Annotated in this window: 66 protein-coding genes and 1 tRNA gene (2 of these 67 running past the window's edge); 14 read left to right on the top strand and 53 right to left on the bottom strand. The window is 42.1% G+C overall.

Features of this window, described 5'->3' with window-relative positions:
• The 3 genes from RMZ43_RS13170 to RMZ43_RS13160 form a co-directional block, all read left to right on the top strand.
• Window positions 1–255 carry the 3' portion of an MFS transporter gene (locus tag RMZ43_RS13170; protein ID WP_322648112.1) on the top strand. Its footprint begins 1383 nt before the window's first position, so the window shows 255 of its 1638 coding nt (coding positions 1384–1638); its start codon lies beyond the left edge, outside the window; it ends in the stop codon at window positions 253–255.
• Between the two features lie 353 nt (window positions 256–608).
• Window positions 609–1757 carry a glycosyltransferase family 4 protein gene (locus RMZ43_RS13165; RefSeq protein WP_322648064.1) on the top strand — a complete coding sequence of 383 codons (1149 nt, stop codon included), beginning with the start codon at window positions 609–611 and terminating at the stop codon, window positions 1755–1757.
• A gap of 248 nt (window positions 1758–2005) precedes the next feature.
• Window positions 2006–2449 carry a DUF29 domain-containing protein gene (locus RMZ43_RS13160; RefSeq protein WP_322654886.1) on the top strand — a complete coding sequence of 148 codons (444 nt, stop codon included), beginning with the start codon at window positions 2006–2008 and terminating at the stop codon, window positions 2447–2449.
• Window positions 2450–2520: 71 nt separating this feature from the next.
• On the opposite strand, the gene RMZ43_RS13155 is transcribed toward RMZ43_RS13160, so the two are convergent.
• The 8 genes from RMZ43_RS13155 to RMZ43_RS13120 all read right to left on the bottom strand — a co-directional run bounded on the left by RMZ43_RS13155 (window position 2521) and on the right by RMZ43_RS13120 (window position 10338).
• Window positions 2521–3336 carry a peptidase gene (locus RMZ43_RS13155; protein ID WP_322654887.1) on the bottom strand — a complete coding sequence of 272 codons (816 nt, stop codon included), beginning with the start codon at window positions 3334–3336 and terminating at the stop codon, window positions 2521–2523.
• A gap of 10 nt (window positions 3337–3346) precedes the next feature.
• Window positions 3347–3580 carry a preprotein translocase subunit SecG gene (gene secG, locus RMZ43_RS13150; protein ID WP_109011945.1) on the bottom strand — a complete coding sequence of 78 codons (234 nt, stop codon included), beginning with the start codon at window positions 3578–3580 and terminating at the stop codon, window positions 3347–3349.
• A gap of 91 nt (window positions 3581–3671) precedes the next feature.
• Window positions 3672–5270, bottom strand: a complete 1599-nt coding sequence (gene gpmI, locus RMZ43_RS13145) for a 2,3-bisphosphoglycerate-independent phosphoglycerate mutase (RefSeq protein ID WP_322654888.1) — start codon at window positions 5268–5270, stop codon at window positions 3672–3674.
• Window positions 5271–5491: 221 nt separating this feature from the next.
• A complete protein-coding gene (locus RMZ43_RS13140) occupies window positions 5492–7177 on the bottom strand; it encodes an ABC-F family ATP-binding cassette domain-containing protein (RefSeq protein ID WP_322654889.1) in 1686 nt (561 codons plus the stop codon).
• A gap of 155 nt (window positions 7178–7332) precedes the next feature.
• Window positions 7333–8127, bottom strand: coding sequence for an Rpn family recombination-promoting nuclease/putative transposase (locus RMZ43_RS13135; RefSeq protein WP_322654890.1), 795 nt, complete (start codon window positions 8125–8127; stop codon window positions 7333–7335).
• Between the two features lie 31 nt (window positions 8128–8158).
• Entirely contained in the window at window positions 8159–8656 is a 498-nt protein-coding gene (locus RMZ43_RS13130) for a hypothetical protein (RefSeq protein WP_322654891.1), read from the bottom strand.
• 569 nt (window positions 8657–9225) lie between these two features.
• Window positions 9226–9684: a DUF29 domain-containing protein gene (locus tag RMZ43_RS13125; RefSeq protein ID WP_322654892.1), complete on the bottom strand. Its 459-nt coding sequence runs from the start codon at window positions 9682–9684 to the stop codon at window positions 9226–9228.
• Between the two features lie 291 nt (window positions 9685–9975).
• Window positions 9976–10338: a helix-turn-helix domain-containing protein gene (locus RMZ43_RS13120; RefSeq protein ID WP_012410694.1), complete on the bottom strand. Its 363-nt coding sequence runs from the start codon at window positions 10336–10338 to the stop codon at window positions 9976–9978.
• 240 nt (window positions 10339–10578) lie between these two features.
• Between RMZ43_RS13120 and RMZ43_RS13115 the strand changes: the two genes are divergently transcribed.
• Window positions 10579–11025, top strand: coding sequence for a hypothetical protein (locus RMZ43_RS13115; RefSeq protein WP_322654893.1), 447 nt, complete (start codon window positions 10579–10581; stop codon window positions 11023–11025).
• Between the two features lie 9 nt (window positions 11026–11034).
• On the opposite strand, the gene prfA is transcribed toward RMZ43_RS13115, so the two are convergent.
• The 31 genes from prfA to rplC all read right to left on the bottom strand — a co-directional run bounded on the left by prfA (window position 11035) and on the right by rplC (window position 28980).
• Window positions 11035–12132, bottom strand: a complete 1098-nt coding sequence (prfA, locus tag RMZ43_RS13110) for a peptide chain release factor 1 (RefSeq protein WP_322648075.1) — start codon at window positions 12130–12132, stop codon at window positions 11035–11037.
• Between the two features lie 102 nt (window positions 12133–12234).
• Window positions 12235–12477, bottom strand: coding sequence for a 50S ribosomal protein L31 (gene rpmE, locus RMZ43_RS13105; RefSeq protein WP_109011936.1), 243 nt, complete (start codon window positions 12475–12477; stop codon window positions 12235–12237).
• A gap of 97 nt (window positions 12478–12574) precedes the next feature.
• A complete protein-coding gene (gene rpsI / locus RMZ43_RS13100; protein ID WP_104906415.1) occupies window positions 12575–12991 on the bottom strand; it encodes a 30S ribosomal protein S9 in 417 nt (138 codons plus the stop codon).
• Window positions 12991–13452, bottom strand: a complete 462-nt coding sequence (gene rplM, locus RMZ43_RS13095; RefSeq protein ID WP_114081992.1) for a 50S ribosomal protein L13 — start codon at window positions 13450–13452, stop codon at window positions 12991–12993. Before rplM ends, rpsI begins: the two co-directional genes overlap by 1 nt.
• 65 nt (window positions 13453–13517) lie before the next feature.
• Complete coding sequence (gene truA / locus RMZ43_RS13090) at window positions 13518–14366, bottom strand: tRNA pseudouridine(38-40) synthase TruA (protein ID WP_322654894.1); 849 nt, start codon at window positions 14364–14366, stop codon at window positions 13518–13520.
• Between the two features lie 74 nt (window positions 14367–14440).
• Window positions 14441–14791: a 50S ribosomal protein L17 gene (gene rplQ, locus RMZ43_RS13085; RefSeq protein ID WP_322648077.1), complete on the bottom strand. Its 351-nt coding sequence runs from the start codon at window positions 14789–14791 to the stop codon at window positions 14441–14443.
• A gap of 32 nt (window positions 14792–14823) precedes the next feature.
• Window positions 14824–15771: a DNA-directed RNA polymerase subunit alpha gene (locus RMZ43_RS13080; protein ID WP_322648078.1), complete on the bottom strand. Its 948-nt coding sequence runs from the start codon at window positions 15769–15771 to the stop codon at window positions 14824–14826.
• 326 nt (window positions 15772–16097) lie between these two features.
• Entirely contained in the window at window positions 16098–16493 is a 396-nt protein-coding gene (gene rpsK / locus RMZ43_RS13075) for a 30S ribosomal protein S11 (protein WP_069070761.1), read from the bottom strand.
• Window positions 16494–16547: 54 nt separating this feature from the next.
• Window positions 16548–16928 (bottom strand): 30S ribosomal protein S13, encoded by a 381-nt coding sequence (gene rpsM, locus RMZ43_RS13070; RefSeq protein WP_104906411.1) that lies wholly within the window; start codon window positions 16926–16928, stop codon window positions 16548–16550.
• 115 nt (window positions 16929–17043) lie between these two features.
• Window positions 17044–17157: a 50S ribosomal protein L36 gene (gene rpmJ, locus RMZ43_RS13065; protein ID WP_015129703.1), complete on the bottom strand. Its 114-nt coding sequence runs from the start codon at window positions 17155–17157 to the stop codon at window positions 17044–17046.
• A 117-nt stretch (window positions 17158–17274) separates the two neighbouring features.
• Window positions 17275–17499, bottom strand: coding sequence for a translation initiation factor IF-1 (gene infA / locus RMZ43_RS13060; RefSeq protein WP_006196724.1), 225 nt, complete (start codon window positions 17497–17499; stop codon window positions 17275–17277).
• A gap of 216 nt (window positions 17500–17715) precedes the next feature.
• A complete protein-coding gene (locus RMZ43_RS13055; RefSeq protein ID WP_322654895.1) occupies window positions 17716–18270 on the bottom strand; it encodes an adenylate kinase in 555 nt (184 codons plus the stop codon).
• A 2-nt stretch (window positions 18271–18272) separates the two neighbouring features.
• The gene (gene secY, locus RMZ43_RS13050; RefSeq protein WP_322648080.1) at window positions 18273–19583 is read right to left on the bottom strand and encodes a preprotein translocase subunit SecY; all 1311 of its coding nucleotides are present in this window, start codon (window positions 19581–19583) and stop codon (window positions 18273–18275) included.
• 74 nt (window positions 19584–19657) lie between these two features.
• A complete protein-coding gene (gene rplO / locus RMZ43_RS13045) occupies window positions 19658–20101 on the bottom strand; it encodes a 50S ribosomal protein L15 (RefSeq protein ID WP_229471862.1) in 444 nt (147 codons plus the stop codon).
• A 48-nt stretch (window positions 20102–20149) separates the two neighbouring features.
• Complete coding sequence (rpsE, locus tag RMZ43_RS13040; RefSeq protein WP_109011930.1) at window positions 20150–20677, bottom strand: 30S ribosomal protein S5; 528 nt, start codon at window positions 20675–20677, stop codon at window positions 20150–20152.
• Between the two features lie 113 nt (window positions 20678–20790).
• Window positions 20791–21153 (bottom strand): 50S ribosomal protein L18, encoded by a 363-nt coding sequence (gene rplR / locus RMZ43_RS13035; protein WP_322648081.1) that lies wholly within the window; start codon window positions 21151–21153, stop codon window positions 20791–20793.
• A 2-nt stretch (window positions 21154–21155) separates the two neighbouring features.
• Window positions 21156–21704: a 50S ribosomal protein L6 gene (rplF, locus tag RMZ43_RS13030; protein ID WP_322648082.1), complete on the bottom strand. Its 549-nt coding sequence runs from the start codon at window positions 21702–21704 to the stop codon at window positions 21156–21158.
• 72 nt (window positions 21705–21776) lie between these two features.
• Entirely contained in the window at window positions 21777–22178 is a 402-nt protein-coding gene (gene rpsH, locus RMZ43_RS13025) for a 30S ribosomal protein S8 (RefSeq protein WP_109011927.1), read from the bottom strand.
• Window positions 22179–22198: 20 nt separating this feature from the next.
• Complete coding sequence (rplE, locus tag RMZ43_RS13020) at window positions 22199–22747, bottom strand: 50S ribosomal protein L5 (protein ID WP_229450952.1); 549 nt, start codon at window positions 22745–22747, stop codon at window positions 22199–22201.
• A gap of 119 nt (window positions 22748–22866) precedes the next feature.
• Entirely contained in the window at window positions 22867–23220 is a 354-nt protein-coding gene (rplX, locus tag RMZ43_RS13015; RefSeq protein WP_109011925.1) for a 50S ribosomal protein L24, read from the bottom strand.
• On the bottom strand, window positions 23220–23588 hold the full coding sequence (gene rplN / locus RMZ43_RS13010) for a 50S ribosomal protein L14 (protein WP_012410715.1): 369 nt from the start codon (window positions 23586–23588) through the stop codon (window positions 23220–23222). The genes rplX and rplN overlap by 1 nt, the downstream gene beginning before the upstream one ends.
• Window positions 23589–23634: 46 nt before the next feature.
• On the bottom strand, window positions 23635–23883 hold the full coding sequence (gene rpsQ / locus RMZ43_RS13005) for a 30S ribosomal protein S17 (protein ID WP_100901244.1): 249 nt from the start codon (window positions 23881–23883) through the stop codon (window positions 23635–23637).
• A 6-nt stretch (window positions 23884–23889) separates the two neighbouring features.
• The gene (gene rpmC / locus RMZ43_RS13000) at window positions 23890–24117 is read right to left on the bottom strand and encodes a 50S ribosomal protein L29 (protein ID WP_322648083.1); all 228 of its coding nucleotides are present in this window, start codon (window positions 24115–24117) and stop codon (window positions 23890–23892) included.
• 3 nt (window positions 24118–24120) lie between these two features.
• Entirely contained in the window at window positions 24121–24546 is a 426-nt protein-coding gene (gene rplP, locus RMZ43_RS12995) for a 50S ribosomal protein L16 (RefSeq protein WP_069070775.1), read from the bottom strand.
• Window positions 24547–24633: 87 nt separating this feature from the next.
• Window positions 24634–25419 (bottom strand): 30S ribosomal protein S3, encoded by a 786-nt coding sequence (rpsC, locus tag RMZ43_RS12990; RefSeq protein ID WP_322648084.1) that lies wholly within the window; start codon window positions 25417–25419, stop codon window positions 24634–24636.
• Between the two features lie 53 nt (window positions 25420–25472).
• Window positions 25473–25829: a 50S ribosomal protein L22 gene (rplV, locus tag RMZ43_RS12985; RefSeq protein WP_100903154.1), complete on the bottom strand. Its 357-nt coding sequence runs from the start codon at window positions 25827–25829 to the stop codon at window positions 25473–25475.
• An 80-nt stretch (window positions 25830–25909) separates the two neighbouring features.
• On the bottom strand, window positions 25910–26188 hold the full coding sequence (gene rpsS / locus RMZ43_RS12980) for a 30S ribosomal protein S19 (protein WP_012410721.1): 279 nt from the start codon (window positions 26186–26188) through the stop codon (window positions 25910–25912).
• Between the two features lie 92 nt (window positions 26189–26280).
• Window positions 26281–27144 (bottom strand): 50S ribosomal protein L2, encoded by an 864-nt coding sequence (gene rplB, locus RMZ43_RS12975; protein ID WP_322648085.1) that lies wholly within the window; start codon window positions 27142–27144, stop codon window positions 26281–26283.
• 154 nt (window positions 27145–27298) lie between these two features.
• The gene (locus RMZ43_RS12970) at window positions 27299–27613 is read right to left on the bottom strand and encodes a 50S ribosomal protein L23 (protein ID WP_069070779.1); all 315 of its coding nucleotides are present in this window, start codon (window positions 27611–27613) and stop codon (window positions 27299–27301) included.
• The gene (rplD, locus tag RMZ43_RS12965; RefSeq protein ID WP_109012752.1) at window positions 27606–28244 is read right to left on the bottom strand and encodes a 50S ribosomal protein L4; all 639 of its coding nucleotides are present in this window, start codon (window positions 28242–28244) and stop codon (window positions 27606–27608) included. The genes RMZ43_RS12970 and rplD overlap by 8 nt, the downstream gene beginning before the upstream one ends.
• A 103-nt stretch (window positions 28245–28347) precedes the next feature.
• Window positions 28348–28980: a 50S ribosomal protein L3 gene (gene rplC, locus RMZ43_RS12960; RefSeq protein ID WP_100901240.1), complete on the bottom strand. Its 633-nt coding sequence runs from the start codon at window positions 28978–28980 to the stop codon at window positions 28348–28350.
• 944 nt (window positions 28981–29924) lie between these two features.
• Between rplC and RMZ43_RS12955 the strand changes: the two genes are divergently transcribed.
• Window positions 29925–30401, top strand: coding sequence for an NAD(P)H-quinone oxidoreductase subunit N (locus RMZ43_RS12955; RefSeq protein ID WP_322648088.1), 477 nt, complete (start codon window positions 29925–29927; stop codon window positions 30399–30401).
• A 188-nt stretch (window positions 30402–30589) separates the two neighbouring features.
• Here the strand turns inward: RMZ43_RS12955 and RMZ43_RS12950 are convergent, their stop codons facing one another.
• Window positions 30590–31417, bottom strand: coding sequence for an ABC transporter permease (locus tag RMZ43_RS12950; RefSeq protein WP_322654896.1), 828 nt, complete (start codon window positions 31415–31417; stop codon window positions 30590–30592).
• Between the two features lie 562 nt (window positions 31418–31979).
• Between RMZ43_RS12950 and RMZ43_RS12945 the strand changes: the two genes are divergently transcribed.
• Window positions 31980–32519 (top strand): DUF3172 domain-containing protein, encoded by a 540-nt coding sequence (locus RMZ43_RS12945; RefSeq protein WP_322654897.1) that lies wholly within the window; start codon window positions 31980–31982, stop codon window positions 32517–32519.
• Window positions 32520–32627: 108 nt separating this feature from the next.
• On the opposite strand, the gene RMZ43_RS12940 is transcribed toward RMZ43_RS12945, so the two are convergent.
• Together RMZ43_RS12940 and RMZ43_RS12935 are read right to left on the bottom strand one after the other, a co-directional pair.
• Window positions 32628–33392: a DeoR/GlpR family DNA-binding transcription regulator gene (locus RMZ43_RS12940; protein ID WP_109011917.1), complete on the bottom strand. Its 765-nt coding sequence runs from the start codon at window positions 33390–33392 to the stop codon at window positions 32628–32630.
• Window positions 33393–33550: 158 nt separating this feature from the next.
• Window positions 33551–33676 carry a hypothetical protein gene (locus RMZ43_RS12935; RefSeq protein ID WP_322654898.1) on the bottom strand — a complete coding sequence of 42 codons (126 nt, stop codon included), beginning with the start codon at window positions 33674–33676 and terminating at the stop codon, window positions 33551–33553.
• Between the two features lie 10 nt (window positions 33677–33686).
• Between RMZ43_RS12935 and RMZ43_RS12930 the strand changes: the two genes are divergently transcribed.
• Window positions 33687–35606 carry a transketolase C-terminal domain-containing protein gene (locus RMZ43_RS12930; RefSeq protein WP_322654899.1) on the top strand — a complete coding sequence of 640 codons (1920 nt, stop codon included), beginning with the start codon at window positions 33687–33689 and terminating at the stop codon, window positions 35604–35606.
• A gap of 69 nt (window positions 35607–35675) precedes the next feature.
• Here RMZ43_RS12930 and RMZ43_RS12925 read toward each other — a convergent pair whose 3' ends face one another.
• From RMZ43_RS12925 to RMZ43_RS12900, 6 genes are all read right to left on the bottom strand, one after another.
• Window positions 35676–36515 carry an AMIN domain-containing protein gene (locus RMZ43_RS12925; protein ID WP_322654900.1) on the bottom strand — a complete coding sequence of 280 codons (840 nt, stop codon included), beginning with the start codon at window positions 36513–36515 and terminating at the stop codon, window positions 35676–35678.
• Between the two features lie 83 nt (window positions 36516–36598).
• A complete protein-coding gene (locus tag RMZ43_RS12920) occupies window positions 36599–37081 on the bottom strand; it encodes a hypothetical protein (protein WP_322654901.1) in 483 nt (160 codons plus the stop codon).
• 5 nt (window positions 37082–37086) lie between these two features.
• The gene (locus RMZ43_RS12915) at window positions 37087–39294 is read right to left on the bottom strand and encodes a cation:proton antiporter (protein WP_322654902.1); all 2208 of its coding nucleotides are present in this window, start codon (window positions 39292–39294) and stop codon (window positions 37087–37089) included.
• Window positions 39295–39631: 337 nt separating this feature from the next.
• Complete coding sequence (locus tag RMZ43_RS12910; RefSeq protein WP_322654903.1) at window positions 39632–40921, bottom strand: cation:proton antiporter; 1290 nt, start codon at window positions 40919–40921, stop codon at window positions 39632–39634.
• A 499-nt stretch (window positions 40922–41420) separates the two neighbouring features.
• Window positions 41421–41855 (bottom strand): hypothetical protein, encoded by a 435-nt coding sequence (locus RMZ43_RS12905; protein ID WP_322648095.1) that lies wholly within the window; start codon window positions 41853–41855, stop codon window positions 41421–41423.
• Window positions 41856–41980: 125 nt separating this feature from the next.
• Window positions 41981–42706, bottom strand: a complete 726-nt coding sequence (locus RMZ43_RS12900) for a GDSL-type esterase/lipase family protein (RefSeq protein WP_322654904.1) — start codon at window positions 42704–42706, stop codon at window positions 41981–41983.
• Window positions 42707–43305: 599 nt separating this feature from the next.
• On the opposite strand from RMZ43_RS12900, the gene RMZ43_RS12895 reads away from it, so the two are divergent.
• The 3 genes from RMZ43_RS12895 to RMZ43_RS12885 are packed head-to-tail and all read left to right on the top strand — an operon-like array spanning window position 43306 to window position 48453.
• Complete coding sequence (locus tag RMZ43_RS12895; protein ID WP_322654905.1) at window positions 43306–44871, top strand: NACHT domain protein; 1566 nt, start codon at window positions 43306–43308, stop codon at window positions 44869–44871.
• 1 nt (window position 44872) lies between these two features.
• Window positions 44873–47245: a WD40 repeat domain-containing protein gene (locus RMZ43_RS12890; RefSeq protein WP_322654906.1), complete on the top strand. Its 2373-nt coding sequence runs from the start codon at window positions 44873–44875 to the stop codon at window positions 47243–47245.
• A 2-nt stretch (window positions 47246–47247) separates the two neighbouring features.
• The gene (locus RMZ43_RS12885) at window positions 47248–48453 is read left to right on the top strand and encodes an ATP-binding protein (protein WP_322654907.1); all 1206 of its coding nucleotides are present in this window, start codon (window positions 47248–47250) and stop codon (window positions 48451–48453) included.
• 24 nt (window positions 48454–48477) lie between these two features.
• Here the strand turns inward: RMZ43_RS12885 and RMZ43_RS12880 are convergent.
• From RMZ43_RS12880 to hisF, 3 genes are all read right to left on the bottom strand, one after another.
• Window positions 48478–48550: transfer RNA gene (locus RMZ43_RS12880), tRNA-Ala, on the bottom strand.
• A gap of 94 nt (window positions 48551–48644) precedes the next feature.
• Entirely contained in the window at window positions 48645–48839 is a 195-nt protein-coding gene (locus RMZ43_RS12875; RefSeq protein WP_012410736.1) for a hypothetical protein, read from the bottom strand.
• A gap of 99 nt (window positions 48840–48938) precedes the next feature.
• Window positions 48939–49712 carry an imidazole glycerol phosphate synthase subunit HisF gene (gene hisF / locus RMZ43_RS12870; protein ID WP_322650308.1) on the bottom strand — a complete coding sequence of 258 codons (774 nt, stop codon included), beginning with the start codon at window positions 49710–49712 and terminating at the stop codon, window positions 48939–48941.
• Window positions 49713–49952: 240 nt separating this feature from the next.
• Here hisF and ruvB point away from each other — a divergent pair, with 240 nt between their 5' ends.
• The 4 genes from ruvB (at window position 49953) to RMZ43_RS12850 (ending at window position 54681) form a co-directional block, all read left to right on the top strand.
• On the top strand, window positions 49953–51053 hold the full coding sequence (ruvB, locus tag RMZ43_RS12865) for a Holliday junction branch migration DNA helicase RuvB (RefSeq protein ID WP_322654908.1): 1101 nt from the start codon (window positions 49953–49955) through the stop codon (window positions 51051–51053).
• A 109-nt stretch (window positions 51054–51162) separates the two neighbouring features.
• Window positions 51163–51966, top strand: a complete 804-nt coding sequence (locus RMZ43_RS12860; protein WP_322650306.1) for a tetratricopeptide repeat protein — start codon at window positions 51163–51165, stop codon at window positions 51964–51966.
• An 88-nt stretch (window positions 51967–52054) separates the two neighbouring features.
• Entirely contained in the window at window positions 52055–53329 is a 1275-nt protein-coding gene (locus tag RMZ43_RS12855) for a glycosyltransferase (RefSeq protein ID WP_322650305.1), read from the top strand.
• 53 nt (window positions 53330–53382) lie between these two features.
• Window positions 53383–54681 (top strand): condensation domain-containing protein, encoded by a 1299-nt coding sequence (locus RMZ43_RS12850; protein ID WP_322650304.1) that lies wholly within the window; start codon window positions 53383–53385, stop codon window positions 54679–54681.
• A gap of 232 nt (window positions 54682–54913) precedes the next feature.
• Here RMZ43_RS12850 and RMZ43_RS12845 read toward each other — a convergent pair whose 3' ends face one another.
• On the bottom strand, window positions 54914–56302 hold the full coding sequence (locus RMZ43_RS12845) for a cytochrome P450 (protein ID WP_322650303.1): 1389 nt from the start codon (window positions 56300–56302) through the stop codon (window positions 54914–54916).
• 171 nt (window positions 56303–56473) lie between these two features.
• Window positions 56474–56715: the final stretch of a TIGR01548 family HAD-type hydrolase gene (locus RMZ43_RS12840; protein WP_322650302.1), read on the bottom strand. Its footprint extends 574 nt past the window's final position; 242 of the gene's 816 nt are visible here — the last part of the coding sequence; the start codon falls outside the window, past its right edge — the gene reads right to left on this strand; it ends in the stop codon at window positions 56474–56476.

Here is a 56715-nt window from a genome sequence, read left to right as displayed (position 1 = left end):
CTGATAGCGCTATTAGGTATCTTTGGGGCACTAGTGGGTATTCCTATGCAAACAGCGATTCAAACAGAAACACCTCCAGAAATGCGTGGTAAAGTTTTTGGTCTACAAAATAATGTAATTAATATTGCTCTATCCTTACCTTTGGCATTAGCAGGTGTGGCAGAAACCTTTGTAGGATTAGAGGCAGTTTTTTTGGGATTAGCTGCGATCGTCTTTTTAGGAGGTATTTTAACCTGGTATAACTCACACAAGTAGTTATCAGCTAACAGGAGCTATTATTAATTACTTTTAAGTAACTAATATTTACTTAAAGCTTTTCTGTTCATGGTAAACTATGGTCAGTGAAAATTTATCACATACTTGCGGGATATCAATCTGACATTAGTCAAAATAAGTTGTTTAAATATTAGAAATTAACAACTTATAAGTAGAATAAATAAAGCCATAAATCCCCTGGTTTAATCAGCTTAAAATAGGCTTTTTGAACTAGATTCTGTTGGAAATCTGTAATAACTAAAAAAACCAGCAAGTATAGCTAGATAAAATAAAAATCACCAAGGACACACAAGTAATAGATCAAACCCGCTTTTCTTACAGTTAAATAAAGAATGCGTATAGCCTGGATTGGAAAAAAATCACCCTTTTGCGGCAATGTAACCTACAGTCGAGAAATTACAAATGCCTTGCTAGATAGGGGACATCAAGTTAGCTTTCTTCACTTCGCTCAAGAAGAGTCTGAACCTGATAATTGGCCAAATCTTCGAGAGGTTTCCCTCCCTTTCATTTACAAGTCCCAGGTTTATACAATTCCCACTTTTAAAGCGACCAAACTTTTAACGGAGTCGCTGCGGAAAATTAAGCCAGATATAGTCCATGCTTCCTTGACGCTATCTCCTCTAGACTTTTTTCTACCGGAAATCTGTGAGGAACTGAGGTTGCCCCTAATTGCCACTTTTCACACACCTTTTGCTGGCAAGGGAGCAAAGCTGATATCGGGAACACAACTTTTGGCTTATCAACTCTACGCGCCTTTTTTGGTTAACTACGATCGCGTGATTGTATTTTCTCAAATTCAGCGAGAATTATTGGCAGGGATGGGTGTAAGGAAAGAAAATATAGCCGTAATCCCCAATGGTGTCGATACCGCGAAGTATTGTCCAGGGTTTTCTCAAGTCAAAACAGAATTTAAAGCCGAACGTTTGTTTGTCTATCAGGGTCGAATAGCCCCAGAGAAAAACGTCGAAGCCCTCCTCCGTGCTTGGAAGCAGTCGGCAATGGGGCCTGGTACTAAGTTGCTAATTGTTGGCGACGGCCCTTTAAAGTCTTCCTTAGAGCAATTTTATGGTTCAGAATACGGCATTATCTGGTTGGGATTTGTCGCTGATGAAGACCGACGCATTGAGATTTTGCGAGGCGCAGATGTATTTATTTTGCCTTCATTGGTAGAGGGTTTGTCTCTATCTTTGTTAGAAGGAATGTCATGTGGCTTGGCTTGTTTAGCAACAGATGTGGGTGCAGATGGAGAAGTTTTGGAAAAGGGCGCAGGTATAGTTATTAATACTAAAACAGCGCGATCGCAATTAAGAACCCTCTTGCCAGTATTGCAAGACCATCCTGAGTTAACAACCTTACTGGGGCAAAAAGCTAGAGTGCGTGTATTAGAACGCTATACCCTTAGTAAAAATATTACTCTGCTCGAAGAACTTTATAAAGAAGTTTTAGCACAACGACCTCTACCGCTAAGTCGTAGAGCGTAGGGAACGCCAGTTGTTACAACAGATAGCGCAGCGTTAACGGAAAAGTGCTTAAGAAAAGACTGGCATCGTGAAATTGCTCTTAATCCCCTACAAGATCCGATAAAGCTCTACAGATTATATCTGTGGAGTTTTTGATTTTAACGATACTTTTCGTCTAAGCTAAAATGTAAATAATTATCGGCGAAAATTAATATATTAGTTAGCATAAAAGAATAAATAATAGTAAATTAAAGCTAAAAAATTAACAAATGACTACAATCATCGACATAAAAACATTATATGAATCCAATTACCTGCAATGGTTAGAGGAGACTATTAAATGTCTCAAAAATCGACAATTAGCAGATGTTGACTATGAAAACTTAATAGAAGAATTGGAAGATTTGGCTAAGAAGGAAAAAAGGCGAGTAAGAAGTTTATTAGAACAGATTATTAGACATTTATTACTTTCTCAATATTGGGATTTAGAAAAGCCAATAAATTCTAATCATTGGGCTGCGGAAATTATTAGTTTTCGAAACCAACTAAATGAAGACTTAAGTGCCAATTTACGCAATCATTTAGAAGAGAATTTAAGCATAATTTATAGCAATGCTTTAGATTATGTTAGGGCTAAAACAAATTTAACCAATTTACCCGAATTATGTCCTTATACCTTAGAGCAAATTTTAGATAAAAATTGGTTGCCTTAATCTTAAGTTTTTATTCTTCGCTATTAGTAGCATTTTTTCCGTAGTGACGAACTTATTGATATACCTATCGATCAATTAATCTTTGAATTATCCACTAAAGACCATCCTAAAGTAGTTGGCTGTTCATAAACCCGCTTTAGAGTATTTACATCTCTATGAGAAATAGGCGACGGGTTACGAACTTGAGAAAAATATAGCGCATCAGTTTGTTGCGGACTATGACCCCAAATTCCTAGTGCATGACCAAATTCGTGGCGGGCTGCTGCAATGAGATACTCACCTGTTTGACTGGGGCTTAACAAGATGGTGAAGCGGTGGGATAAAACTTTGTTGCTGGTGTATAACTCATAAGTAGTTTGTGCCGATCGCGCACGAGTTATATTACTACCAGGGGAAATTTGTAGAGGTGGCGCTTTTCGCACAATTGTAATATCAGCAATTTCCGGCTGTTCGACTCTTCTTAAAGGTAAATAATTACTCCACTCCTCTACACCCTGTAAGACAGCATTAACCCATGCTTGAGCTTGTTTTTCGTTAGCAGTTTTTGGTGGTTCTACGTAAACTCGAACAGGAAATTGCGACCAAACTAAGTAACCCACTTCGGTTGTTGTGACTTGGGAAAAGTAGTCACCACTGTTAGTGTTATCTTGCCACTGTGCAAGTGTGGACGGTAAGGGATGGGGTTTTAAGGGAGATGATGGAAGAAGAGAGATTATTAATTCTGAATGTATAGATTTTGGTATTTTTGTAAACCCATCACTCGACTGAAGATTAGTAAAAATGATTAATAGCCCTGTGCCAATAAAAAAGGCAAGAGCTGTAATTAACCGTTGTGAAATTAAATTTATTAAGGTGTTAAGTATGGGATGTTTGGTTTTTCTCCCCATTTACCTATCCTTATTTAGGTAGCCAACCAGCACTTAAAACTACTGTTAAACCGAGAAAAATTACTGTCAATGCCCAAGTAATTCTATTTAAGGTATTTTCTGCACTCTTGGTGCTGCTAAATAGCTGGGCTTGTCCGCCAATAGCGCCAACACCATCACCTTTAGGGCTATGCAGTAAAACTAAAATAATCAAACCAGTGGCGGAAAATGCCCAAATGCCTTGCACGATATTACTAACTGTCATGGTAGGAATCTCATTTATAAGAAGTTTCAAAAAACAGAATTCAGGAGTTAGGAGTTTACTAAAAACTCCTAACTCAGCATTCAGGACTTTTTTAAAGTCCGACTTGTACGGGGGTGCGAGTGCGTTGCAACTCATATTCTGCTGTTTTCAGCAGCGATCGCCCGGTCATTTCTGGTGGCTGAGGCAGCTGTAAAATCTCTAGAATTGTGGGGGCGATGTCGGATAGCTTGCCATCGCTTCGCAGTTCTACATTTGTACCATATCCAGGGATTTTAACTCTCTCTCCTTCCACCAAGATGAAGGGGACTGGGTTAGTGGTATGAGCTGTCCAGGGATTACCCCCTTCATCTAGCATATACTCAGCGTTGCCGTGATCGGCAGTAATAATTGTTGTACCACCGGCTTTGATAACGCTCTCTAACAAGCGTCCCAAACAGCGATCAACTGTTTCGATTGCTGTAATGGTAGCTTCGATTTTACCAGTATGCCCTACCATGTCTGGGTTGGCATAGTTAATTACAACTAGAGAATATATACCCTTTTGAATCGCAGCGATCGCTACATCTGTAACTGCTACTGCTGACATTGCTGGGGCGTGATCGTAAGTCGCTACCATCGGACTGCTTACTAGTTCCCGATCTTCTCCAGCAAAAGGTTCCTCTAGACCCCCATTAAAGAAATAGGTGACGTGGGCATATTTTTCTGTTTCGGCGGTGCGGAACTGATTCAGACCATGATTAGCTATGACTTCTCCCAGAATATTACTGAGATTTTGAGGCTCAAAGGCTACATTTACGGGTAAGTCTGAATCATACTGTGTAAAAGTGACAAAAGACAGGGGTGTGATTTGCTGTCTTTCAAAACCGTTAAAAGTGGGACTGACCAAAGCTTGAGTCAGTTGTCTGGAGCGATCGGGGCGGAAGTTGAAAAATATCACCCCATCCCCTGGTTCTATTGCGCCGGGAGCAATTCTGATTGGGTTGACAAATTCATCTTTTATCCCTTGGTCGTAAGATGCTTGCAAGACTTCCACAGCCTTGAGACCATTACCAACACTATCTTGTATCATCATGTCGTAGGCGCGTTTGACCCGATCCCAACGGTGATCGCGATCCATCGCGTAGTAGCGACCGCTAAGGGTGACTATGCGTCCAATTCCTGTGCGGTCTATATAATTTTGCAGCAGTGTGATTGCTCTTATACCGTCAGTTGGGGCGGTGTCACGACCATCGGTAATGGCGTGAATACAAACTTCTGGAATTCGCTGGTTTTTGGCTAAGTCAAGTAGTCCGAATAGATGGGTGATATGCGAATGTACCCCTCCCTCAGAACAAAGCCCGACTAGATGCAGCTTGCTATTTCGAGAGCGCACTTCCTGGCAGATTTTGACGAGTGCTGGGTTTAAGGCAATAGAACCGTCTTCGACCGCATCAGAGATGCGTACCAGTTCTTGCGGTACAACTCGCCCAGCACCAATGTTCAAATGACCTACTTCCGAGTTGCCCATTTGACCATCTGGCAACCCTACGGCTTTTCCTGATGTGCGGATGAGGGTATGCGGGTAAGCTGCCCATAAACTTTCCACAATAGGAGTTTTAGCAGCAACAATAGCGTTTCCTCGCTTTTGCTCGCAGTAGCCCCATCCGTCTAAAATGACTAGCACCACAGGAGCAACAGGTGCTTTGGTCATAGTAAAATTGCCCTTTACTTTTTGTAATATCCGAATGATACCACTGCTAATCCACGCCGCAAGTGAATTTTTGCTTATTAATTTATTTTATGAAAGACTTCCAGTTTTTTGAATGATTTTTTAAAATGTAGCAATTTTTATGTAACGTCGGTTATTGCTAATAATAAATAATTACTTAGTAGTAGCATTTTAGCACTACTACTAAGTCCGTATTCAATCTCTTATTTCTTTTTACTAGAAGCTTTTGCAGCTTTTTTGGCAGCTTTTTCAGCAGCGATCGCAGCTAACTTTGCTTGTTCTTTTTCTTCGGCAATTTTCTGGAGATAGTAATGATAGTCTCCTAAGTAAACGCGGAATTCCCCATCACGAATTTCGACGATTTTGTTAGCTACTTGAGAAATAAAGTAGCGATCGTGTGAAACTACAATTGCCGTACCGTCATAATTTTTGAGAGCTTCTTCCAGCATTTCTTTAGCTGGAATATCTAGGTGATTTGTCGGCTCATCTAAAATTAGTAAGTTCGCAGGGCGTAAGAGCATTTTTGCCAACGCCAGACGAGCTTTTTCTCCTCCACTTAATGCCCCAACTGCCTTAAATACAGTATCACCAGTGAATAAGAAGCGTCCCAAAAGCGTGCGGACTTCTTGATTATCCCAGTCTGGAACTTCATCATGGATAGTTTCCATGACAGTTTTCTTTAAGTCCAAAGCTTCAGCTTGATTTTGCTCAAAGTAACCGGGAATAACGTTATGATCCCCTAATTTAACGCTACCTTCTGTGGGTGGTTCCATACCCATAATTACGCGCAGAAGGGTAGATTTTCCAGCACCGTTGGGGCCAAGAAAAGCAATGCGATCGCCTCTTTCAATTAAGAGATTTGCTCCCAAAAACAGGATTTTATCACCATAAAGATGAGTTAAATCTTTAATTTCTACTACTTCACGTCCACTGCGGGGTGCAGGGGGAAAACGGAAGTGTAGAGTTCTTACCCCAGCAATTGGTGCTTCAATGCGTTCAATTTTTTCCAGTTGCTTTTCCCGGCTTTTTGCCTGGGTACTGCGCGTAGCACTGGCGCGGAATCTATCAACAAAGGTTTGTTGTTTCTCTAATTCTTTCTGCTGACGTTCGTAAGCACTCAGTTGTGCTGATTGACTTTCGGCTTTTTGTTCCAAATATGCCGAGTAGTTACCAAGGTAAGTACTGGAAACGCCACGTTCAGTTTCCACAATTTGGGTGCAGAGGCGATCAAGGAACTCCCGGTCATGAGAGACTATTACCATCGGCGTAATCAGCCCTCTGAGGTAATTTTCCAACCACTCAATAGTTTCTAAATCTAGGTGGTTAGTCGGTTCATCCAGCAGCAACAAGTCAGGTTTTTGCAGCAGAATTTTACCCAAACTCATCCGCATTTGCCAACCACCACTGAAGGCACTGACGAGGCGATCGCCATCTTCTAGCCCAAACCCCATTTCTGGTAGAATTTTCCCGATGCGTGCATCTAAGTTATAGCCATCCAAGGCTTCAAATTTGCGCTGCAACCGATCCAACTTATCGATCAGTCGCTCCAGTTCCGCTGAGTTAGCCGTTTCCATCTCTTGTGGGATGTGCGCTAGAGATAACTGTACTTCGTTGGCTTCTTTGAAGACAGTCCAAAATTCTTCTCTAACGGTGCGGGTGGGGTCTACTTCAAACTCTTGGTTGAGGTAGGCTATATGTAAGCTATTAGGACGGATAATTTCGCCTGCGGTGGGTTCAATTTCCCCAGAGATGATTTTGAGTTGGGTAGATTTTCCAGCACCGTTGACACCGACTAAGCCAATGCGATCGCCTGGTTTAACTTCCCAGTTGATATCTTTGAGAACTTCGCCTGTGGGATAAATTTTACTTATATGTTCTAGTCGCAGCATTAAGTTTCTCTCAGGTAGGGAGTGGGTGGTTGAGGACGAAGTACTAACACCGCCTCTAATTTTAACAAAAATTAACTATAAATTCGTCGTGAGAAAGTCTGGAAGCCGCAAACCAAATTTGACTTGAGCTACGGATAAAATTTACCACATCTATCTTAAGACTGACTTTGTGTTACTTGTCTGACTTCTTCGACACTTAAATCTAACGCCTCTGCTACTTGTTCTAAAGTCAACCCTGCTGCCAACATTGCTGGTACTGCTTTTAATTTCCCTTTAATCTCACCTTGTTCAACACCTTCCTGAAAGGCTTCCTGATAAAATCTGGTTTGCTTTAACTCGCTTAAGCCAAACATTTCCTCCATCTCCTCCCTACTCATTGCAGGAAACTTGTAAGCCAAAATAGTCTCGATAAATTGTAATAATTGTTGCTGTTTTGATGGTGGGATTATCTCTGACTTGGTTCTGTCTATCAACTCCCAAGCTTTAGCGATCGCTATATCGTCAGTTGCAATTACTAATTTAGCAGTTGCAATGCCAATTGGAAGCGATGCACCTTCACCTAATTCATCCAAATAAATGCGCCTGACGCGCCCACTTTTGAAAAACTCACGGTAATGTTTGATATCTCCTGTATCTACATTCCTGTTTGGGTATAAAACCACAGCACCCCAGTCATTTGATGATTGATTTTGACGGAGGTATAAACATATTTCTGAAATTAGCCGTGAATAAATTTCACTATCCGCTTGAAATTGCACTTCAACAAAGTAAATCTGGTTTTCGCTTCCTTGTGTAGGCAAAAACACACCATCGATTCTGAAGGCTGTTTGTTTGATTTCAACTGATGAAAATTGATAAAGGCTAGCCTCTTCTGGAGAATTACCAATAATTTCAAAGAAGATATCAGGAAATTCTTGAAACAGCCGATAAAAGATGATGTCTGGTTTCACAATTTTATATCATTTGAAAATTTTGATTTGTTCATGTATTACTTTGTTCTTCAAAACCATCTCGCACTTTCAGCAATTGCTCTTTTGCCATCCCTAATATACGGGATAAAGGCGCTAATAAACTATCATCAAATGCTTCTCCAGCATAAATATTATTCAGTTCAGTTGGAGATAATTTAAACGTATCGCAGAATTTAGTAAACTCCTGGTTACTCAAGTCAAGCTCTTTTTGGCGATCCTGAAGTAAAACTGCGATCGCTCTAGTTCCATGCTTCGGACGCTCACTAGTTTTTATATATTTCTCCATTAAATAATATACTTTTCTGTTATCGCCTCCTAGTTTTTTAATTAAATCAGTACAAGCCATTTTTAGTGCTTTTTTTAAAACTTCTTCTTCATTTAGAAACTTAATAATTTCGCCAGCATATTCTGGTTTAAAAAATCCCACCAAATCACCTTTATGGTAAATTGGTATATAAGGCTCATTTGATTCAAAATGCCAATCTAATGGTTCGTTGCGTAGCGACATAGCTGCACCCCTAAATATTTTAAGATTGCACCATTCTAAAACCATTTATTCCTTAACTGCCAGTAAAGTACCCTATCACTGGCGATTATAAATCGCAGCTATACAGACAAAAGCTACCGATCCTGGGTTTCAACTTGCTGGAGTCCACGCAGATAGACTTAGTTTGTGTAGCCGTTAGTATTTCTACCAAAACCTTTACTTAGCTAAAATGAGCGATTGCCAGGTGACTCAATGCGATTCTACTATTCACACGCCTAGTTTTGTGATTCGTATTCTTCAAAAATTATTACAGCAGCTTCCAGGTATCGATCTAGTAAATGATGATCAGATATATCAGGTAAAACTAATTCAACAGTCGAGATGGCTTCCATTATTCCAACATGCTCATTGGATAAGCCCAAAGTATTTGTTTTTGCGCTATAGTTTGTTTGATATTTTCTATTACTTGTTTCATAGATGTAACTATATCTAAATAACTTGGAGTAAAACTTATAAGTATATAAGTGTTTTCACCTCGTCTACTTAAGGTATCTCCAAATAACAAATGATTGTAAGGAAAATGGTAGTAATTATCCTTCCCAGTCTTGACGAATATCGCACAGAAAATTGTCTGCGATCGCATCATCAAACGAATAAAGGCAATGCTCTGGAAAAATTCGTAATGGTAAGTTAGTTTCTCGTAGCGCCAAATCAACACCCGCTTCAAAGCCATCTAATAAGGCTTCTTCTATTCGAGACTTTAAGCTAGGATTCTGTCGCAAATGTCTGTGGATAGCGCGGCGCTGTTCTCGAATTGTTAAAAACCAACTGCGACAACGTTGTTCGGGTTGATACTCCCACTTCAAGAGATGACCCAGTAATACACTCAGACGACTCACGAGTTCCCGATATTCCTGTCTCCCCAAAGCTTGAATTTCCTCTTGCAGGTGTTGCCAGTCTAGTTCCTTAACTAGCCTCTGCTCTAACGCTTTAGCCTGCTGCTGTGTCCAGCCATAAAAGTCTTGGTCATACAAAGAAGGTTTGTCCATAGAGTTGAATCTTGACAGCAAGAAACCACGAGCTAGTTTGAGCCAATTTTATGCTTAGGGACTTCCAAGAAATAAATTATCCTAAATAAACGTAGACGCAAAGCGGCTTGCCGGAGGCTACCACAGAGACACAGAGGGAGAAGAGATAGAGAGAATTTTTGCGTTAGTTTTAGGATATTGTTTTATCTGGAAGTCCCCTAAATCTCCCTTAAAAAACTTAATTACGAATTACGAATTACGTTAGCGTAGCGGTAGCGAGTCATCGAGCGTCATTACGAATTATTTTAATATTCAACTAGCCTTCGCCTCATCCCCGGATGCTTCAGCCACAGCCGCCAATCTATCTGCCGCAGCTTGCACAATTTGAGCCACTTGGGCCAAAGGCATGTGCTGGATTTGTCTAAGAATCAGACTCAAATCTGAAGTTTCTGGAATTGGCTTGCCATCAATGCAGCTAATTAACTCTTCCATTGTGTAACCTGCTTTAGATGCGATTCGAGCCAAATTTTCTGTATCTGGCACCTTCACACCTTTTTCCCACATCTGAACAGCAGTAGCAGATACCCCCAAAAGCTTACCAAACGCTCGCTGACTCATTGAACCGCGAGCTAGTTTAATGATTTCAATCAGTTTTTGTTTGCTTTCGATCTTCACTGCTTATATAGCTAGCCAACTTTATTTACAAGTTTACTTTCAATAATACAAGTTTACTTTTATATTGACAGCCCTGTGTTTTAGTACTAAACTATATCTCTAGTTGTAAGTTGGCAACTACAGGCATCAAGCTAGTAGACTAATCTATCTATCTTTAACCAACCTAAAAAACTTAGTTTGCTATGGCGCTTGTGCTAGTAGCTAGACTTTGCTGCAAAGAAATAATATCGAAGGTGCATCATGTTTCGCAAGCCACGCAAAATTAACCAATATCGCCGCAAAGGTAAAAACCTTATAGCCACTAATAAAATTAAACCAGAACAGTGGAACATTTCTAACGCAGAAACCAAAGAAGCTTTAAAAGTTAAAGGCTACGATGTTAAGCAAATCAAAAAAATTCATCTTCTGAAGCATCAAGTATGTATTTCTTACTGGGATACAAAAGGCAATATATGCAGCAGCTTTTTTAGCTACCGGATTTTTGCGCGTTGGCAAAAAGAAACCCAAAAGCTAATTTATACCTGTCAAACGCTGAAGGAATGGGCGAAGTTAAACTATCTTATGAAGTACGAATTTGCTTATTACCATTATCCTAGTGAAATAGAAGATACACTCCACACGATATTACAAAACCACTTGTATGTGTTAAAAGCAACAGTACAACAAGTGGTTTTACATGATCGTTAACAGCAAAAATTAGTTAGCGGCAGAAGTCGCTAACTCCGCGAGACGTTCCTGTTGGTCTAGAGATATACAAGATTGAATAAGTGTCTCTAAATCACCATCCAAAACTGGGGTAAGGGAATAATTCTGACCTAACCGATGATCGGTAGCGCGGTTATCTTTATAATTATAGGTGCGAATTTTTTCCGATCGCGAGCCAGTACCAACCTGCGATCGCCGCATGGAAGTTACAGCTTCTTGTTGTTCGCTTAACTTGATTTCATACAACTTCGCCCGCAGAATTTGCATTGCCCGTTCTTTGTTTTGCAACTGACTGCGTTCTTCTGTACAGAAAATGCGTATTCCCGTCGGTTTGTGCATCAAGTCAACGGCTGTTTCCACCTTGTTGACGTTTTGTCCACCAGCACCACCAGAACGGGCTGTAGTCATTTCAATATCTTTCGGGTCAATGTGAATTTCCACATCATCCACCTCTGGCATAATCGCCACCGTAGCTGTGGAAGTATGAACCCGTCCCCCAGATTCAGTTGCCGGCACGCGCTGCACACGATGCACTCCAGCTTCAAACTTTAGCTGGCTGTAAACGTTATTACCTTTAATTTCGAGAATGACTTCTTTCCAGCCACCCATTTCTCCCCGAGATTCGCTCACTAGAGAAACTTTCCAACCTTGAGTCTGAGCATAGCGGGTGTACATCTGCATCAAATCGCCAGCCCAAATACTCGCTTCATCACCACCTGTGCCAGCGCGAATTTCCAACATGATATTCTTTTCATCATTGGGGTCGCGTGGTAGCAGTAAGACTTTCAAGCGAGACTCTAAATGTTCTATTTTTTCTTCAAGTTCTTTTACTTCCAGTGATGCCATTTCTTGCAACTCTGGATCACTCGCAGATTCTTTATAAACTTCACGCGCTCCGATCAAGTCTTCTTGGGCTGTTTTCCAAATTTCATAAGTATTAACGACCTCTTCCAAAGAAGAACGAGACTTAGCAATTTCTTGATACTCATCAGGATTGCTAGCGGTATCGGGGTCGCCAAGACGACGTGTTAATTCATTAAAAGTTTGTTCAACGGATTTTAGTTTGTCCAGTAAGTATGATTCAGCCATGACGATTGCGATCGCTCCTTAAAAAATAACAAATTGGCTCGAGCATATAAATGAAAATCGACCCAGCTGATGCAGGGCCGTCTTAACAGCAGAGCCAACCCGCTACTTTTTGTTTTGATCGTCGCCAGATGTTTGAGTGCTGCTCATGCCGTACTTGCGGAGGAAGCGCTCTACTCGACCCTCAGTGTCAATAATCTTCTGAGTGCCGGTGTAAAATGGGTGATTTCCAGACCAAACATCTACATGCAATTCTGGCTTAGTAGAGCCAATAGTCATAACAACTTGACCGTTGCAGTAAACTTTAGCATCTGGATACCACTTGGGGTGAATATCAGCTTTAGCCATTGTTCCTTTTGTGATGAATCTATATCAATTATAACTTTCAGGTTTCAATCGGAGCTAGGGAATTAGGGACTGGGGGAGATGCCCCATGTCCAATTCCCTAACGCTTAGAGTACTGAGGCGCTTTTCGAGCTTTATGTAAACCATATTTCTTCCGCTCTTTTGCTCTCGGATCGCGAGTCAAGTAACCTTCGGTTTTCAAAGGTGGGCGGTTGTCTGGGTCTAGTTGGCACAAAGCACGAGCAACTCCCAAACGAACAGAATCAGCCTGTCCGGTCAAGCCGCCGCCTTCTGCTTTTACCAAAATGTCATATTCGTTTTCTAGTCCCAGAGTTTCCAGGGGTGCTTTGATCACTCCCAGGTAATTGGGGTTAAATTGGAAATACAAGGTTCCATCTTTACCATTCACAATCAGTTGACCGGTCCCTGGAACCAAGCGTACCCGTGCTACTGCGTTCTTACGACGACCAGTACCCCAATATACGGCGCGACCGCTATTAGCATCTGCTACTACCATTAATTTTCTTCTCCGGGAATTGTATTAACTTTTAGTTCTTTAGGTTTTTGAGCATCGTGGGGATGCGTAGGCCCAGCGTAAACTTTCAGCTTGGTGAACAACTGCTTACCCAGGCTATTTTTAGGTAGCATACCTTTAACAGCTTGTTCTAAAATCCGCTCTGGTATGCGATCTTGCAGTTTAGCGAAAGTTTCTGTTTTCATCCCACCGGGACGACCAGAATGGCGGCGGTAAAGCTTTTGAGTACGCTTTTTGCCTGTGACTGCTACTTTCTCGGCATTAATGACGATTACGAAGTCACCTGTATCTAAATGAGGTGTATATTCGGGTTTCTTTTTGCCTCTCAATACCTGAGCTATTTCGCTGGCGAGGCGACCAAGACGTTTATCGGTGGCGTCTACTATGTACCACTCACGCTCAAGGGTTGCTTGAGAAGGAAGGTATGTTTTAACTGTTGTCATTTGTCATTTGTCCTTTGTCATTTTTAATTTGTCATTAGTCATTTGTCTTTTGTCATTTGTAGTTACTAAAAACCAATGACTAATGACTCTTGACTAGTGACGAACTTTGGCAAGGTGTCGTACCAAATCTCTTTTGGAAAGGGAAAATCGGGATAGCCGACTCGCAACAAGCACAAGCCTTGGGGCGGGGCGGCGTATTTCACTTCTTCCCGGCGTTGTTCTTTCCAGAGTTCGGTGAAGCTAGAAAGTGTTCGTTGTTCAGAACCTACTTGTACCAGCATCCCTACCAACAGCCGTACCATGCCATACAAAAATCCATCTGCCTGTATTTCAATATGGATAAATGGCCCACTGCGACGACACTCTGCTGCTTGCACTTCTACCCAGGAATGCGATCGCTTTGAGCCTGCACGGTGAAAAGCAGCTAAGTGATGCTTTCCTAAGAGAGGTTTCAAGGCAGCTTGGATTAAAGATTCATCCAGGGGTGCATAATAATAATGCCAACTGAAGGGTCTTACAAACAAGTTAGGCCGATCTTCAGTATATATTGTGTAACGATACCGTCGATAAGCTGCACTAAAGCGAGCGTGCCAACGGTTATTTACACTAGCTGAAGCCCTGATTAATATATCTGGCGGCAGATAGCTGTTGAGGATTGTTGCCCACTTGTGAGGCGGAATTAAACCTGTTGCTTCAAAATGGGCTACTTGAGCAGCAGCATGAACTCCAGAATCGGTTCGCCCAGCACCATGTAGTGTTACATGATACCCAAGAATAGTAGCGATCGCTCTTTCTATCTCTTCTTGGACAGTCCGTTGTTTTTTTTGCCGTTGCCAGCCATGAAAGTGAGTGCCCAGGTATTGAATTACCAAGGCTACTCGATGAGTTTGTGTAGGCTGGTGGCTTTCTAACATACAGATTTTGTCATTTGTCCTTTGTCAGTTGTCCTTTGCTATTCACTAATGACCAATGACTAATGACTAATGACTTAAACCAATTCAATTATCGCCATTTTTGCATTATCGCCCCGACGCGGTACGGTATGGAGGATGCGGGTATAACCGCCCTGGCGATCGCCATATCGAGTAGGAGCTTGCTCAAATAGAGCGTGAACCAGTTGTTTGTCGAAGATGTAGCCAAGAGCTTCCCGGCGTGCTGCCAAGGAGCCATTTTTAGCTAGAGTAATCATTTTTTCCACTTCACTTCGGAGAACTTTCGCTCTAATTAAAGTGGTGGTGATCTTACCATGACGGATCAGCTCGGTGGTGAGCGATCGCAGTAAAGCACGGCGTTGATCAGTTGGTTTACTGAGTTTTTTGACGCGACAACGGTGACGCATAATTATGCACTATGAGTTATGAACGGTTTTTCTTAAGGGTGTTTAGAGCCTCTTTCCATTGGCAGGGTGATGCCCAAGCGTCGCTGCAAAGCTTCCACGACTTCTTCTGCTGATTTCTGCCCAAAGTTCTTAATTTCTAAGAGGTCTTCTTGGGTATAATCCAACAAATCTGCCACAGAGTTAACTTGTGCCCGTTTGAGACAGTTATATGCCCGCACAGAAAGTTGTAACTCTTCGATGGGGATCTGAGCAGTTGGATCGTCTGGAATCTCTGAACCTGTGTCTGTTGGTTCTAGGGAGATGTCTTTCAACGGGTTGAATAAATCTACCAAGATCCCAGCGGCCGAAGATAGTGCTTCTTGGGGGGAAACACTGCCATTTGTCCAAACTTCCAACAGCAGTCGGTCTTTTGGAATCAAGCCTTCCCCACGAGATTCTTCAACACTGTAGTTGACTTTTCGCACTGGCATAAATATGGAGTCGATTTGCAGAAAATCCAACGATGTGGCTTCTTCACGTCCTCGCTCTACAGTGCGATAGCCTTTACCTTTCTCAATCCGAAATTCCATTTCCAGCTTTCCACCCTCAGCGATGGTGGCTACATACTGGGTCGGATCGATAACTTCTACTTCACTAGGCAAATCAAAATGCGCCGCAGTGATTGTCGCGGGGCCGCTAACGAGTAATCTACCAATCTGAGGCTGCGAGGAATAGTTTTTTAGGATAACTTCCTTCATTCTCATGAGGATTTCCAGCACATCTTCCCGCACGCCCGGAACTGTAGCAAACTCGTGTGAAACGCCTGCAATCCGCACTGCTGTAACTGCTGTACCTTCTAGGTTGGAGAGTAAAACTCGCCGCAGTGCGTTGCCAACTGTTGTTCCTTGACCGCGTTCTAGAGGTTCCAGAACAAATTTACTGTAATGGTTCCGACTTTCTTCAGTATTCGACTCTACACATTCAATCTGAAACTGCGCCACGGATGAGCCTCCCTTTTTCTAAGGTGCTGCTAGCAGACAAATCAATTGCCTCCCGAATTGAATTTATGTCCTGTAGATTATAGGTATATCAAACTATTAGTATAAAATTACGGTATAGTTTGACACTTTCCTTTAGCTTGCAGGCGCTAATAATATTTTGGGTTCTCGAAGTTTAACAGCTTTCCCTCTGGGAAATATGATGAACCTTTGGTCGCCCAAGCTTTCACACAATGACAATTTACACGTTAGAAGCCCAACTGGACGTCGTAAGTAACTTTACTTAGTTTGATTGTAGCTTCTCGCCCTCAATGCCCAAGTCTTGGTGTTTAAACTCGACGGCGCTTGGGTGGACGGCAACCATTGTGAGGAATGGGGGTAATATCCCGAATGAGTGTAATTTCCAGTCCTGCTCCTTGAAGTGCCCTGATAGCGGTTTCTCTACCTGCTCCTGGCCCACTTACCATTACCTCAATTTGGCGCATTCCTTGATCGATGGCTCTACGGGCTGCACTTTCAGCAGCAGTTTGCGCTGCAAAGGGAGTTCCCTTTTTTGCTCCCTTAAAACCGCTAGAACCAGCACTAGCCCAGGAGATAACATCTCCATTTTGATCGGTAATGGTGACAATGCTATTGTTGAAAGTAGACTGGATGTAGGCCATCCCACTGGGTACATTCCGTTTCTGCTTCTTGCTCCCGGTTTTTTTAGTTGGTTGTCTCGCCATACTTCTTTAGTTGATTTAAGGTAAAACTTGCTTGGATTAGCAAGCGTTGCAAAATTATTTCCCTGGAGCCTTCTTCTTCCCAGCCACTGTCTGCCTTCTACCTCGACGGGTTCTGGCATTGGTGCGAGTTCTTTGTCCTCTTACTGGTAAGCCCATGCGATGACGACGACCTCTGTAGGTACCAATGTCAACTAAGCGCTTGATGTTCAAAGACTCCAAGCGCCGCAAGTCGCCTTCAACTTGATAGTTGGTTTCTATTTCCCCTCTTAGGGCTGTCACATCGGCATCACTTAAGTCCTTAACGCGAGTGTCTGGGTTCACACCAGTAGCCGCTATAATTTCTTGAGAACGTGATAAACCAATTCCATAGATGTAAGTCAGACCGATCTCAACGCGTTTATCGCGTGGAAGGTCTACTCCGGCAATACGTGCCACAATGAACTCTCCCTATTGTTCTCGCAATTACTGTTGGTTGGAAAAACGTGATTAATCGCGTCTTTTCGTTTTAATGATGATATGCGTCCTGCAACTCACTCTGTTGGTAAGAGTGTTATCCTTGACGTTGCTTGTGCTTTGGGTTCACGCAAATCACCATAACGCGACCACGACGTTTGATTACGTTACACTTTTCACAAATTTTCTTGACTGAGGCTCTAACTTTCATGCCTTTTATTTTTTGACTCCAAATATAAAATTATAGCATTTCTAGGGAAATTAATCCAGTTAAATGACTAGTAAACAGCCAAAAAAATGGTTTTATGGTAAAATTCTCTACATATACTTACTTCTTTCTTAGTCGATAGGTAATTCTGCCTTTGCTCAAGTCGTAAGGAGTTAGTTCTACCTTGACGCGATCGCCGGGCAAAATCTTGATATAATTTCGGCGAATTTTGCCGGAAATGTGAGCTAGCACGTTAAAGCCATTGTCCAAGTCAACGCGAAACATCGCATTGGGCAGGGACTCTGTAACCGTGCCTTCCATTTCAATCAAATCTTGCTTAGACAATTTGTTTTTTCCTCAACTCAACAATTTCGTGTTCAGTTGCAGCACTTTATCTGCAAGAGAACACACTTTAAGAAATATATCAACAGTTTATTAATATATCTTAGCTAAAATTGATCTTTTTCTTGGTATGGGGAGTGGGGAGAGACGTGATTAATAGCGTCTGTATTGGTTAATTCCCTATTTCCTACTCCCTATTCCCCATTTTCTACCCCCCTTTCAGGAAGCAATTACCCTTTGCAGTTCATTAGTGACATCTTCTTGGGACTGATTACCATTGACTGTTAGAAGTTTTTTGCGATCGCCGTAATAATTAATTAAAGGTGCAGTTTCAGCGCGGTACACTTCTAAACGACGACGAATCACCTCTTCGGTATCATCTTTTCGTCCTCTAGCTAGCAAACGTGCGATCACAACTTCATCTGGTGCATCTAGGTTGACTACCCTTTCGCCACTCTGATGTATTTCTTCCAGTAACTTCTCCAGAAAACCTGCTTGGGTCACTTTGCGGGGGAAACCATCAAGAATCCACCCATTTTTGGCATCTGGTTGATTGAGGCGCTCCTGTACCAAGTCCTGCACAAGCTGATCGGGTACTAACTCGCCACCATCAACATAAGCTTGAGCCTTGATTCCCAAATGAGTTTGCTCTTTCATGGCTTGTCTTAAGATTTCACCAGTAGAAATATGAGGAATATTCAAGTGTTCAGCCAAAGTTTGAGCTTGTGTTCCTTTACCCGCTCCAGGTGGCCCCAAGAAGATTAATCGCGTCACTATTATTTCACCATTCCTTCATAGCGCTGAGAGATGACATAAGTTTGGACTTGTTTGGCTGTCTCAATTGCCACACCAACTAAAATTAACAAAGAGGTGGCACCTATTCCTCGGAAAGTTTTCACATTCAAAGCACTTTCCACGGCGGTGGGTATAATAGCAACCAAGCCCAAAAAGATCGCACCCAATAAAGTTAGTCGATTGGACACGCGTTCGATATACTCGCTAGTTGCCTTGCCGGGACGAATTCCAGGAATACTAGAACCCATTTTCTTCAAGTTCTGCGCTACATCTACTGGGTTGAGAATCAACGAAGAATAAAAGTAGCTGAAGAAAACGATGGAAATCATGTAGACCAAGGCATAGACCCAGGAGCTAGAACCGCTTGGACTCAAATAAGTGTTAACTATATTCGCCAAATCGGCATTTTTTGTAAAATTAGCGATCAGCAGTGGCAAACTGAGGATGGCAGCAGCAAAAATAATTGGCATCACGCCGCCTTGATTTAACCGCAGAGGCAGATAACTACGCTGTTCTGCCAATACTCGCCGACCGACTTGGCGACGAGCCGAAATAATTGGGATGCGGCGCATTCCTTCTTGCACAATCACAATCCCAACAATTGTTGCTAGGAAAACTAAGACGAGCACAATCACACGGCCCACTGTTTCCCTGCCACCAACTTGTACCAAGTCGATGGTATCGCCTAAAGCTTTTGGTAATGACGCGACAATGTTGACAAAAATCAGCAATGATGCTCCGTTCCCAATACCACGTTCTGTGATCAGTTCTGATGCCCACATTACGAACATGGAACCAGCAGTCAGAGCGATCGCAGTTTCAGCTACGAAAATTGGCCCTGGCTTTAAGGCGAATTGCTGGAGGAATAATGCCGAAAAAGCTGTACTTTGTAGAATTGCCCAAACTACAGTGACATAGCGGGTAATTTGCGATATTTTGCGCCTACCTGCTTCACCTTCATTTTTCTGTAAATTTTCTAAAGATGGAATCGCTGCGGTGAGCAATTGGATGATAATAGACGCATTAATGAAGGGCAAAATCCCTAAAGCAAAGACTCCTAAAGTTGAAAGTCCTCGCCCGGAAAATATATCCAATAAGCCGAATATGGAATTATTGCCTGATATGGCTTCGGCAAATCTAGGTCTATCAATGCCTGGCACGGGTAAAAAGATACCCAGGCGAACCAAAATTAAAATACCGACGGTAACAAGCAGCCTACCTCTGAGGCCAGCTGCTTGCGCCATCTGCATAAAAGTTTCTTGAGCCGTTGGGGCTTTATCTCGACTGATCATAGAGTGCTACCTTTATAGTGAACCAGGCGCTGACAGCGAGTTGGCTTCCATTTAAGTGCGCTGTTCCGGCTCACTCATAAGACTTCACAACTACCACCAGCTGCCTCAATTTTGCTACGAGCTGAACCTGTGAAAGCTGCCGCTTGTACCTTGAGCGGAATGCTCAATTCCCCGTTACCTAAAATTTTCAATGGCCCCTTGACAGCAGTCAGGATGCCTGCGGCTTTCAAGGAGGTCAAAGTTACTTCCGTATTAGCAGGAAGAGAGGCTAGCTTCTCTACATTAATCGTAGTGTAAATCTTCTGATTAACAATCGGAAAGCCCTTCAGCTTAGGTAAGCGGCGGTACAATGGCTGTTGACCACCTTCAAAACCTGGACGAGTGCCACTACCAGAACGAGATTTTTGACCTCGCATACCTAAACCAGCACTGGCACCTTGACCGGCAGAAATACCTCTGGCTACACGCTTCTTGCGTTTCTTTGAGCCTTTTTGCGGCTTAACATCGTTGAGTCTCATGATGTAATTAGTTCTTGTTTACACAAAAGCTCTGTAAGTGGGACTCTACTAAATGTAGAGACTTTCAATAGGAATACCGCGATCTTCTGCGACTTCAGAAAGAGTCCGCAGTGTAGATAAGGCATTGACTGCGGCTCTAGCATTATTGAGCGGATTGTTAGAGCCAAGTTGCTTGGCTAAGACGTTACGAACTCCTGCCAATTCCAACACAGTCCGCACAGCACCACCAGCAATTACCCCAGTACCAGGTGAGGCTGGGCGCATCATCACTTTCGCACCGCCACCAACACCATTAATGGGATGAGGGATAGAGTTAGATTTGGTGATAGGGATATCAATGAGGTGTTTTTTGCCGTCGGCTACGCCTTTTTTAACGGCGCCAATTACATCTGAGGCTTTGCCTACTCCAACACCAACTTGACCACGTTCGTTACCGACAACAACGATCGCTCGGAAGCTGAGTTTTTTACCACCTTTGACCACTTTACTTACGCGTCGGATTTGGATAACCCGTTCTTGCCAAGTGGTTTCTTCTTTTTTGGCACGCTTTGTTCTACTTTTACGCTCTGTTGCCATAATTTAGTGCTCTTTTAATGTCACTTGTCAGTTGTCCTTTGTCTTTTGTCATTTGTCCAAAGTCAGTTGTTATTCACTAATGACTAATGACCAATGACTAATGACCAATGACTTTAGAAATCTAAACCAGCTTCGCGTGCTGCATCAGCTAATGCTTTGACACGACCATGATATAAGTTACCACCGCGATCAAAGACTACTTTGGTGATGCCTTTTTCTAGCGATCGCACTGCAATCAATTTACCAACTTGCACAGATGCATCGCGGTTTGCACCTGACGCTAAACTAGATTTCAACTCTGGTTCTACAGTCGATGCTGCCACGATGGTTTGATGTTGAGTATCATCAATTATCTGGGCATAAATATGCTCATTAGAACGAAATACCGCTAAACGCGGACGTTCTGGAGAGCCAATAACTTTGCCACGAACGCGTCGATGACGACGGTTTTTTGATTCTCTACGAGTAAGTTTCATTTCTACTTCTTACCACCCTTACCAGTCTTACCAGCTTTCCGTCTGACCACTTCACCGGCATAGCGAATACCTTTACCTTTGTAAGGTTCTGGTGGACGAACGGCACGAATTTTGGCGGCTGTGTTGCCTACGATTTCTTTGTCATAGCCGCTGACAATGACGTTAGTGGTACCTTCTACAGCAAATTGAATTCCATCTGGTGGTTCAATTTGCACTTGATGGCTATAACCCATATTCAAAACTAGGTTACGCCCTTGAACTTGTGCCCGGTAACCAACACCTTGAATTTCTAAACGGCGTTGAAAACCTTGGGAAACTCCCTCAACCATGTTGGCAACTAAAGTACGGCTCAAGCCGTGCAGTTGCTTTGAGGTACGAGTTTCATCCCGACGATTTACCTGTAATATGTCTCCCTCTTGAGAGAGCGAGACATTAGGTGTGAGAGTGCGAGAAAGTTCTCCTTTCGGGCCTTTCACCACAATATTCGTACCATCGATCGCCACTTGAACTTTGGCGGGAATAGTAATTGGACGTTTACCAATACGAGACATGACTTTTTGTCCTTTGTTATTTGTCCTTTGTCCTTTGTCCTTCACTAATGACAAATGACTAATGACCAATGACTACCAAACGTAACAAAGTACTTCGCCACCCAAGTTCTGACGCCGCGCTTCGCGGTCAGTCATAATCCCACTGGATGTAGAAATAATGGCAATGCCAATGCCGCCTAGTACTCTTGGTAATTCTTTTCTGTTGGAATAAACACGCAAGCCAGGCTTACTCACTCGCTTTAAGGCAGTGATCAGAGGCTGACGGTTTTTACCTTTGTATTTCAGGGAAATCACTAGATTGCGTTTTACCCCTTCTTCTGCTTCTTCGATTTCAGCAATAAAGCCTTCCTCCCGTAGCACTTTGGCAATGCTCCGGGTCATTTTTGTAGCTGGCACTTGTGTAGTTTGATGCCGCGCCAGGTTGGCATTGCGGATGCGCGTCAGCATATCTGCAATTGTGTCGTTAGCCGCCATCGTTCCCTCTATAGATGAACTTATTGATCGCGAAAGGGCATTCCTAATTCTTTAAGTAAGGCGCGTCCCTCTTCGTCGTTTTTTGCTGTGGTGATGATGGAAATATCCAGACCACGTACTTGATCGATGCTGTCGTATTCGACTTCTGGAAAAATTAGCTGTTCTCTGACACCTAGAGTATAATTACCGCGTCCGTCAAAGCTTTTAGGGCTAACGCCGCGAAAATCTCTGATTCTGGGTAGTGACAGGCTAACTAGTCTGTCGAAAAAGGCATACATCCGTTCGGCTCTGAGAGTAACCATGATCCCTACAGGCATCCCTTGACGAATCTTAAAGCCAGCGATCGCCTTTTTCGCCCGTGTCACCACTGGTTTTTGACCAGTGATCACTGAAATTTCGTTTATGGATGCTTCCAGCGACTTCGCATTTTGAGCTGCTTCACCCAAACCCCGGTTAATAGTAACCTTTACCAACTTCGGTACTTGATGAACGTTGGTATATTGAAACTGATTGATCAGTTTGGGGACGATTGTCTCTTGATATAAGGTTTTGAGTCTTGTTGTCGCCATAGTTTTTTGTCCTGATATCCCTGGGCTTGGTCAGGGAACTTTTATTGTCCTTCGTTATTTGTCCTTTGTCTTTTGTTATTTGTCTTTATAACTAATGACTAATGGCCAATGACTAATAACTATTTATCCAGAATCTCGCCAGTTTTCTTGAGTTTTCTAACTTTTTTGCCTTCTGAGGTAAAGGTATAACAAACACGACTGGCAACATTTTGCTTAGTAGAATAAAGCATTACGTTAGAGCTATGAATCGGGAATTCTTGGGTGACAATCCGCCCTGATTCCCCTTCTTGCTGGGGTTTGACGTGCTTGGTTTTAATGTTGACACCTTTGACGATGACTTTACTCAGTTGGGGAAGTGCCTGGATAATTTCACCAACTTTTCCTTTGTCTTTGCCAGCAATCACTTGTACGGTGTCGCCAGTTTTGACGTGCATTTTGTGGAATACTTTGGGCGTACCTTGTTTGGTTGCCATTAAAGCACCTCCGGAGCCAGAGAAACAATTTTAGTAAAGTTTTTATCGCGCAGTTCCCGAGCAACTGGGCCAAAAACCCGTGTACCTCTGGGATTACCGTCTTTGTTGATGATCACAGCAGCATTATCATCAAAGCGAATACTCATGCCACTGTCACGACTTACAGCTTTCCGAGTGCGAACAATTACTGCTTCCACAACATCAGACTTTTTTACAGCCATGTTGGGTGTAGCATCTTTGACAACGGCGATAATTTTATCGCCGATAAAACCATAACGACGATTGCCTCCGCCTAAAACGCGGATGCACATTAGTTTGCGGGCACCGCTATTATCTGCGACATTCAGGTAAGTCTGGGGTTGAATCACAATTATTCTCCCTTGTAATGTTGTTAATTTCTAACAACGATGAGGTTTAAGTAGGCTTGACGTTCAGGACTTCTGTGATTTTCCAGCGCTTGGTTTTACTCAGGGGTCTAGTTTCCTGAATGCGAACGCGATCGCCTACTTTACACTTATTTTCTTCGTCGTGAACTTTATATCGTTGGGTGTTAACCACAATTTTGCCGTACTTGGGGTGAGGAGCGCGGTTTTCTATGGCTACTACCACAGTTTTTTGCATTTTATCGCTCACTACCAAGCCAACTCGTTCTTTAACTGCCATAATCTCCTACTTTTCTTCTTTAGCCGATTGACTTGCTGCCCGTTTGCGTTCTGTTTCTAGCGTTAGCAACTGGGCTAGGCGATGTCGCATTTGTCGGAACTGGTGAGGCTTTTCTAGTTGTCTTGTAGCTTTTTGCAAGCGCAACTGAAATAGTTGTCTTTTAATAGCGACAATTTCATCAGAAAGCTTCTCGTCACTTAATTCTCTAGCTTCTGACATCTTGGGAAGAGGCATAAGTTACTCCTGCTCCTGTGGTTGAGAGCGCACAATAAACTTAGTTTTTATTGGCAGTTTAAATGAAGCCAAACGCATTGCTTCACGGGCAATTTCTTCAGAAACTCCACCGATTTCAAACAAAATTCGTCCTGGTTTAACTACAGCTACCCAAAACTCTGGATTACCTTTACCGGAACCCATCCGGGTTTCAGCAGGACGCATGGTTACAGGTTTATCAGGGAAAATCCGAATCCAGATTTGTCCACCCCGACGAATATAACGAGTCATTGCCCGACGGGAAGCCTCGATTTGCCGCGAGGTAATCCAAGCCGGTTCTTGCGCTTGCAGCGCAAAATCACCGAAGTTAAGGGTACTACCACGGCTGGCTAGTCCCTCCATCCGTCCGCGCTGTTGTTTGCGGAATTTAGTTCTTCTAGGGCTTAACATGATTGGCTACTAGGTACTGGGCATTGGGCATTGGGCATTGGGCATTGGGCATTGTCAATTCTCTATGCGCCATGCCCCATTCCCCTTTTATCCTTCATTTGAGCGGTCTTCAAATTGCTGGCGACGACGTTGTTGTTGACGACGACGGGGTTCACGATCGCGATCTCCACGATCGCGGGGATCGCGTTCGCGGCTTGCTGGTGGTAGCGGATCTGGTTCCTGTCCAGGAATAATTTCTCCCTTGAACACCCATACTTTGATGCCCAAAATGCCGTAAACAGTTTTTGCTGTGCAATAAGAGTAGTCAATATCAGCCCGTAAGGTATGTAAAGGTACTCTACCTTCACGAGTCCACTCTGTCCGGGCAATTTCTGCACCGTTGAGCCGACCACTAACTTGGATTTTAATACCTTGGACACCAGCGCGTTGGGCCCGTTGAATTGATTGCCGCACTACGCGCCGAAAGGAAACCCGACGTTCTAATTGTTGAGCAATATATTCGGCAATTAGATAGGCATCAGCATCAACTCGTTGGACTTCAACTACGTTAATGCGAATTTGACGATTACTACCCAACAACCCTTGGAGTCCGGTACGCAAGGATTCGATACCTTGACCACCACGACCCACTACTACACCTGGTCTAGCGGTACGTACTTCTAAGTCGATTTGGTCGGCTTTGCGCTCAATTCGCACTTCGGAAATTCCGGCGTTGTTTTGAGCCTGCCTACCCAACTTTTGTTCTATATATTGACGCAGTTTGTGGTCTTCTTGTAAAAGTTCTGGATAGCGATCAGGAACAGCAAACCAACGGGATTGATGTTCTTGTGTAATACCCAGGCGAAAACCAACTGGATGAATCTTCTGTCCCACGAATGCTTCCTCTAAAATTTCTTACTTTACCCAATTTATTCGTGTAAACGTGATTATTTTTCTGGGGCGGCTCCAACAGCCACAGTAATATGACACGTCGGTTTGCGAATTTGGTAAGCTCGACCTTGCGCTCTTGGTTGGAATCGCTTCAGAGATGGCCCTTGATCGGCATAAGCCTGAGTAATCACTAGTTGAGTTCGATCTAACCCAGCGTTGTGTTCGGCATTAGCAGCAGCGCTTCTGAGAACTTTCAATATGGGTTCAGTAGCGCGATAGGGCATAAATTCTAGGATAATTAACGCTTCACGGTACGATCGCCCACGAATTTGATCGAGTACCCGACGCACTTTATAGGCCGAGATGCGGATAAAACGAGCGATCGCTTTTACTTCAGTAGTATTAGTAGCCATAATTTTCTCCAATTTTGTCATTTGTCATTTGTCATTTGTCACTTGTCTTTAGCTAATGACTAATGACTAATAACTAATGACTACCTACCCGCTTTTTTGTCGCTTTTTCCATGACCCCTGTAGGTGCGTGTTGGGGCAAATTCACCCAATTTGTGACCTACCATCTGTTCATTTACAAAAACTGGAACGTGTTGGCGTCCGTTGTGAACAGCTATGGTATGACCTACCATTAGAGGCAAAATTGTCGAAGCTCTTGACCAAGTTTTAATAACTTCTTTTCTGTTGTTGTCGTTGAGCTTTTCAATTTTCTTTAGGAGATGATCCGCAACGAAAGGACCTTTTTTTAGAGAACGACCCATAGTTCAATTTTGGATTTAGGATTTAGGAATGATGAGTGAGGAATTAGGAGTTAGATTTTACTCTCAACTTATAACTCTTAACTCCTAACTCTTTAAGACTCACGACCACCGCGACCGCGTTTAGAAGACTTACGGCGACGACGGATAATCAATTTGCTGCTAAGTTTCTTACGATTGCGTGTCTTCGCGCCCAATGTGGGTTTACCCCAAGGTGTAACAGGCCCTGATCTACCGATAGGTGCCCTACCCTCACCACCACCATGTGGGTGATCCACTGGGTTCATGACGCTTCCTCTAACCTTAGGACGGCGACCTTTCCAGCGATTGCGCCCTGCTTTACCTGCACTCAGGTTTCTTGCATCGGTGTTGCCTACTTGCCCAATGGTGGCGTAGCATTCGCGCCGAATCAAGCGGACTTCTCCTGAAGGCAATTTGAGAGTTACATAATTACCTTCTTTTGCCACAACTTGGGCGCTAGCACCAGCAGCACGCACAATTTGACCACCTTTACCAGGAGTCAGTTCTACGTTGTGAACACCAGTACCCAAGGGAATCTTTGAAAGAGGTAAAGCATTACCATCTTCAAAAGGAGCTTCAGGCCCAGAAATAATTATTGTTCCAACTTTCAACCCGTTGGGATGGAGGATATAACGTTTTTCGCCATCTTGGTAATACAAAAGGGCAATTCGGGCATTGCGGTTAGGATCGTATTCAATTGCTGCGACTTTGGCAGGAATATTATGTTTATCCCTTTTAAAATCGATGATTCGGTAAAGTTGTTTGTGTCCGCCACCCCGGCGACGACTAGTAATCCGCCCAGTATTATTCCGACCTTTGGCGCGATGCTTCGAGGTAGTTAGGGATTTTTCTGGCTCGGTTTTTGTGATTTCCGCAAAGTCAGAAACTGTAACTTGGCGAGTACTGGGGGTATAAGGGCGATAAGAACGAGTACCCATAATCTATTTTGGATTTTGGATTTTGGATTTACTTAATTTTGGATTTTGAACTTTGGATTTTGGATTTAATGAGTGTTTAACTAATTGCGACCATCTTGGGGACTTATTGAGTAAACTCCTCAATCTAAAATCTAAAATCTAAAATCTAAAATTCCTAGACTTCTGGGAATAGAACTTGTCTAATCTTGTCTTCATCCCCAGGTGCGACGGTAACAATGGCTCGCTTATATTGGGGTTTATAACCAATAAATTTACCAACGCGCCGCTTTTTACGCGGTGGTAGGGTGGTGTTGACTTTTACAACCTTGACCTGAAACAAGTCTTCGATCGCAGCCTTGATTTCTGGCTTAGATGCCTTTGGAATTACTTCAAAGGTATACTTATTCTGTTCCATCAAAATAGTCGCTTTTTCGGTGACGATTGGGCGACGTACTAAGTCGGCAAGGTCGCGGGGGTCAAAGCTAGGCACTGTAGACCTCCTGAATTTTTTCTAGGGCTGATGCCGTAACTACAATTTTGTCAGCGTGCAGTAAATCAAAAACATTTAGCTGGTCGGCTGCAATTAGTTTTAAATTTTCAATGTTGCGGGCTGACAAATAAACATTATCTGTATCCGCAATTTCAGACAAGATTAACAGTGACTTGCTTTCTGGTACTACTCCCCAACGGGCAAGCGCTGCTACTAATTCTTTAGTCTTCGGGCGAGATAGCTCGGTGCTAAATTCTTCTACTACGATCAAATCCTCAATGCGGCTGACAAATGCTGTCCGCAGTGCTAAACGTCGCTCTTTGCGATTTAACTTAAGGTTGAAGTCTCTAGGTTTTGGCCCAAAGATTACACCACCACCACGCCACAATGGCGAACGAATAGACCCTGCACGAGCGCGACCAGTACCTTTTTGTCGCCAAGGTTTACGGCCACCGCCTCTGACTTCTGAACGAGTTTTTGTACTGGCATTTCCTTGACGAGCATTAGTCAATTGCCGGACTAAGGCGCGGTGTACAATATGAGATGCTGTTTCTTCTTTGGCAGTGCGCAACTCAAAGGTCGTCTCGCCGACCTGTTCTCCTTGCCAATTTTTAACTACGCTTTCAACCATCTTTGTTATTTGTCCTTTGTCACTTGTCATTTGTCATTTGTCTTTTGCCATTTGTCCTTAGCCAATGACTAATGACTAATGACTCTTGACTAATGACTTTTGACTATCCCACTGTTTTTGCAGGCACAATACTTACTAAAGCGCCCGGTTTACCAGGAATTGCTCCCTTAATAAGTAATAAGTTGCGTTCTGCATCAACTCGAACTATGGTCAGCTTACGGATTGTGATCCGTTTGCCACCTAAACGGCCTGCCATCCGCTTACCTGGATAGACACGACCTGGTGTTGTACCAGCACCAATAGAACCCGGCGCTCTGTGGTTTTTAGAACCGTGGGACATAGGCCCCCGACCAAAGTTGTTGCGCTTCTGGTTGCCCGCAAAGCCGCGACCGATACTTGTGCCGACTACATCGACAATTTGACCTGCACTAAAAATATCTGCTTTAATCTCTTGACCTAAAGCATAATCACCAGAACTTTCGGTGTGATATTCATTTAGGTGACGCAATGCTGGGGCAGATGATTTAGCTAAATGGCCCAGTAGTGGTCTGTTTAGTGCCTTTGGTTTGACTTCGCCAAAACCAACTTGAATGGCAAAGTAACCGTCGGTTTGTTTTGTTTTAACTTGTGTAACAGTGCATGGCCCTGCTTGAATGACAGTTACAGGAATAGCTACTCCTGCTTCGTCAAATATTTGGGTCATGCCCAGCTTGGTGCCGAGAATACCTACAGACACAGTAACTGGTTCTCCTTTCTACTTGCTGACCTTGGAATTGGACTCTAGAGGACACGCTTTGTACGCATCAGTTTAGGCTGGGTTAGCCTGCGAAATTTGGAATGGTTTAAATAAACCGCTCCAAATGCTTTCGGACACAACAAACCGTGTCCGTACTGCTTGGTGAATTTGTTTAGCTTCACTCACTAGATCACCAGAACAGCCACAAGTCTCTTCCCGTTGGGAAGGAGTAACTTCTGGAATCAATGCAAGGCGCTACAGCTTAAAGCTGTGTGCAGCAATGCTTTCGTCCAAGCAATTGCTCTGGCACTTTCTGGAGGCAGCGCTGTCGGCGGGTTTTCCGATTTTTAGACGCCCATAAGACGGCTTCCCGGAGATTGGCTACTGCCGTGTTGCAGTTGGACTTAAGCGGTTTTTACCACCCAGTATCCATTAACTGAGACTGACGTAATGCCATTAAACCAACATTGCTGCTCAGTTTTCACTTCCTTAAACACCTTAAACTATTGTTTAAGATTTCGCCTGCTTTTTCAGAGGCACAGGAGTAAATGTACTCTGGAGCTTTGGATTGGCTTTAATTCTTCGTCCATAAGCTCCAATGTTGACCTGAAAGCTTTCTTAGTTTACCAGTCTATGATCAATCTGAGTTAGATTATCCAATTTGGATTGAGTCATCAGCTTTTGATGCTAACACTATCTCAAAATGACAGTAAGAAGCTAGTCTAATTTGCGTCTTTGGTCACAATCTAATAATATAAATTATTTATTTATGTTTGTCTAGTAATTTATAGAGTTATTTTTGGAAAGTGGGGAGCAGGGGGAGTGAGGGACAAGAATTAATAACCAATGCGCCATGCCCAATGCCCAATTCCCAAAAAAATGCTTTTAATCTATCGGTTCAGGGTAAATAATAGAGATATCTAAGTGGGATAAGACGAAAATCTATGGCACTAATTACCACTGGCAATGGTTTAATCCGCGATTTGGAAAAATTTGGCGCTCTTGGGGTATATGTACCTCTGGAAGGGGGTTATGAAGGTCGATATCAGCGCCGACTACGCGCAGCTGGCTATACTACCCTCCATATTACCGCCAAGGGACTGGGTGATGTAGCTGCGTATCTCACAAGAATTCATGGAGTCAGACCTCCTCATCTTGGTAAAAAAAGCACTGGTAGTGGTGCAGCAGTAGGTCATGTGTACTACTTGCCACCAATTATCAATTCTCATCTAGAACAGCTACCACCAAAGTCTAAGGGGCTGGTGTTGTGGATTATTGAAGGGCATATTCTTTCCAATGAGGAACTTGAGTATTTAACGAATTTGCCTCAGTTAGAACCACGAGTAAGAGTAGTCATTGAGAGAGGTGGCGATCGCGCCTTCCGTTGGACTTCTCTAGAAAAAACTCTCTTAGCTAGTTAGTCCTTTGTCATTGGTGAGCCACTGCGGTCTTGGGGTCTCCCCAAGTGAAGCACGTGGCGTCATTAGTCATTTGCTCATGACTAATGACTCACTTCAATCACCATTTCAATAATGCTGGGTCGAAAACTACAAGATGCAAAAGTTAAAGCACAGATTGTCATAAAGGCTTTAACGAATTACAAATTATTTTAATCTTGTTGGTGAGCGAATCTATAACCACCCCACAAAGAAAGAGCGATCGCAATCACTAGCAAAATCGGTATGCTGTACCAAGGAAACTGAGACAAGGGTAAATGGGCAGCCGCACGCAGTCCGATGCTGGCGTAGGTGAGTGGTAACAGGTAAACTACGACTTTGAGGGCTGATGGTAATGTACCAGGGTCAAAGAAGGTCGCTCCTAAGAATGACATGGGGATAATTATAAAATTGTTGTAGAGTCCGACTGATTCGAGCGATCGCACACTCAAACCCACAATCACCCCTAACCCAGCAAATACCGAACAATTCAGCACTACCAACAATAGAAATAGTGGGTTGAGAAAATTCCAGTTTCCAGTCAACAGGACTGCTACCAAAATCACTGAAGCCGATGTCATCAACCCTCGTACTACTCCCGCCAACATTTTTCCAATGTACAAAGCTAAGGGATGTATAGGAGTTAACAACAATTCCTCGAAGGTTTTAGTAAATAGTCTATCTCCACAAATCGAGAATGTCGTTCCAGCAAAGCTAACCGTCATTGACGATAGCGCCACCATCCCTGGTAATATAAACTCTAAATAGTTGTTATAGTTACCACTAATCCCTGAGCCGGGTTTGATGGAACTACCCAAACCCAAGCCAAAAGCTAAAATATATATCAGTGGGGATATTAAGCCTGATGCAGCAACTGGTAAGATTCTGACACGTAAATCTAACCAATCTCCCCAAAAAATAGTCAGACTATCAGCTAGAAAAATTTGAAGTTGCGAAGTTTTGAACTTCTTGCTTGAGAATAACGCTCTTTGAGATGCCACTTGTTTCTAATTAGTTATTAAAACTTTCTTAAATTTTAATTTATTTTGTTTGACATATCAATTACTAGGGGTAACAAAAATATCTCATACGAATACGAAAAATTCGTCTGGAAAAGTTATAAGCAAAGGTTTCCTTCGCTCAAAATTTTCGCCAAATTACAAACAAAAAGCTAGATAATCCATGCATGATGACTGGATCATTTATGCAAATTCAATCAATACTATCTAATAAATATCAAAAATATGCTATAATTACCTAATAAAATTCAATGTAAAACTTAAAAACAGTTACTCTGTGATTTGCATGTGAAGCAGAATAAAGTTAATAACAATTCCTTAATTGACAAATAAATAAAATACTCATCAATTCTTCAAGATGGAAACAATAACCGACAAGGTTGAAATTCTGTCCAGATATCTATATAAGTTACTACTTTTATCATTTAAGAAGAAGACTGACCAAAAAGTGGCAGACAATTACAGTTAAGAATAGGCATACTGAAAGAGGGAGAAAACTTTAGACCACTCCCTTCCTAATCGGCGTGAAGGTGATTAAGCAACAATGAGACGTAAACCTACTGGTAGATCGGCTACTACTTCTAAACCCTCTATTTTCCAATCCCCAATTTTTAACCTCTTCACCATCGCAATTATGGGAGGGGTGTTGATTTTGGGAATTGGCATTGGCATTGCTTTTAGTTCTACAACCACGTTAGCTCCATCAAATGTGGCTTCTCGTGAATTCATTGATTTGAAAGCACCTAACCCTGAAATTTGCGTGCAGTATGGAGCCAGCGCGATGGTGATGGACGCTCGACTGTTCGTCACTCTCAACCCCTTCAATGTCTATGTTGCCCAGCCGAGTATGCGTCCTGGATGCGTAATCCGACAAAATAACTGGGCGCTTTTAGAGCAACGTAAGTTGGTGACATCTGAGCAAGTAAATGAGTGCAAAAATCGCCTGAACACCTTTGGCTTTACAGGTAATTTGGACAGTGACAAACCTGATATTAGGTGTATATATCAGAATGAAGCTGCTCAAAACTTTTTTACGGCTCAACCAGGAGCAGTTGGAACACCTCAAGAAACTGACAGATTTTAGATTTGGGAATTGGGGTTAGGGAAGAGGTGACAGGTAACAGGGAATAATCTGTACTCTATTCCCTTTTTCAATCCCCAGTCCCTAGCGATCGCATCTGCCTTTATCAGATCATTCGTACTCATCACGTATAATGGTCAAACCTAAAGCTTTGTAGGCACTCAACATATTATTAGATACTGTAGGTGCAGTTACTAGGTAAGTCAGGGCACGAATAGACTCCACTAGATAAGGAGCTGCTGTGTCTAATTTTTCTGCTGTCACTAATCCTACTACCTCTGCCGAGCCAGCAATCATGGCTCGTTTGACGTGGGCTTCGTCTAGATTAGGTACACTAATCCCAACTTCTGGATGCAAACTGCAAACTCCCAACATGCACAAATCTGCACGAATCATCCGTAATGTCTCAATCGTGACAGTACCCACGTTCACCAAGGCTTTTTTGTAGAGTTGTCCACCTAACATCACAACCTCTATATGGGGATGTTCTGCTAAAGCAACTGCTATTGGCGGACTATTTGTGATCACTGTTGCGTGCAAATCTAGGGGCAAATGACGGGTTACTTGGAGAGTTGTTGTACCTCCGTCTAAAATCACCACCTGTCCTGTACAAACTAATTTTGCTGCTGTCCGAGCGATCGCTTCCTTTTCTTTTGGCGCTTGCTTTTGACGGTCGGCATAACTGGCGGTGGCTGGGGATTTAAGGAGCGCTCCCCCGTGAACGCGTTGCAATAGTCCAGTTTCTGCCAGTTCTCGCAAATCCCGGCGAATAGTATCCTCAGAAACTTTGAGAACAGCACTAAGTTCTGTCGAAAGTACCTTTTTATCACGACGCAGTATTTCTAAGATGAATTGTCGTCGTTCAGCAGTTAGCATAATTAATTTTCCTGAAATTGCGTTTTTGAACTTGAAATTGCATGTTTGTGAGTTTATACTTATTGATATGCAAGTTCTTGTACGGTAATCCGTAACTTCAATTGAATTCAAGCACATTCATGCACAATTGAATGTATTGATTTTTGCTTTTGATGAAATCACACGGTTCCACAATGGTTCCGAGTGGTTGGCTTGAGCTTGGATAATTGTTGCCCAATGGGGGTTTTAACGATTTTTTGTAGTGCGATCGCGCGTCCTGTCTGTTCAAATTGTTTTTTATTCAATCAATAAACCATGACTACTATTAATACCCAATTTCCAATCGACCTCAGTGCTTACAAACCTTTAGCGCTCAATCCCGCAAATTCCAGCCTTACTGCTGAACAACGAGATACTCTCAAAGCGAATATTCAACTTTGCCGAGATGCGATCGTCTTTTTTACAGCGACTGGCGCGGCTAGCGGAGTGGGCGGCCATACTGGTGGGCCTTATGATACAGTGCCAGAGGTGATGATCCTTGATGCCTTTTTCCGAGGAGCATCGGAGCAATTTGTACCGATTTTCTTTGATGAGGCAGGACATCGAGTCGCCACCCAATATCTGATGGCAACGTTGCATGGTGATTTACCTGCCGAGCAACTTTTACGTTATCGGCAAGCACATTCCAATTTACCGGGACACCCCGAACTAAAACTAACTCCTGGTGTGAAATTTAGTTCTGGGCGCTTGGGCCATATTTGGCCTTACATCAATGGTGTGGCAATGGCGAATCCAGGCAAGGCTGTTTTCTGTCTCGGTTCTGATGGATCGCAACAAGAAGGTAACGATGCCGAAGCTGCTCGCTTGGCTGTTGCTCAACATCTCAATGTCAAGCTGCTCATTGATGACAATGATGTAACGATCGCTGGACATCCTTCTAAATATTTACCTGGTTTTAGTGTCGCCAAAACCTTAGAAGGCCACGGTTTGAAGGTTATTCAGGGAGACGGTGAAGACTTAGACGATTTATACCATCGTATAAGCGAAGCTGTGAATACTCCCGGAGCGATCGCTATTATTAATAAACGTCCGATGTGTCCTGGTATTGAAGGCTTAGAAGGTTCCATTCATGGTCATGATGTAATTTCTGTAGATTTAGCAGTTAAGTATCTAGAATCTCGCGGACAAACTGCGGCTGTCGAATACCTTAAAAGTATTGAGAAACCGAAACAAACGTATACATTTCTAGGTTCTGGTGACAAATGGGGTGCTAACCGTAGTGTGTTTGGTGAAGCCGTGGTGGGTGTCCTCAGTCGCATGAGTGAGACGGAGCGTAAAGAAAAAGTCAAGGTCATTGATAGCGACCTAGAAGGCTCCTGCGGTTTGAAGAAAATTCATGAAACATACCCAGAAATATTTATTTCCTCCGGCATCATGGAACGGAGCAACTTCTCTGCTGCGGCTGGATTCGGGATGGACGAGGGCAAGCAAGGTATTTTTGCGACCTTCAGCGCCTTCTTAGAAATGTGTATCTCAGAAATCACGATGGCACGGCTGAACTATTCCAATGTTCTGTGTCATTTTTCCCATGCGGGTATAGATGACATGGCAGATAACAGCTGCCACTTTGGTATAAATAATATGTTTGCCGACAATGGCTTGGATGATGGCTACCCAACACAGTTGTACTTCCCGGCAGATAATAATCAGATGACAGCTTGTGTAAAAGCTGTGTTTTTTGACCCTGGACTGCGGTTTATTTTCTCCACCCGTTCTAAAGTGCCCAATATTCAGGACAGCAACGGCAATGACTTCTTTGGAAGTGGTTACAAATTTGTTCCCGGTAAAGATGAGGTTATACGAGAAGGGACGCAAGGCTACATTATTAGTTTTGGGGATGCTCTCTACCGTGCCGTTGATTCTGTAGAGCGTCTTAAGCAAGAAGGGCTAGACGTTGGTTTAATTAACAAACCAACTTTAAATACCATTGATGAAGAAATAATTACCAAAGTTGGTAATGCTCCTTTTGTGCTTGTAGTAGAACCCTTCAACCGTCGCACTGGTTTAGGCAGCCGTTTCGGTTCCTGGCTGCTAGAGCGGGGGTTGACTCCCAAATATGCCCATCTTGGAACTTATAAAGAAGGTTGCGGCGGTTTGTGGGAACAGTACCCATATCAAGGTATCGATCCAGTCGGCATCATCAACAAGGTGAAGGAGTTAGTTGGAGAAAGGTAATAGTTGCTAATTGGACAAATATCCAAATTAGGGTATGGGGCATTGGTTTGATTTTCCATGCCTCATGCCCTATTTGAATTGGGTTTTGGGTAAAGGTTGACCAAATTCGATTACCTGGGGATTGGGAAGATTGGGGATTGTTGGAACTGGAAATTCTGACATACCTAAAGGAGGAATGCTATTCAAGTTACTGGGTTGATTTGGGAAAGAAGGAGGGGGAAGAATCAAAGCAGGTTGTGGAGAGGATGTATTGGGATTTAAGGGAGGTACGGTTACAAAAGGCTGCCCTGAGCTATTAGTAATTGTTGAGGGTAGGTTATTTGATATAGGCGGAGCTGTGAGTAAAGGTGCTTGTAGATTAGTAGTAGTTACAGGTAGGTTACTAGATGGCTTTTTGGCTGTTTGAGGTTGTTTTTTGGGCGAAGATGGGGAATTCCCTGGTTTTACGGCAGTAGTTTTACTAGAAATAACCGGACGTAATACCCAGCGAGTGGAGTTTTTTCGAGAAACCGGTTGCAGTTGTATCTGTTTGGGATTTAAAACAGTCCCTGGTGCTAAATCTAGGACAATGCGTGTGTCATTTGCGTTCAGTTGAGAAACGCGAATGCTTTTGATTGCTCCAGAATAATTTTGTTGTATGGGAACTTTGCCCAACTTAGTATTCGGTATATCTACAACTAGACGGGAGGGTTGGGCTAGGTAGAAATAACGGGGGGTTGTGCTTGCTGAGAGGGTGATTTCGAGTTGCTGTGTCTTGGAGGAAAAACGCCAATTTTCGAGCTTTGCTACTGGTGTAGCAGCAGTAGTGCAAGTTTCAAGCGCGATCGCTGCACAAAAGCCTAATAGACTGATGTTAAATTGTTGTTTGCGCCATTGACACAATTGCCTAGTCTTTAGTCCCTGATCCATTCTTTTTATCTGCTCCATAAAACCCATATAATGCGTTCACAATCCCTAAGACGCGATGAATCGCGTTTGTACCCACTCCCAATTCAATTAGCTTTTTGAGGCACAGCAGTAAATTTTAGAGGTTGTGGAATACCATTTACGGTTAATTGACCTGTCATATTACCTTTATCCACAAGTTGCATTTGAATTGTGACTGAGTTCAGAGGATCATTTTGGGGGCGAGGAATATTACAAAGGATTGATTTACCAACTTTCCCAGATAAATTTAACTGTTGATTTCGGAAGATGCCTGCCAGAGAGTGCTTTTCGTCAGTATCGGCGTTAGCGTTTGCCGGTAATACAGAGGCATTTAAGTAAATACCCGATTGCTGAATGTTTAACGTTAGAGTATCCGATTTTTCACAGTTAGGCAAATTCTCTGACAAGGTTAAATGATACCGACCGCTAATTGCAGGAGGAGCTTTAAGATTTGTTTCTCCGTAAGCACTGACAGTTTTAAACAACAGTTGCACTGAAATTATTGCTACTCCGTAAAAAGTTAAAGATTTAAAGTTGAAATGATTCATGAATTTCAACTCCTTAATGTTGGCTCTTGACTACTAACTTCAGGAAGCATAGAGGCAAGGTGAGCGGTGACTTGGCTGTAACGGCGGGTAATCAGCAGGGAAGAACGGCATTGGATAGCTAGTTGATCTGTATATCTTCCTAAGGTTTGGCGCTCAATACCCCAAGCGCGACTGGTGCCAGCAATAGTTAGGTCTACACCTTCTGAGGCTTGAATGACGGCTTGGATTGGTTCTGGGGCTTCGATAATTTTGATTTCAATGCGATCGCGTACACTGGTAGGCAATTGTTCCATCATCGTGTGCAGTTCATAACTCGATTCTTCCTTGGCATGATTTGCGACTATCTGTAATATCTGCAACATACAATCACGATTGATTAGCAGTCTCAAAGCTAGGATTAGTGCTAAATCATCATGGATATTGGCTGAATAAGGTACCAGTAAACTTTTTAATTGCTCTTTGCCTTTATCTACAAACACTGCTACATCCACTGGGGCAGTGGTAAGCATTTGTCCGACTCTTCCGCCTAAACGATTACTACTAAAAGCTGGGCGATGCCAGCCCACGAGAATTAAATCAGCTTGTTCTAATGTGGCAATCTGTGCTGTCTCGCGGGCAACATTGCTGGATATGCGAACGATAGGATGCACACAAGAACGAGTTTCTGGGGGTTCGAGAGTATTAATCAATTCTTGTAGCTGCTGGCGGCGCTGGGAGATTAATCGATCTGCTTCAACTGGGGTACTTTCAAAAGCATAATCTTCTTGAAATTCAATCAGGCTCAGAGGGTTAACAATGGCAGGATATCGGTAATTGAGAGCGATGCCTACGGCGGGCTGTGCCAACGCTACTGCCAACTGTACCAAACCTTTTTGGGTACTTGGATTAGCCACTGGCACCAAGATTCGGAAAGGATGAGGGAAAGTTTCACTTCCAGTAGAGGTATCTATACCTGTTTGTGGTTCTGCCTCTGGTTCCACGACATCTAACTTGATCAGCTTTTTCGGATATGTCCATTCCAGCAGTGGCGAGGTCATGAATGTAGTTACCAATGCCATAATTACCAGCATGGTAAATATTAAGGGGGAAATTACCTTTAACTCTAGACCAATATTTAGTACTATCAGTTCGGTTAAACCGCGAGTGTTCATTAACCAACCGAGTGCTGAGGCTTCCCGTTTACTAATGCCACTGACACGGGCCGCTACATAAGTACCAACATATTTGCCTGCGATCGCTACTGCTAAAATCAACGCACACAAAAGCCACAATTCGGGACGATTGAGCAAACCAATCTGTGTCTTTAAGCCACTGTAGGCAAAAAATATGGGCAGCAAGAATATCAAAACAAAATCTTCGGTTTTTACTGCTAATTCCCGCACTAAATCTTCATTTTTGGGCATGGCTGCTCCCAGTAAAAATGCCCCAAAAATTAAATGAATACCAATTAGTTCGGTGATTAATGCCGACGCAACCACTGCCATATAAATCCCAGCTAGCAATAGTTGGCTGAGTCGTCCCGCACGAAGGTAGTGTTTAGCAAGGCGTTGGAGAAACCAACGTCCCGCCGTCAACATCAAAGCGATGTAAACTATGCTGGCGATGATTGTGGGTATTGCACCAGCAAAGTCACCAGTTCTAGCAACTGCGATCGCTACTGCCAAAAGACACCAAGCTGTCACATCATCCACTGCTGCACAAGTTAACGCCAACGTTCCTAAACGTGTTCCTTGTAAATTGTTTTCAGTAATGATTCGCGCCAATACTGGAAAGGCTGTAATCGACATCGCCGCCCCTAAAAATAAGGCGAAGGCAGTGAAGGATACACTTGCATCGGAAACTAAGGGATAAAGTAGTACCGCTAGCAATGTTCCTAAAGAAAACGGCACTAAAATGCTGACATGAGAAGTTAAAACAGCTACTTCTAATTGTCCACTGAGATATTTGGGATTTAGTTCTAGCCCAATTAGAAACATGAAAAATATTAGTCCCACCTGAGACAAAACATTTAGAAAAGGAATAGTTTCTGGTGGAAACAAGGAAACTGCTATATCAGGAGCAACTAAACCAAATAAAGATGGGCCAAGCATAATCCCGGCAACAATCTCACCAATTACGAGTGGTTGCTTAATAGAACGGAATCCTAGCCCTACGAGCCGTGAAAGGCCGATAATAATCAGCACTTCAACCAGAACGAGAATAACTATATGCATGGTTTCCTCAAAATTAACTATCTGGTTTCCCTAAGATAATTCTTTAAAAGACTGGAAAATGTCAAGCTTGTTAGATACAGCTAAGATTAATTTGTGCTTTGTTGTAATGTCAATTATTGTTACAATGCAGTTATAGCCATGAAACATTAATTTTGATGATTTTAGAAGTTACATTTCTAAGAACATCCGAATTAACGATAGCAAGAAAATTAGTTAATAGGCAGTAAGTTTGTAGTGCTGCTAAAACGCTACTACAAACTACTTAGCGATTATAACCAGAGTCAAAGCACAGAATTTTTCTCAATTACAAGATAATTAATCTAATATTTAAATTTGCTTAAGCAGAATATTTTTCATAGCTTGTACCTTGCAAGAGAAAGGCAATCAGTGGTGATGCCATGAGTGTAGTAATGACTGCCATAATAACCATGATAGTGAATAAAGTTGGGGTAATTATACCCTGCTCTAGACCAATATTAAGAATGATTAACTCCATCAAACCACGAGCATTCATTAGAGCGCCGATAGTTGCAGATTCACGCCAATTTTCTCCTGCCAATTTTGCAGCCAACATACAAGCAACACCTTTGCCGAGAATTGCGAGCGCAATAATTAAAAGTGTAATTCCCCACAGAGTCGGTGTGTTTACCAATCCAATTTGAGTGTTCAATCCAGAGAATACAAAAAAGATTGGGAGCAAAAAAGAAGTAGTTAAAAACTCTGTATATTGGCGAATTTGTTGGGCGAATTCCCCGCGTGGTGTAACTGCTCCTAGCACAAAAGCACCGAATATTGCATAGATACCTGTGACATCAGTAAACCATGCACAAAACATCAAAATTATCAACATCAAAGTTAGGGTTTGTTTGTTCACACCTGCATCGCGTTTTGTCATGCGTGTGAACGCTCTTAGTAGAGGTTGACCAAAAAAAATTGCAAATAGCACATAGCAAATGCCACCACCAATTGCTAATATGGCAATGCTGAGAGAATTTTTCACGCTAGCAAGCACGATCGCTAGCAAACACCAAGCAACTGCGTCATCTACCGATGCTGCACCTAAAGCCAAAGTACCGAAGCGGGTTTGTGCAAGACCGCGCTCGTAAAGAATGCGAGCTAACATCGGAAAAGCCGTAATTGTCATCGACGCACCAAGATACAAAGCGCCTGACCAAGGCGTTACTTTTGGTTGAAAAAAATCGCCATTATGGTAAAACAAAAAAGATGCGATCGCTCCTAAAATAAAGGGAGTGATAATCCCGGCAGCAGATAGCAAACTTGCACTTTTAATATGATGTTTTAATAATTTGGTGTTAAACTCTAAACCAATTAAAAACATATAAATTACTAACCCAATCTGGCTAATAGCATATAAAATAGACATTGATGGGTTAGGTATCTTAAGTCCTACAGCAGTGATGATGGGAAGCTTAGGAAACAGCCATTGCTGAAAATCTGGTGCAATCAATCCCAAAAGAGATGGCCCTAACATTACACCTGCAATCATTTCGCAGACAACATCAGTTTGACCAAGATAACGGCGTCCTAAAATTGTAACAATGCGACAAGTGGCTAAAATAACTGTGAGTTGTAGAAATAGCTTAATAACCAGATCAAAATTTGACATTGTACTTCCTTAATTTGCTTCTCTGCATTGAACAATCTCCCCAAACTGCAAAGCTTGTCCTGTGTTTCTCATAGATAACTACATCAGTACAAGTACCAATTTTGGAAACATAAGATAGCTATTTTTAATTTGATGAGATAGAGCAGTTGCTAGAACTGCTCTATTGTTCGTAAAAATGCATACAACTGTACGTCAATACAACATATTGCATTCAAACCGAAACCGCCATCTGTAAATTAATTTTTACAAACCGATGTATTGGCGTAACACCTCAAAAGACTTGTGTCTAGACCATAAATCAATACACTTATTTGAATTTTTCCCCCTTCGGGAAGAGGGTTAGGGGGTTAATACCAATTCTGTATAAAGATGCGCTTATGATGCAAGAAATGAAGAACGAACCGCCAAGAGCGCCAAGTACGCCAAGAAGAAATAAGAAATTAAGAGATTTGGCGCAGCTTCACAAAGAAACGGTATAAGTTTATTTGGGGACAAGATATTAAAACCACTCACCACCCCGGAAACGCCAACGGGGAAAGATAATTCGCATTAGGCTTTGTGAACTAATAAAAACTGCCAGCCATACGACGGTATAGTGCAATAAAAAAACTGATAAAGGTAGCTCTTCTTTAGGTAAAGGGATTGGTAAAAAGCCAAATAGTTTTACTCCACAGAACACAAATATTAATTCCCATATACCAGCTAAAAGTTGATAAACTGCGGGCCAATCCCTGTCCCATCGGGATTTTTGGAGATAGTTATAAAGTACATCCCAACCTAAGCCAAACACGGCGACATAACCAAGTATCCAAAAATAAACAGAGCTAGCATTAGAACCAATCCAACCCATTACAAAGGGCAAAGATACAAGTACACCCACCGTTGCAAGTAATAATAATCGAGTTTGCCAACGACCAAATAAAGTTGGTGTCATAGGAATACTGAGTAAAAAATAGGGAAAAGATGGATTTAAAAATTCAGCACTATTGTAGTGCTTTTTGCAAGGGTGGGAGATACGAGAATATTAGGTTAGCCCAAAGCATCAAGATATTTATCTAATTACGATCGCTTAAGCTGGTAATCAAATTTAGAATGGTAATTTGCTATAGCATCCCAATTGATCACATCTTCTAGCAAAGCTTGATAACCTAGTGTATTGGGATGAAGACCATCTTCACTCAAGCGTTTTAGCCGCCAATTTTCACCGCGTTCCATCCATTGCTCAAAAATATCTAAATAGGGAATCTGTCGTTTAGTACAAGCAATTCGAGTTGCTTCTTTGTAACGGTACTGGTCGGCATGATTATAGTAAAAACAATCTAAGAATGGCATCTTGGCTTCATCCACTGGCACCATGCCCACAAATAACACAGGACATAGTTGCTGTGCTAAATCTAAAAGAGTTGCAATTTCCTTTTCAAACAATGCAAAATCTGTGTAACTTCGGCCATCGGGACGCGCTAACCGCGCTGAGTCATTCACACCTACTGATAAAATAATCAAGTCTGGGACACGATTTCGCAGTTCACCCCGGTGGCGAAATTCAACTTCTAGCCTTTGGGCTACTTGTTGCGTGCGATCGCCTCTTACGCCTAAATTATAAAGAACATGACCCGCACTATCCGGCAACATCCACCATCGCCGTAGTTGCTCAATCCAACCTCCTTTTTCTGGGTCGCCGAATCCATAAATTAAGCTGTCCCCCAGTGCGACAATCTTCATTGGCTGAAAGTGATTTGGTGGTACAGACAGCTGCATTGAGGAAGAAGCAAGAAATGTGTGCATTTAAAAACTATATTTTATATCTTTACAAGATTCTATACATTTCTATACCATAGATGGCTATCTTTAGTGTCCAAGCATATATGGAGTTTCTACTTGTTGATATGGTTGCAAAGTTAATATTGCCGCAGTTGAGCCTCAAAAGGTCAACGTCGAGCTTCAGAAGGTCAAAGTTGAGCCTCAAAAGGTCAACGTCGAGCTTCAGAAGGTCAAAGTTGAGCCTCAAAAGGTCAACGTCGAGCTTCAGAAGGTCAAAGTTGAGCCTCAGAAGGTCAAAGTTGAGCCTCAGAAGGTCAAAGTTGAGCCTCAGAAGGTCAAAGTTGAGCCTCGGAAGGTCAACGTTGAGCTTTGGAACTCGAAATAGCTAGGGAATGTCTACGAAGGTCTACATCTACGTGCTTTGGCAATGAGTGTAAGAATTGAACCGCAGAGGCGCAGTATTTCGACTTCGCTCAATAACCGGGCGCGGAGGAAGAGTTTGAGAGGGTGCGTTAGTGCAGCTTATTAAAGGTATCGTTATTATATGCGTGTATTTGCTTAATTTTGTCATCTGTCGTGAGGATAAGTTATAAGTGTAAAAATTATATCTATTGCTAACGAAGATGAATATTGACCTTGTAGTTAATGCACTTAAAAGTATTGCTAAACCTGCGGCTTCTCTAGTTATTAATCAAGTTCAACGCAATGAAACTGTAGTTAGAACCTTAAAACAATTCAATTTTGACCCAGTACAACCACCTAAAGATGTTGATGGTGTTTATGTTTATTCTTTAATTGAGTATGGTGTGGATAAGCAGGAAGTACTGCTGAATCTTTTTCGAGAAAGAGAAATTAAAAATGCTTTTTGGAGTGCTTATACTTCAAATGATCCTTTGGGTTTCTACAAGGAAGTAGAAAAGTTTTTGCAGGGGAAGGATTCAGAATTTGATATCCGATTGATGAGAATTGAACTGCGATCGGAGTTAGAGGAGTTTGGGGAAATATTTATCAAGGTTGCTAAAAGAAGTAAATCGAAAGAGTTTGAATCTTTCCCTGAATGGAATTTAGATGAGTATCCAGCAGAATTTAAGTCATTAATTAGAGAGAAAATTCGCTCATTTTGCGGTCGTAAGTTTGTTTTTGAGGCTTTTAAGCAATTTTGCACCAAAAATCGCAGTGGTTATTTTACCGTGTTGGGTGATGCGGGGATGGGTAAGAGTACCATTGCTGCTAAATATATCTGGGACAATAAATCGCCATGCTATTTTAATATTCGCTCTGATGGCCGCAATCGAGCGGAGCTATTTCTGCAAAGTATTCGTAAACAATTAATCAAGCGTTACCAGTTACAGAATGCCGAGAATGCTAATTTAGCAGATTTACTAGAACAGGTTAGCAAAAAACTGACTGCTGGCGAACATCTCGTAATTGTAGTTGATGCGCTGGATGAAGTGGAACAAGAAGCAGGAGGTAATCTTTTAGATTTACCGTCGTCGCTTCCCGAACGTGTGTATTTTTTGCTGACTAGACGACCCTATACCAGAGATAAAAAACGCTTGTCTGCACCAGATGTCCCGGTAGAGGAGCTAGATTTAAGGGGAAGTCAGTATGTTAATTTGAGCCATGAAGATATTAAAGAGTATATTCGATTCTTTTTAAATGTCGATCAAGACTATAAAAATGCACTTAGACGATGGATTGAAGACCAGAATATTTCAGATATAGATTTTGTTGAACAGGTAGCAACTAAGAGTGAAAATAATTTCATGTATCTGCGCTATGTTTTGCCAGGAATTGCCAAAGGTGACTACTATGACTTGATTTTAAAGCAATTACCCTATGGTCTAAAAGAATATTATCAAGATCATTGGCAGCGGATGGGGATGGAGGAAAAAACCCACGAAGTAAAGGTATTTATATTGTTTATTTTAGTAGAGATTGGTACACCAATTCCCTGTGAAATGATAGCGGATATTGCCGAACAAGACGAATATGATGTGCAATCAGTTTTAGATGTGTGGGTTGAGTATTTGAAGCCGCAAGAGCTAGAGGGAGAAAACTGCTACAGCATTTATCACACTAGTTTTTTAGAGTTCTTGAAAGAAAAACGGATTCTCGATTCAAAACGGAAGCTATTTCAAGAGGTTAATCAACGCATTGCCAACTATCTTATAAGGAAGATGTCCTGATATGGGAGAATTTACTGACAAGTTAGTGGCACAAAGTCCCGCTTTTCAACGTGCTTACTTACGTAGTTTAGCGCCAAGCTTGGTGAAGTCGGGAAATTTGGATAAGTATTACCAAACCCTGACTGATTTTGATTTTCTGTCTGCAAAGATTACCCATCCTGAGTTTGGTGTGCAGCCACTAATTGATGATTATAAATTTATAGATAATTCAGAAATATTTAATAACGCTGAATATAATACCGAACAAATTAAAATATTGAAATTAATCGAGGGAGCATTAGAGTTATCAGCGCATATTTTGAACAAAAACCAGCTACAGTTATTATCTCAACTATGGGGGCGTTTGTTATCTTTTGAATTATCGGGAATTAAAAATTTTCTGACAATTACAAAGCAAACACAATCTCAACCTTGGTTACGTCCGATGATACTAAGTTTAGATCCCCCTGGTCGAACTCTGTTACGCACTCTCACTGGTCATAGCAGCTCCGTAGATGCTATCACCGTTACTTATAACGGTAAGTTTCTAATTTCTGGTTCCAATGATAAGACTCTAAAAGTGTGGAATCTAGAAACAGGAAAGGAAATTTTTTCTATTGAAGGTCACACCGAAAAGATAAACACAATAGCAGTTACACCTAATGGTAAGTTTCTAATTTCTGGCTCTAGTGATAAAACAATAAGAGTTTGGAACTTAGACACTAAAACAGAAGTTTTTATTTTTAAAGGTCATACAGATCAAATAACATCTGTTACTGTAACACCTAGTGCTAAAAGAGTAATCTCTGCTTCGGAAGACAAAACAATAAAGGTTTGGAGCTTAACAACGGGAAAAGAACTAAATACTTTAATAGGTCACACTAAGAAGGTAAATCATGTAACATTCTCGCTATATGGCAGATGTGTAATTTCTGGTTCTGATGATAAAAGTATTAAAGTTTGGAATTTAGAAACAGGAAAAGTACTTTATAATTTAACTGGTCATACTGATTCTGTGCAATCTGTTGTTGTCACACCTGATGGCAAACGAATAGTTTCTGGCTCATGGGATAATACAATTAAAGTTTGGCAACTAGAGACAGGAGAAGAAGTTCACACATTAACTGGTCATACTAATTCTGTACAATCTGTTGTTGTAACGCCTGATGGTAAACGAATAGTTTCTGGCTCATGGGATAATACTATCAAAGTTTGGAGTTTGGAAAAAGGTAGGAATCTGATTACTATTCAAGCTCATACTAGCCCTTTAACATCTTTGGCAGTCACACCGGATGGAAAACAGATAATTTCTGGCTCATGGGATAATACTGTTAAAGTATGGAATCTTTATAAAACAAGAAAATTAGATATTTCCACAAGACACAGCAATTTAGTAGGAGCAGTAGCTGTGACACCAGATGGGAAGAAAGTTATTTCTGGTTCAGGTAAACCTTTACTAGGTTCATCTGATAAAACTATTAAGATGTGGGATATAGAAACAGGAAATAAACTGTTTACACTAACTGGCTCTAATTACTATATACAATCTTTAATTGTGACACCGGATTCCCAATGGGTGATTTCCGGTTTAAATGAAATAAATATAAATATTTGGAACTTAAAAACAGGAAAGAAACATCTCACTATTACGGGTCATACTGGCAAAATAAATACCATAACAGTCACACATAATAGTAAACTACTTATTTCTGGATCAAATGATAAAACTATTAAGGTTTGGAATCTAGAAACAGGAAGTGAAGTTTTTACATTGGCAGCACATACAGAACAAGTTACATTTGTTACTATTGCAGCCAGTGGTGAGAGATTAATTTCTGCTTCCAAAGATAAGAAAATAATAATTTGGAATCTAAAAACAGGGGCAGTAATTAATATTCTCAACGGTCATGGTGAAAAGGTTACTTCTTTAGCATTGATGTGCGATGAGAGATTGATAGTTTCTGGTTCTAGTGATAAAAGTATTAAAGTTTGGGATTTGGAAAGCGGATCAGAGCTTTATACGTTAACAGGCCATACTGACTCTGTACAATCTATAATTGTTACACCTAATGGCAAACAGGTGATTTCCAGTTCAATGGACAATACTCTTAAAGTCTGGAACTTGAAAACAGGCCAAGAAATCGTCAGCATTGCAGGTAATGGAAATCAGGTCAATGCTATTGCAATTACTAAAGATAGCAAATACTTAATTTATCATATTTCAAACGACAACACTGTTAAAGTTTGGAATTTGGAAAGTCAAAATCTAATAACCAGCTTTAGTGGAGAAAGTGCGTTAACGTGTTGTGCTGTTGCAGTAAAGCAATTGACAATTATTGCTGGTGAAAAATCAGGAAGGCTGCATTTTTTGCGGCTTGAAGGAGTAGAGGTGTAACCATGAATACCAGCCCTCGACCTCCAACCCTGGCCCCAACAGAGTTTGAGCAAATCATTCAAGAAAAAAGTCTAAACTTTGTCGGTCGTGAATTTTTCTTCACAGCTATTAACAACTTTCTCCACCGCCATCGCCACGGTTACTTCACTATCATTGGCGCACCCGGTAGCGGTAAAAGTGCAATTCTCGCCAAATATGTGACAAACAATCCTCAAGTTATTTATTACAATGCCGAACTTGAGGGTAAAAATCGTGCTGACGAATTTCTCATAAATATCTGCACGCAACTCATTAATCAATACTCGCTTAATTACACCTCTCTCCCAGATAACGCCACAGAGGGAAGTTGGTTTTTCTCTAGTCTTCTCCAGCAAATCAGCGATAAGTTGGAACCTCATCAAAAACTGATAATTGCCATTGATGGGTTGAATTGCATTGACCGCAACAGCCAACCATCTGGTACAAATCTGTTTTATCTCCCCCGCTATCTCCCTGATAAAGTCTATTTCCTCCTCACTCGTAGACCTTTCTTGCGGGACAAGTCGGGTTTATTAATTGAAACGCCGTCGCAAAGTCTTGATTTAGCAGATTATCCAGAAGAAAATCGGCGGGATATTCAAGCATATATTCAAAATTACCTAACTTCTCAAGAGATCCCCCCAACCCCCCTTGAAAAGGGGGGCAATATTTCGCCCTTGTTAATGGGGGTTAGAGGGGATCTTAAATCTTGGTTGAGTAATCACCAGATTAATGAGGAAGAATTTAGCGATCGCCTCACAACTTTGAGCGAAAATAATTTTATGTATGTTAACCAGATTGTAGGTGCGATGGCAGAAAATTTCTACCCGGAATCTTTCGAGTGCGATCAACTCCCGCCTGGTTTAGAAGCATATTATCAGCAGCATTTACACAAAATGTTTCCACCCGAACAAGACACGGAACATAGCACAGATGTGTTAAATGTCTTAATACAGCAGCAAAAAGCAATATCAGTGGAAGCTTTGGCGCAGACTGCCGCAGCGATCGCACAAATCATTGATACTGATGAGTATGAAGTTGAAGAAGTGCTAGAAAATTGGCTAGAGTTCTTACAGCAAAAGCGAATCGGTTCAGAAACCCATTACAGTCTCTATCATTCCAATTTTCGAGACTGGCTAGGTAAACAGCTAATAAAACCTTCTGAAAACCCTCATAATCCTCTCCCTTAATAGAGAAGCTTAGGTTTTTAATAATGGAGCTAAGCGGATTCGAACCGCTGACCCCCTCAATGCCATTGAGGTGCGCTACCAACTGCGCTATAACCCCTTAAAATCCATTATACATAATGGCTTGATTTTTGGTACTTTGTCAAGCTTTTTGTGAAAAATAAATTTTTAACATCTCCTCAACCACTGGGCACCTACAAGGACACTTGCAACAAATAGGTCATACAGTGCCCCATCAAGAAGTAAACTACTAACATGGCAGCAGCAGCCAGAGCAACTAATGTACCAGCCAACATCAGAGAAAATTCTTTACTCTCGTAGGCTTTTTCCATTAAATGCAGTGACCACGCCACCAGGGCGACATCAAAAAGTAAAATAGGAAGCAACATATTTTTTAATAATTGTTAATACTTGTAAAATAATATTAACACCCTTTCAGGGAAGTGTGTCTAGCCTTAGATAGATGTCATTAAACAGTAAATGATGGGTCAAGAGAATGTTCTTACTGGCACGTTGCGATCGCGCAAGTAATTTTTGATTTCTGCTACGCTTAATTGTCCGTAATGTAACAGGGATGCGAGTAATGCTGCTTCAGCTTTGCCTTGGGTTAGGGCAGTGTAGATATGTTCACAATTACCTGCACCACCGGAAGCAATGACTGGAATTTCTACAGCATTGGCAATTGCCCGTGTGATCTCAATGTCATACCCGGCTTGGGTTCCATCAGCATCCATACTTGTTACTAGCAGTTCTCCGGCCCCCCGTTTTTCAACTTCTTGTGCCCACAGTAGAGCATCTAAGCCTGTATTTTCCCTGCCACCCCGCACATAGACATCCCAACCTGGATTCTCCGGGTTATTTCTGCGTCTGGCATCAATTGCAACAACTATACACTGATTACCAAAGCGATCGCTTGCCCGATTAATCAAGTCTGGATCACGCACCGCCGCAGAATTAATACTAACCTTATCTGCGCCTGCTCGTAACAAAGCTTTAACATTTTCTAAGGATTGAATGCCACCACCCACAGTCAATGGAATAAAGACCTGTTCAGCAGTTCGGTAGACCACATCTAAAATAGTAGCTCGGTCTTCATGAGTAGCTGTAATATCCAGAAATACTAACTCATCAGCACCGGCTTCGTTGTAAACCTTGGCCAACTCTACCGGATCGCCTGCATCTTGGAGATTTACAAAGTTAACTCCTTTTACAACCCGTCCCGCCTTCACATCTAAGCACGGTAAGATTCTTTTAGATAACATAATAACTTTTGTACTTCTGGGTAATTGACCGGAATTTAAATTTTAAATTGGCGCGGGTATTCTCAAACTAAAATTTTCACGGGTATTGGGCATGGGACATGGGCAAGAGGACAAGGGGACAAGAAGAATTGAGGACAAGGGGAAAGACTTGTTGCAAGTTCTCACAAGTCCCCTTGTCCGCCTGCTCTCCCCACTTCCCGCTCCCCACTCCCTAGTCCCTTAAAAGTAGATAGCTGAATTATGGCGATAATCTCATCGAAAAAACAGCCTCCAGAACCCAATGGAGAACCAAAGCAGCTGCGAGAGTCGGCGAAAGCACCATCCACAGAAAATATTTTGAAGCCTGAAGCTGCTATTGATGAACAAGAACAGCAGGAAGAGGGTATTCGACCACACCGATTTGCTGATTACATTGGGCAAAAAGATTTAAAGGATGTGTTAGATATTGCCATCAAAGCAGCCAAGTCTCGTGGTGAGGTGCTGGATCATTTGCTGTTGTATGGGCCGCCCGGATTGGGCAAAACCACAATGGCAATGATTTTAGCATCGGAAATGGGGGTAAATTACAAAATTACTAGTGCGCCAGCCCTAGAACGTCCACGGGATATTGTCGGGCTACTGGTGAATATGAAACCAGGTGATATTTTATTTGTGGATGAAATTCATCGCCTCTCGCGGATGACGGAGGAAATTCTCTATCCCGCGATGGAAGATTATCGCTTAGATATTACTATTGGTAAGGGTTCCAGCGCTCGGATTAGAAGTTTGCCGCTATCAAAGTTTACCTTAGTGGGAGCTACAACTCGTGTGGGTGCTTTAACTTCACCACTGCGCGATCGCTTCGGTTTAATTCAAAAGCTGCGATTTTATGAAGTTGACGAACTGACTCAAATTGTACTGCGAACCGCTCAATTACTCAAAACCCCTATTACAGAAGATGGTGCCACAGAAATTGCCCGTCGTTCACGCGGAACACCACGGATTGCTAATAGATTACTTAAGCGAGTCCGTGATTATGCGGAAGTAAAAATATCTGGAGAGATTGATGAAAGTATTGCATCTGAAGCATTGCAACTATTCCAAGTAGATCCTTGCGGTTTGGATTGGACAGACCGCCAGATGCTAAGTGTGATAATTGAACAATTTAACGGCGGGCCAGTGGGGTTAGAAACAATGGCAGCAGCTACGGGTGAAGATACTCAAACAATTGAAGAGGTATACGAACCTTACCTCATGCAGATTGGTTATTTAACTCGGACTCATCGCGGCAGGATGGCGACAAAAGCAGCATATAAGCATTTGGGATTTACGCCGCCTAATGAACAGTTGTCATTATTGTAATTATGGGCATGGGGCATTGGGCATTGATACTCGTAAATGAGCCTTTGAATTTTATTCCTCTGCTCAATGACAAATAACAAATGACAAATGACAAATTAGGTAAACCTAGATGATTAAGTTGATTGGTATTTTTCTCAGTCTGTTAATTGTGTTTGGCTGGGGTACTCCAGTCATGGCACAATCTCAAGCGCCCATTACTCAAGAACAGTTAAGACAAGGCGATGAGTGGGCAAATCAAGCGTTTGCAGCGACAAATCAAGGTGATTTTGCGACAGCTGAAACTTATTGGACAAAGATTATTGAGCAATTTCCCACCAATGCCGGGGCGTGGAGTAATCGGGGAAATTCGCGGGTAAGTCAAAATAAGTTACAAGAGGCGATCGCAGATTATAACAAAGCGATAGAACTAGCGCCGAATGTCACCGATCCATATTTAAATAGGGGCGCAGCATTGGAAGGGATGGGAAAATGGGATTCGGCGATCGCAGATTATAATCATGTTCTAGAACTCGATCCTAACGATGCGATGGCGTATAACAATCGCGGCAATGCCAAAACAGGTTTAGGAAAATGGGAAGATGCGATCGCAGACTACAAAAAATCTAATGAGATAGCCCCAAATTTTGCCTTCGCCCGTGCTAACTACGCCCTCGCTCTGTATGAAACTGGTCAAAAAGAGCAAGCAATCCGTGAAATGCGAAATATCGCCCGTAAATACTCCCAATTTGCTGATGTGCGTGCCGCCCTTACTGCTGCATATTGGGTAAATGGAGAACAAGGTGAAGCCGAAAGCAACTGGGTAGCAGCTTATGGACTTGATAGCCGCTATAAGGATATCAACTGGGTAAAAAATATCCGCCGTTGGCCTCCCAGCCTAGTTACAGCTTTGGATAAGTTCTTGAAAATTCAGTAGGCACTTCTAACTGAATAAAGATTTCTTTTCTTTGCCTATCTAGGTGTTTTCTGGTATACATCATTGTAATCAACCAGAAGCAGTAACTATGACTCATTATGGACTGATTTGCCCAGCATCAACTGGTCATCTCAACACTATGCTCCCCTTGGGAAAAGAACTGCAAAATCGGGGTCATCAAGTTACCGTATTTGCCTTTTCCGATGCTCAACCGCGAACACTGGCAGCAGGATTAGAATTTAGGACGATTGGTGAATCTAAGTTTCCCCGCGGGAGGATGGCAGAATCCTTGGCTAAGTTGGGAAAATTGAGTGGACTTACTGCATTGCAATATACCGTTAATCTGCTCAAAGAAGGGGCAGATGTTATGCTCAGGGATGCACCACCAGCAATTAAAGAAGCGGGTGTGGAGGCACTTTTAGTAGACCAGGTTACTCCAGAGGGAGGAACTGTTGCAGACTTTTTAAGACTTCCCTTTGTTACCATTTGCAGTGCTGTAGTACTTAATCGAGAAGATAGTGTTCCCCCATTTATGACAAACTGGGGGTATAACACTGCTTGGTGGGCGCAACTACGTAACAGAGCGGGTTATCAGTTGTTAAATAGCATTGCTAAACCAGTCAGAGAAGTAATAAATGAGTATCGCCGAGGGTGGAAGTTACCTTTGCATTCTCACCCCAATGACAACTATTCTTCAATAGCTCAAATTAGTCAACAGCCTGCCCAATTGGAATTTCCCAGGCAGCATTTGCCCCAGTGGTTTCATTTTACAGGCCCTTATCATAGTCCAACTGGTCGGGAAGTTCCAAATTTTCCTTATGAAAAATTGACAGGGCAACCATTAATTTACGCCTCAATGGGGACTGTCCAAAATCGCCTATTGGGAATTTTTAAATCTATTGCCGAAGCTTGTAATGATTTGGATGCCCAACTAGTAATTTCGTTAGGTGGTTCTGCAACTCCAGAGGCTTTGGGAAGTTTGCCGGGAAATCCGCTAGTTGTTGGTTATGCACCCCAATTGGAATTACTGCAAAAAGCGGCTCTCACCATTACCCACGCAGGGATGAATACTACTTTGGAGTCCTTAAATAATGGTGTACCAATGGTTGCCATTCCCGTTGCTAATGATCAACCAGGTGTAGCAGCACGTTTGGCTTGGGCTGGTGCTGGTGAGGCTATACCCCTGAGTCGTGTGAATGTTACTAAACTGCGAACTGCTATCCAAAAGGTGTTGACGGAAGATTCTTATAAACAGAATGCGGTTAGGTTACAAGAAGCGATTAAAAAAGCAGGGGGTGTGAGCCGAGCCATTGATATTGTGGAACAAGTTGTTGCTACAGGGAAGCCGGTTTTAGCTTCCTAATATACGGCATGACAAACTTTTGAAAAAATTAGCTGATTTCCATAACATCAATTATGAACTTCCCCAATAGAAAACTTGGTTTAATCGAGAACCTGTTCGATATTCTCCATGATGTAGGCGGTATGATCGATGTTAATGTTGCTCGTATAGAAGGAGCAATAAAACCTGCTATTTTACAACAAGCTCTCGATTGTCTACAAAAGGTTCATCCTCTGCTTCAATCTCACATTGTTAATTTAGAAGATGGCGCTTATTTTCAATGGGAAGGTACAACAAAAATACCCTTATATGTTATAGATAAGCAAGATGAAAATCAATGGCTGAAAGTTGCCGAAGAAGAGTTACATCAGAAATTCCCTAGAAATACCAGTCCTCTTTGTCGAGTAACTTTATTACGCTCTTCAATAAATAATGGCATTAATGAAATCATTATGACATTTCATCACGCGATAGTTGATGGAATGTCATGTATGTTGTTTGTGGATCAGTTATTGTTCTATTACCAGCAAATGACTGCTGGGGAGAATATACCAAAAGTAGTAACAATGCAACTATTGCCTCCGCTAGAGAAGTTGCTTAATAGTAGTCTCATCAGTAAAAATAATGTTGCTGAAAAACAACATGATGAGGTAATTTCTACACCCCAGTTAATTATTGAAGAAGAAGCACCTCCCAGCGATCGCCATACCTGTCTTGTGACTCGAATTGTCAGTCAAGACATGACTTTGAGACTAAGCGATCGCTGTAAACAAGAGAAAACCACTGTACATGGTGCTTTGTGTGCTGCCATGTTATTAGCAGCGGCAAAAATTGCTTTTACTGATCTACCACTTAGTTTATCCTGTGGTTCAAACGTAAATTTACGAAAATATTGCAAACCGGAAGTATCCACTGGCCACATAGCTTGCTTTGCCTCTATCGTAGAAGAAATTCATACATTACAATCAAATACGAAATTTTGGAATTTAGCACGAGAATGTAAATTAAAAATTAGTCATGCCATTAGCATAGGAAATCCAATCGCTCGAATTTTAAGCGATGATTTAAAAAATGTTAATCGAGACATTATTCTCAAAATGTCAAATCATCAAATGGGACAAAAAAATACAATACATATCTCAAATTTGGGAAAATTTAACTTAGCAGATAAGTATGGTGAATTAAAGCTGAAAGAGTTATATTTTGCAACAGGACAGCATTTGATTGGTAGTTCTTTTTGGTTAGGTGTAGTGACTATCCATGAACAGCTATTTTGCACTTTTGCCCATGTAGTTCCGCTGGTAAGTACTAAGACAGCAAAGTTATTAGCAGATTCTGTTATAGCTAATATTGAAGAAGCATATATATGCTAAAATTTCACATTGGAGGTGTTGACGGAAGATTATTATAAACAAGAAGTACTCACTCTTTACGATTTACTATAAAGAACAAGGATTGAGCAAAATTACAATTGCTCAGGAACATATTTTCAAAGCTTGATGAGAGATAATTAGCCTAACTTAGTAATATTGAAACTTAAATATGGAAATGAAATGAGATAAGATGCGATCGCTCCCATCCTATCTCATATCATTCTCAAACTTTCTAAACCAAACTAGTCTCCCGGACTGTCTGATTTTGCTCACGCTTCCCTGTCACCATCATCTGTACACCTCCTTTTGGCCCCAATAGCGCCCCCTTACGGGCTGGCTGCACTGGTTTGCTATCAGCTAATTCCATCTGCCAATGAGATAGCACTGTTGCCAAAACCACCTTCATCTCAAACAGCGCAAATGCCATGCCAATACAGCGACGGTTCCCGCCACCAAAGGGTAAATACTCAGAAGGGGTAAATTGCCGTTCTAGAAAACGCTCTGGCTTAAATTGTTTCGACTGGGAATATAAATCTTCTCGATGATGGGTCAAATAAATGCAAGGAATTACCAGAGTACCAGGATTTAACTGATAACCCATGATTTCTAGGGGAGATTTAACCAAGCGATTTAGTGCCAACATTGCCACTGGATATAAGCGCAGAGTTTCTGAACAAACAGCACTCAAATAGGGCGATCGCAAAATAGCATTTGGATCAGGGTTTTCACCCAGGCTATCTATTTCTTGCACTAATTTTTCACGCACCTGTGGCAAATGGTGAATCCAGTACAAAGCCCATGTTAAGCTAGTTGCAGTAGTTTCGTGACCCGCCACCAAAAGGGTAATTAACTCATCACGTAACTCTACATCAGTCATTGGCTGCCCGTCTTCATCACGAGTTGCCATCATTAAAGATAGAATATCAGTCCGAGATGGGTCAGATTGCTGTTTGCGTTCCTGAATCTCAGCATAGATGAGTTCGTCAATTTGCTGTCGTAAATTCAAGAATTTACCCCAAGGACTCCAAGAACCTAAATCTCGTTGCAGTGATGGAAAAACAAGCATCATTGCCGTAACGAAGGGTTGGTTTGGATTCAAAATTTTCAGCAGCACTTCCCTGAGTTTTTCATAACGTGGCCCATCTGCTAGACCAAATACAGCTTTCAAAATCACCTCTAAGGAAATGGCTTGCATAGATGGCAGAACTGAAAAGGATTCCCCAACCTGCCATTGACTAATTACTTGTTCTGTGATTTCACGGGTCAACTGACCATAAGCCAGCATTCTTTCTCCATGAAAAGGGGGTGTCAACAACTTTCGTTGGCGTTGGTGAGGCTTACCTTCTAGAGCTAGTAGTGATTGCTTTCCCAATAAGGGCGATTTAATCCCTGCCGGTTCACCAGAGTCTAACTGTTTTGGATCTGTAGTAAAAATCTGTTGAATCGCCTGGGGATTACTAATGAATACTTGAGGAGTAAAAACAGGGCCAATCCGAAGGGTGAAAATATCACCATAGCGTTTAGCACAGGCTTCCATGTATTCTAAGGGATTAGTCAGCCACTGATAGGTCTGTACCCAAGGGTGAGTTTGAGGACCGTTAGGCAGTTTAAGTGCAGACATTTTTATTAATCTCCCAATGATTAAAAGATTGTTATCAGCCAGTCATTCATGCACCCGTAGTACCGCAAGGCGAAGTTAAAAGTCAAAAGTCAAACAGTTATACAGCGTAAGAGTTTCGTTGATTTGGAATGGGAGGTTTATTTATGCTGTGCTGTAGTAGCTTGATTAATCTTAAACCACAGATTGGGCAGATGAACTTACCAATTCTTGAATCTGCCTTGGAGTCAATTCTTGCACATTACGCAAGACTACTGCTGCTCCTGCTGCTATTAGCGTCTCACTGTATGCATCACTACGCGCTGCTGTTTCCTGGACATGGGGTGGTAAAACCCCTACACCAAGCCAAGTGCGAGAAGAATCTAGACTCCGCGCTTTCTCGACGGTATACATATCTGCTACCGTATCTCCCACAT

It is taken from the genome of Nostoc sp. CmiVER01, assembly GCF_034531135.2.
Lineage (GTDB): Bacteria > Cyanobacteriota > Cyanobacteriia > Cyanobacteriales > Nostocaceae > Nostoc.
Note: the sequence above shows the minus strand (reverse complement) of the source record. Positions and strands in the feature narration are given on the sequence as shown.

Coding starts and splice junctions, on each gene's coding strand:
- RMZ43_RS13115 (WP_322654893.1), top strand. CDS start 10,579: ATGTTTCGCAAGCCACGCAAAATTAACCAATATCGCCGCAAAGGTAAA.
- rplD (WP_109012752.1), bottom strand. CDS start 28,244: ATGGTTGAAAGCGTAGTTAAAAATTGGCAAGGAGAACAGGTCGGCGAG.
- rpmJ (WP_015129703.1), bottom strand. CDS start 17,157: ATGAAAGTTAGAGCCTCAGTCAAGAAAATTTGTGAAAAGTGTAACGTA.
- ruvB (WP_322654908.1), top strand. CDS start 49,953: ATGGCGATAATCTCATCGAAAAAACAGCCTCCAGAACCCAATGGAGAA.
- RMZ43_RS13165 (WP_322648064.1), top strand. CDS start 609: ATGCGTATAGCCTGGATTGGAAAAAAATCACCCTTTTGCGGCAATGTA.
- rpsH (WP_109011927.1), bottom strand. CDS start 22,178: ATGGCGGCTAACGACACAATTGCAGATATGCTGACGCGCATCCGCAAT.
- RMZ43_RS12845 (WP_322650303.1), bottom strand. CDS start 56,302: ATGTCTGCACTTAAACTGCCTAACGGTCCTCAAACTCACCCTTGGGTA.
- RMZ43_RS12895 (WP_322654905.1), top strand. CDS start 43,306: ATGAATATTGACCTTGTAGTTAATGCACTTAAAAGTATTGCTAAACCT.
- rpsK (WP_069070761.1), bottom strand. CDS start 16,493: ATGGCGAGACAACCAACTAAAAAAACCGGGAGCAAGAAGCAGAAACGG.
- RMZ43_RS12925 (WP_322654900.1), bottom strand. CDS start 36,515: ATGGATCAGGGACTAAAGACTAGGCAATTGTGTCAATGGCGCAAACAA.
- hisF (WP_322650308.1), bottom strand. CDS start 49,712: ATGTTATCTAAAAGAATCTTACCGTGCTTAGATGTGAAGGCGGGACGG.
- RMZ43_RS13155 (WP_322654887.1), bottom strand. CDS start 3,336: ATGGGGAGAAAAACCAAACATCCCATACTTAACACCTTAATAAATTTA.
- RMZ43_RS12875 (WP_012410736.1), bottom strand. CDS start 48,839: ATGTTGCTTCCTATTTTACTTTTTGATGTCGCCCTGGTGGCGTGGTCA.
- RMZ43_RS12860 (WP_322650306.1), top strand. CDS start 51,163: ATGATTAAGTTGATTGGTATTTTTCTCAGTCTGTTAATTGTGTTTGGC.
- rplB (WP_322648085.1), bottom strand. CDS start 27,144: ATGGGTACTCGTTCTTATCGCCCTTATACCCCCAGTACTCGCCAAGTT.
- RMZ43_RS12885 (WP_322654907.1), top strand. CDS start 47,248: ATGAATACCAGCCCTCGACCTCCAACCCTGGCCCCAACAGAGTTTGAG.
- RMZ43_RS12850 (WP_322650304.1), top strand. CDS start 53,383: ATGAACTTCCCCAATAGAAAACTTGGTTTAATCGAGAACCTGTTCGAT.
- RMZ43_RS12945 (WP_322654897.1), top strand. CDS start 31,980: ATGAGACGTAAACCTACTGGTAGATCGGCTACTACTTCTAAACCCTCT.
- truA (WP_322654894.1), bottom strand. CDS start 14,366: ATGTTAGAAAGCCACCAGCCTACACAAACTCATCGAGTAGCCTTGGTA.
- RMZ43_RS13140 (WP_322654889.1), bottom strand. CDS start 7,177: ATGCTGCGACTAGAACATATAAGTAAAATTTATCCCACAGGCGAAGTT.
- rpsQ (WP_100901244.1), bottom strand. CDS start 23,883: ATGGCAGTTAAAGAACGAGTTGGCTTGGTAGTGAGCGATAAAATGCAA.
- rplF (WP_322648082.1), bottom strand. CDS start 21,704: ATGTCTCGTATTGGTAAACGTCCAATTACTATTCCCGCCAAAGTTCAA.
- RMZ43_RS12920 (WP_322654901.1), bottom strand. CDS start 37,081: ATGAATCATTTCAACTTTAAATCTTTAACTTTTTACGGAGTAGCAATA.
- rpsE (WP_109011930.1), bottom strand. CDS start 20,677: ATGGCAACAGAGCGTAAAAGTAGAACAAAGCGTGCCAAAAAAGAAGAA.
- RMZ43_RS12910 (WP_322654903.1), bottom strand. CDS start 40,921: ATGTCAAATTTTGATCTGGTTATTAAGCTATTTCTACAACTCACAGTT.
- RMZ43_RS12890 (WP_322654906.1), top strand. CDS start 44,873: ATGGGAGAATTTACTGACAAGTTAGTGGCACAAAGTCCCGCTTTTCAA.
- RMZ43_RS12905 (WP_322648095.1), bottom strand. CDS start 41,855: ATGACACCAACTTTATTTGGTCGTTGGCAAACTCGATTATTATTACTT.
- RMZ43_RS13125 (WP_322654892.1), bottom strand. CDS start 9,684: ATGGACAAACCTTCTTTGTATGACCAAGACTTTTATGGCTGGACACAG.
- RMZ43_RS12940 (WP_109011917.1), bottom strand. CDS start 33,392: ATGCTAACTGCTGAACGACGACAATTCATCTTAGAAATACTGCGTCGT.
- rplX (WP_109011925.1), bottom strand. CDS start 23,220: ATGGCAACCAAACAAGGTACGCCCAAAGTATTCCACAAAATGCACGTC.
- rplM (WP_114081992.1), bottom strand. CDS start 13,452: ATGACAACAGTTAAAACATACCTTCCTTCTCAAGCAACCCTTGAGCGT.
- RMZ43_RS12915 (WP_322654902.1), bottom strand. CDS start 39,294: ATGCATATAGTTATTCTCGTTCTGGTTGAAGTGCTGATTATTATCGGC.
- secG (WP_109011945.1), bottom strand. CDS start 3,580: ATGACAGTTAGTAATATCGTGCAAGGCATTTGGGCATTTTCCGCCACT.
- rplP (WP_069070775.1), bottom strand. CDS start 24,546: ATGTTAAGCCCTAGAAGAACTAAATTCCGCAAACAACAGCGCGGACGG.
- RMZ43_RS13160 (WP_322654886.1), top strand. CDS start 2,006: ATGACTACAATCATCGACATAAAAACATTATATGAATCCAATTACCTG.
- rpsI (WP_104906415.1), bottom strand. CDS start 12,991: ATGGTAGTAGCAGATGCTAATAGCGGTCGCGCCGTATATTGGGGTACT.
- rplE (WP_229450952.1), bottom strand. CDS start 22,747: ATGGCGACAACAAGACTCAAAACCTTATATCAAGAGACAATCGTCCCC.
- rplR (WP_322648081.1), bottom strand. CDS start 21,153: ATGAAACTTACTCGTAGAGAATCAAAAAACCGTCGTCATCGACGCGTT.
- rplQ (WP_322648077.1), bottom strand. CDS start 14,791: ATGCGTCACCGTTGTCGCGTCAAAAAACTCAGTAAACCAACTGATCAA.
- gpmI (WP_322654888.1), bottom strand. CDS start 5,270: ATGACCAAAGCACCTGTTGCTCCTGTGGTGCTAGTCATTTTAGACGGA.
- rpmE (WP_109011936.1), bottom strand. CDS start 12,477: ATGGCTAAAGCTGATATTCACCCCAAGTGGTATCCAGATGCTAAAGTT.
- rpsS (WP_012410721.1), bottom strand. CDS start 26,188: ATGGGTCGTTCTCTAAAAAAAGGTCCTTTCGTTGCGGATCATCTCCTA.
- rplO (WP_229471862.1), bottom strand. CDS start 20,101: ATGAGACTCAACGATGTTAAGCCGCAAAAAGGCTCAAAGAAACGCAAG.
- prfA (WP_322648075.1), bottom strand. CDS start 12,132: ATGGCTGAATCATACTTACTGGACAAACTAAAATCCGTTGAACAAACT.
- RMZ43_RS12900 (WP_322654904.1), bottom strand. CDS start 42,706: ATGCACACATTTCTTGCTTCTTCCTCAATGCAGCTGTCTGTACCACCA.
- RMZ43_RS12855 (WP_322650305.1), top strand. CDS start 52,055: ATGACTCATTATGGACTGATTTGCCCAGCATCAACTGGTCATCTCAAC.
- RMZ43_RS12930 (WP_322654899.1), top strand. CDS start 33,687: ATGACTACTATTAATACCCAATTTCCAATCGACCTCAGTGCTTACAAA.
- RMZ43_RS13130 (WP_322654891.1), bottom strand. CDS start 8,656: ATGTCGCTACGCAACGAACCATTAGATTGGCATTTTGAATCAAATGAG.
- RMZ43_RS12955 (WP_322648088.1), top strand. CDS start 29,925: ATGGCACTAATTACCACTGGCAATGGTTTAATCCGCGATTTGGAAAAA.
- rpmC (WP_322648083.1), bottom strand. CDS start 24,117: ATGCCTCTTCCCAAGATGTCAGAAGCTAGAGAATTAAGTGACGAGAAG.
- rplV (WP_100903154.1), bottom strand. CDS start 25,829: ATGGCTACTAATACTACTGAAGTAAAAGCGATCGCTCGTTTTATCCGC.
- secY (WP_322648080.1), bottom strand. CDS start 19,583: ATGATCAGTCGAGATAAAGCCCCAACGGCTCAAGAAACTTTTATGCAG.